This is a genomic window from Pseudarthrobacter sp. NKDBFgelt, from assembly GCF_046097905.1.
Lineage (GTDB): Bacteria > Actinomycetota > Actinomycetes > Actinomycetales > Micrococcaceae > Arthrobacter > Arthrobacter polychromogenes.
This window is the reverse complement of the sequence record NZ_JBJURL010000033.1, coordinates 1-44,153: the sequence shown is the minus strand read 5'-3', so window position 1 is coordinate 44,153 and position 44,153 is coordinate 1. Positions and strand designations below refer to the sequence as shown.

Sequence of the window (44,153 nt, the reverse complement as noted above, 5' to 3'; positions counted from 1 at the left end):
CGCGGTGGAGAAGCTCCGGGAGGAAGTGTCCGGGCTGAACAAGGATGGCGCGCGGCTGGACCGGAACGCCGTCTACGCGGCCAAACTCCAGGCCCTGGAGATGCTCTACCACGCTCGCCGCTCCCCGGCCCGGCAGGCTGCCTTCGATGAGTTCTGCCGGATCTCCGGGCAGGGACTGGACGATTTCGCGCTGTGGTCCGCCATCCGGGAGGACCTCGCGCCGGATGACCCGCTGTGGACCGACCCCGCCTGCGCGCTGGGCACCCCGGAGGCCGAGGTGCTGCGGGAAAAGCTGCGGGACCAGATCGGATTCCACCGGTGGCTGCAGTGGATCTGCGACGAGCAGCTCGAAGAGGCCCAGAGGGCTGCGCTGCGTTCCGGCATGAGGCTTGGGGTGGTTCACGACCTCGCCGTAGGCGTGGACCACAGCAGCGCCGACGCCTGGACACTGCGCGGCGTGCTGGCTCCCGCCACCAGCGTGGGCGCCCCGCCGGACATGTACAACCAGCAGGGCCAGGACTGGGGACAGCCCCCATGGCATCCGGCGCGCCTGGCCGAGGCCGGCTACATCCCGTTCCGGAACATGCTGGCGACGGTCCTGCGGCATGCGGGCGGGATCCGGGTGGATCACATCCTTGGCCTGTTCCGGCTCTGGTGGATCCCGGTGGGTAATGCTCCGGGCGATGGCGCGTACGTGCGCTACGACCATGAGGCGCTGATCGGCATCCTCGCCCTGGAGGCACAGCGTGCCGGGGCCGTAGTGATCGGCGAGGACCTGGGCACCTTCGAGCCATGGGTGCGGGACTACCTCGCTGCCCGCGGCATCCTGGGCACGTCCATCCTCTGGTTCGAGTACGACGGCGACTCCCCCCTTGCGCCCGAAAAGTACCGGACGCAGGCCCTCGCCAGCGTCAACACCCACGACCTTCCGCCTACAGCCGGTTACCTCGCCGGGGACCATGTGGCGCTGCGCAGCGGCCTGGGTTTGCTGGAGCGGTCCGAGGCGGAGGAACGCGCGGATCACAACGCGTCCCTGGAGAAGATGCTCGCCCTGGTCCGGGAACGTGGCTACCTGCCCGGGACAACCGCGGGCGGGCAAGCGGAGACGGAAGAGCAAACCATCGAGGCGCTGCACCTCCTGCTCACCCAGACGCCGTCGGTCCTGCTGGGTGTCGCCCTTGTGGACGCGGTGGGGGAGCGGCGGGTCCAGAACCAGCCCGGCACCACCGAAGCGCTGTATCCAAACTGGCAGGTCCCGTTGGGCGGGCCGGACGGTAAACCGGTGTTCCTTGACGATCTTCCCGGCAACCAGCGCTTCAACACGCTGTTGGCAGCGGTTGAAGGGGCCCTGCGGAGCTAACTGTCCGCCAGCAGCATGTTGCCGCACACAGAAACGCGGGGCCACTTCCGGCCCATCCGATGCTCTGGATGGGCCGGAAGTGACCCCGCGTTGTGTTGGAACCGATTCCCTAACCCGCCGTGATCACGTGGGTGAAGTGGTCGTAGCGGAAGGTGGCCGGGCCGCCGTCGTGCTCGAACACGATGTTGGCACCCGGCGACGCACCGCCCGCGCCGTAGCTGACATTCCAGGACCGGTCCAGGGCGGCCTTGAATTCATAGGTGCCGGCGGGCAGGGCCGGTGCGGACAGCTTCCACACGAGGTCAGCCGGATCGAGCTTAAGCTGTGCCTGGTCGCAGGCCGGCTCCCAGTCCGTGGCGCAGCCAAGCTCACTGTTCATGCTCCCGGCAGCCGCTACGGCACCGGGCTGCTGTGAGGCGTAGACGGCGCTGAGCAGGCGGGTGCTGTTGTCGTAGCGGAACGTCACCGGGCCGCCGGGATGGTCCAGCGTGATGTTCGGCCCGTCGAGCGCGCCGCCGGAACCGTAGTTCTCGTCCCAGCCGCCGTTCAGCGCTGCCTTGTATTCGTACTGCCCCTCAGGAAGATCCACCGTGAGCCGCCAGATCTTGTCCGCGGGGTCGAGTGCCATCATTGCCTGGGAACATGCCGGGTCCCAGCGTTCGGCGCAACCCATTGCCTGGTTCAGGGAACCGGCCACCGTCACGGAATCCGGCTGCGGTGCTTCGCCCACCGTCACGGTCCGGGTTTCGCTGGCCACGCTGAAGCCGGGGCCGCTCAAGGTGGCACGGTAGGCCACCTTGGTGCCGTCATCGAGCCCGGAGACGTCGTCCTTTGCCGAGTACACGGGCGAAGAATCATCAGTGGCCACCTCGGTCCAGGCGGCGTCCGCCACGCTCCGTTCGAAGGTAACTGTGTGGCTTGCCTTCTCGGGGTCCACGGTGGCACTCAGCTCCACCTGGCCTTCGGCGCTGCTGCCCTCCGCGGGCTTGTCCAGCGTCACGATGGGAGCCGCCACGCTTGCCGCACGTGGCTGCGAGGTGGCGGTGTGCCCGCCGTTGTCCAGCACGGTGGCGCGGTACTCGACGGGCGTGCCGGCGTCCAGCGCGGCCACGTCGTGGAAGACCTGGTAGGGCGCGGTGTCGTCCGTGCCGATGGGCACCCACTCGCCGCCTGCCGTCCTGGCCTCAAAGGTGACCTCATAGAATGAGGAACCGCCGACGTCGGCCGTCACCCTGAGGCGCCCGTTGTCACCGGGAGCCGCTGCCGGGTCCTGGAGGACGACGGCGGGCGCGGCCTTGGAGCGCGGGATCCGCCCTGACGACTGGTACACCACAGCGGAGAGCGGCGGGACCGTAACCGTCAGCGTGCCGGACTCCGACGTCTTGGTTTCAGCCGCAGCCTCGCCGTAGATGCGGGTGTAGTTGAGGATGTAGTCGATTTTGTCCAGCAGGCCGGCCAGGTCTCCGCCGTTGTAGAACCCCTTTTTGGTGGGGTCGAATCCGGAAACCATGGGGTCGCCGCCCAGTCCGCCGTCGTCATTTGCGGTGGTCCCGTTGCTGAAGCGGTCAGCCATGACGAAGTAGAAGTTCTCGTCCGTGACGGGAGCGCGAAGTGAATGGAAGGCCGACGCCGTGCCGGGGTCCTTGGGGCCAGGTGCGGCGTGGGCGGGGAGGACTGCCGCTGCAACGGCGACGGCGGCGGCCAGCAGCCCGGCGGCTGAACGGAAGGCGGTGGTCTGAAGGGAAGTGCGGGCAGCCGGTGGAGGAGCGGATTGGCGGGGGCGCGCGGACACGCTGGGATGGGTGCGGAGTGACAAGGTGTGAGACCTTCCTGGGAGCGTCGCTGCTGTTCAGGCTTGCCGAGGGAAAACAGGCGGCAAGGAGGAGTGCGGTTCACAGGAAAGCCAGCCTTTCCGTGAGGCACGTCACAACTGTAAGCGCTTGCACCGAATAACTCCAGCGATTGTGCGGGACCATCCCAGTCCAGCTGGTACTTCTCCCGCCCGCGCACGCCGGCCCCGCCGACCCGCCCGGAATGCGGCAGCGCTTGGCAGCCGCCTGCCCGGGGGCCCTAGCTTGCAGGCACCAGGGCGGTGGGCGAGGGGGTCTGGAGATCGTGGACTACTTCTCCCGGGCAGCCCGTGAGGGCATCCAGCGCAAAGGTGGCCACGTTGTCTGACCGCTCATGGGCCACATGGAGCCAGTTACCCCTCACCAGGTGGTGACGCGGCCAGTTTCCACCGCTGGGTGTGTCCTTGACGGGAACCAGTTCCGTCCCGCCGGCACCAACCTTGAGCACGCTGATGACGTTGGACCCACGAACGCCCACGTACGCGTAGGAACCTTGGAAGCCGAGACAGATTTCCGCGCCGGAGTCGTCGGGGAGGCTGCCGCCCGAGGTTGCCGGACCCCGGAAGACCAGCTCGAATGTCCCCGCATCCGGCCTCACGATGAACACTTCAACGGAGTACTCGGACACCACGAACACGTTTCCGTCCTGGTGCTGCACCAGGTGCCGGGGGCCACTGCCGAAGGGGAGGACAACTTCGTGGTCGGCCACAAGGCCCGTGCCCGGCACGTAGTTCCACACCCGAAGGGTGTCGTGGCCCAGATCCGTCGTCATGATGCGCCCGTCTGCCAGCATCAGGCTTGCGTGGGCGCGGCTCTGCCGGGACTCACCCGGATTCAGGCTTGCGTGGGGGTCCACCGACGGCGCAGCAGGGAAACGGCCGGTCATCCCGCCGTCGGCATCCAGTTCGAAGAGCAGGACCTGGCCGTCGCCCCAGCAGGCTACCGTGACGAACCGGCCCTGCCGGTCCACAGCGACATGGCACGTTGCTTCTCCGGCGGGTTGCGGATCGCCCAGGGGCTCCAGCCCGAAGTCGCCTGAGCGGCGGAAAGCACGGACCATTTTGCGCTGTTCGGCCACTGCGTACACCACAGGCAGGGTGGGATGAACGGCAACGAACGACGGCGAGTCCGTCTTCGTCGCAGTCCCCAGCCATTCGAGGCGTCCGTCAGGGTTAGCGGCCAGGGCGCCGATTCCGTCAGCACGGCCTCCTCCGTCGGGGGTGTAGGTACCGGTCCAAATAACGGGGTGCTGGGCAGGCAAAGTCATGGGTCCATCCTGCCAACAAATGGATGCTTTGCGGTGCACTTGCCCACTAACATTGGCCTCCAGCCACGCCATTGGCTGCAGGCCCTTGAGAAGGGATGATGATGCGAACTTACGATGCGCCTGCCGTGCCCCATACCCTTGCTCCCATTGTGTCCGCCCTGCGGGCAGCGGGCTGCGTTTTCGCGGAAGACGAAGCGCAGTTGCTGGTAGCCGAGGCGCCGGACTCCGAAGCACTCGCCGAATGGGTGGACCTCCGCGTTTCCGGCATGCCACTGGAACACATTCTTGGGTGGGCGGACTTCTGCGGGGAACGGATCGCCGTGGACCCGGGAGTTTTTGTGCCACGGCGCAGGACAGAACTGCTGGTTCACCAAGCGGTAAGCCTGCTGCGGCGGGATCGGCCGTTGTCACCCCGCCCTGTTGTTGTCGACCTTTGCTGCGGGTCGGGCGCGGTGGGTACGGTTATTGCCCGGCTGTACCCGGAGGCGGAACTGCACTCAGCCGATATTGATCCTGCCGCCGTGAACTGTGCCCGCCGCAATGTGGACGCGGTGGGTGGCCGCGTGTATCAGGGTGACCTGTTCGCAGCACTGCCGCCGGGACTTCAAGGACGGGTCCGGATCCTCGCCGTCAACGCGCCTTATGTCCCCACCGAGGCGATAAAAACAATGCCGCCCGAAGCGCGCCTCTATGAATCACGGGCAGCGCTGGACGGTGGCGACGATGGGTTGGACTTTCATCGCCGTGTGGCAGCAGAGGCACTCAAATGGCTCTTGCCTGAAGGCCACCTGCTGATCGAGACAAGTGGACAGCAGTCCGGGCGGACAGCCGGGATTGTGGCTGGGGCAGGGTTCACCGTCCGTACCGTTCATTCTGATGGGCTGGACGGGACCGTGGTGGTTGGTGCGCCGCTTTGTGGCAAACGCTCCCGGTGGGTTCCAGGGCGCCGTGCGCCGTCTTACTGATCAATCCAGGTCCTTAGCCGGTGGCAGGCCGAGTTGCGCCGCCTTAGATCCGCGACCGGAGGATGGGCAAGCCGGGGCCGGCAAGCTCGTCCAGGTAAGGCTTGCGGCCGGCCATGCCCATTACCAGGGCGAGGGTTGAACCGGTGACCATCGGGCCGGAGCCCGCGGCGAACGATCCATCATCAGCGCGTAACTGCAGGCCGGCCGCAATTGTGCCGCTTTCCACGGTGAAGTTTCGTCCAGCAAAAAAATCGGCCACGACAGTCAAAGCCTCGATGCTGGGTGTCCGGGGAAGTCCCAGCGGCTGGCGGATGTCTTGGGCATGCACGACGACTTCGCCGAGGTAGGCCGCAGTGTGGCTTGAGGGCGCCGTGGTACTTCCGATTACCGCGCGGAAGCGCTCGAGGGTCTCGGCAGGTGTCCTGCCGCGGTGCTCGGCCAGCCTGCGCTGGTTGTGGACATCGGGCCGGAAACGCGCGCCCAGTATGCTGCGGAACCACTGCCACTGGTTCAGGCTGGCTGCGGCCGTGAGATGGGCGAGAACCTGCTCAACGTCCCACTGCCCACAGAGACTGCGATGCTGCCATTGCTCCGGGCTGAGCCCAGAGAGGTCTTTTGCCAGCGCGGCCCGCTCAGTGTGGGCCAGCGCCCACAAGTGCTCGCTCGTCGGTGTCGTCATCCGACACCCTCGCGGCCGGTGCTCACTGGCGACGCTCATTTGAGGCCGACGTGCCAGCGGCTGCCCGGATGAGACGGGAGGCGCCGCTGCCGTCGAGTCTCTCTTGGGCAACCCGGCGCCCGGAGACCGCGAGCAGCAAATCGAGAGGATCGGCCTCGACGTCGTCTCCCTTCCCCCAGGTAGCCCCGGTACTCCGGTCGATCAGCAGCAAGCCCGCGGCACGCTCGCGTCCTCCGCCGAAAGAAACAGGGGTGCGCAGTTGGTAGGCGAGCGCCTGTACGATGGCGTGCCGTGGATAGCTCCCAGACGTGCCCAGGGGGCGGCGAATGTCCTCGCCGTGGACAATGGCCTCGACCAGACGTGTAGCCACGTTTGCCGGCGGCGTGCGCGTGCAATCAACAACCTCCCTGAATGCACTGAGCGTGTCCATTGGATCCTGCCGCTTCTCCCGGGCTATACCGTTCTCGTTCGCACGATCGAAGTCCATGCGTGCCATCACCAAGTCCCGGGCGAACGAGAGCAGGCTGGTTAGCGCCGTATCCACCATATGAGCCAGGACATCATGAATGTCCCACCCTGGGCAGAGTGAGGCGAGGTTCCACTGTTCGTCGGGCAAACCCGAGAGATCAGCGGCCAGTTGGCGCCTCTCGGAGTGGACAACTTGCCAGACAGTGGCTGCTGACGCGCGCATGCCGGTTCTTCCGTCCGTGTGGGTGTGAACTGCAGATAATCTCGAGGAATATCGAGATAGACACTATCGGGAAACATGCATCTTCGGGCCCGGTTCATCGAACATATCAAGGCTGTGAGTCCGCTTACTCCCGCTGTGTCCGCGGTGGCGGGGGTGGTCTGAAGTAGTGGTTCTGTTGCGGTTTTTGCTGGGGGTCGATGTGTGGCGGGGGCGTGAACCAGGGTGTTCCGTGGCGGGACGTGATGGTCCATAGTTCTTTGTGTACGAGGTGGTGGTGCGCTGAACAGAGAAGTGCGCCGTTGCTGGCAGCTGTGGGTCCGCCGTTTGACCAGTAGGTGATGTGGTGGGCTTCGCACCACGGTGCGGGAATGGTGCAGTTGGGGAATGTGCAGCCTTGATCGCGGGCAATGAGGGCGAGGCGTTGGGCCGGGGTAAAGAGGCGGGTCTTGCGTCCCAGGTCCAGGATCTCGCCGTGGGTGCCCAGGACTGCGGGGATGATGTCGGCGTCGCAGGCCATTTTGCGCAGGGTAGCGACGGCCACTGGCCCGGTAAAGACGAAGTTCCCCGACGCGGAACCGGGTGCTGTTCCGGTCGCAGTGTTTAGGTCCGTGCGGGTCCCAGTGCCGCTGCCGACGCCCGCAACTGTGTGCATGCTTGCGTCGATACCGGTGGCTGCGCGTGCGCCTGGGTTCATACCGGTGCCTGCGCCTGCGTTCATACCGGTGCCCGCGCCTGCGTCCATGCTTGGGTCCATAACGCTGCCGGTGCCGGTGCCTGCGCTACCCTCGCCTGCGCCGCGCGGGCCTGATTCCAGACCGCCGGAGGGGTCGCGGTGGTGGGGGAAAAGGTCCTTGTAGTTGATGGTGGCAATGATCTGGGGCCGGTTGCCGCCGGTGATTGGCAGGGCATTGGTGGTGAGCCCTGCTTTGACGGCGCTGATAATGCCATCCAGTTGTTTTTGGGGGCGGGTGCGGCGTTCCAGGTCCCAGCCGGACCCAGAGCCGGCGTCGTGCCAGGCAGAGTCCTGCGCGGACCCACTTCCGTCTCCGCTAACGGCGCCGATGACTATGTCCCTTGTACTGCAACTTGCCCTGCCCCTGCCGCCGCCGGCGTCGGAGTCTGTCCCGGTCCCTGTACCGGAACCGGCGTTGGTGTCGGCGCAAGCGCCGTTGGGTACGCCGGCGCCGTTGGAGACGGTAGTGCGGGGGTTGGTGGCGGCGTTCATGGCGGTGAGGAGGTGTTCGTACTGGTCTGTGGTGGCGAAGATTTCGAGGCGGTGCAGGCCGTGGCGGGGTTTGCGGATGAACGCGCCCTGGGTGTGGCGGAGGGCTTCCTCGGTGGGTTCGGTGCCGTCGGCATCGATAGTCTCGGTCCAGCGCTGGGCCAACCGGGCTACGAAGTCGGGATCGGCGGCGGCCGCGGCGGCGGTGAGATCGTGTTCAATCCGGTCCAGGACATCCGGAGTGGTGTGATGCCGGATCCGGTCCAGCGCAGCGGTGATGATTGTCCCGGCGTAAGAGGACACCGCTGGTGCTGAAGCCCGCTCCGGCGAGACCCCCTTCAGGCCCTCGTCCGTACCTTCGTTCGTGTCTTTGCCCGTATCCGCGCCTGTTTCCTCAGGAGTTGCTGCGCCATCGGCTGGCCCGGCCGTGAGTGGGGTGGCTGCCGGGGAAAGGGCGCTAGCGAGGTGTGGCCGGGCCGGTGGGAGGGGTTCGCCCGTGAGGCTGGTCCCGGGCAGGGCCTGGTCAGCGAGTGCGAGGCGGCGGCGGGCCTCGCGCAGGGGGATCCGGAGCCTGAGACGGAGGAACTCCGCAGTGTTCCTGCACCCGTCGTCGGCCGGCGAAGTCACGACCGGCACTACGCCACTGGTCCCGGTTTCCGCAGCGGGAACGGCTATACCTCCAGCCGCAGTGGCTGCCCTGGGCGTCGGGTCGCTGGGTGCGGGGCTGTTAGATTTCGAGTCGCTGGGGTCCGCGTCGCCCGTTGTGGCCCTGCGCGGCCAGTCGGCGTCTGTCTCCTTGAGTGTTTCAACGCCGTTGTCCCACCCGGTGACCCAGCCCCGGGACCGGGTGGACCGGGCGGCTGCCGCTGCGATGACAGCTTCGCTTCGGCTCCGGTCCACAGCTCCGGCAGCGAGTAGCTGCAGGTATTCAATACTCCGGGCGAGGTCCTCAACCTGGCCGGCGAAGTCGGAAGCCTGGACGTAGCCGGCCGCCGCAAGGGTATCCGGGGCAGCCATCGCCGCAGCATTGAGGAGGTCCCCAATTCCTGCCAGCCCGGCTTGTGGCTGCCCAGCTGCTTCCCCGGCACGTCCGGAGGCGCCATCAACAGCCAATGCCGGGAGCGAATGAGTCCCGGCAGCGGGTTTCGGAGTACGTTCGCCAGCCACTGCAGAGAGGTGGCCCGGGATGACAGGCCGGGTGCCTGACGCATGTGGAGAGCTTGTTGTTCCGGTTTTGGCAGGTGGAGGGAAGGAACATGCATTGCGGAGCAGGGCGGTATAGCCGCCGGACTCTGCAAGCTGGTTTCCCATCACCTTCATGGGACAACTCTGCCAAGGACCACTGACAAAATGGTCGGCCAAAGCGGCTATGTGGATAACCCGCGAAGCCGGTACCAGCTTGAGCGGGTTATCCACATAGCCGCGGAGCCGTCTGGCAAGTAGCTGTCGAGGTGAATACCCGCTTCAGTGGTCAAGACGCCGCTGGCCGCCGCGTCCCCCAAGGATCGCGACGGCCAGCAAAGCCATTCAGTTGTAGCACAGGCAGGCGTCTATTGCGTTGTCAAGCGGAATCCGCTCTGCCGCAAGCCGCCGGAGCTGCCTGTTTAGGACTTCGAATCAGTTTCGTCCGAGGTGCCGAGGTTCTGGGTTTCCGGGTGCGTACTGTGCGCGGGGATGTGGCCCTCGCCAAGGTCGTCGTCGCCCGGGGTACCGGCAACACGAGTGCCGGTAGTTCCAGCAGCGCCGACTCCGCCCGAAGTACCCGCAGCGCTGGTGCCGGAAGCGCCGGCTGGGGTGGCGTCGTCGGACGTTGGTGACTTCTTCTCACCCGGGGCGCCCTCGCGGTGCATCGCCGAGCCGATGACCGTACCTGCCCGGCGGGCGGCCTCACTCAACTGGTCCGCGACTTCAGGAGCCTTTTCCTTGATGGTCTCCGTAGCTACGGCAACCTTGTCCTGCACGGGCTTGCTGTCCCAGATGCCAGCGGCCCTGGCCTTGAGTTTGTCGTACGCTGCCCGGCCCGACCGCGATCCGAGCACGTATCCGGCGGCGATTCCTACGCCCAAAAGAAGTTTGTTTTTCATAATGAAATCCTGCTCCCTGAAAAGATTCAGTTCCGGCCAGAGAGGCCGGGAGATAGGAAAACCGGCCTGGGGATGTTGTCCCCAGGCCGGTTTCCCTGGCTGGCGCGGCAGTTAGCTGCGTGCGCCACGCTTGGTGATCATGCCGTATACCAGCAGCACGATAAGTGCGCCGCCGATGGCCAGCAGCCACGTCTGCAGTGAGAAGAACTCCTGCAGTCCTGTGCCGAAGATCATTCCACCGAGCCAGCCGCCGAGGAGTGCTCCAACGACGCCCAGGACCAGGGTGATGATCCAGCCGCCGCCCTGACGGCCCGGGAGGATCGCCTTGGCGATCGCGCCAGCAATAAGGCCGAGAATTAGAAATGCAATGAATCCCATTTTTTGTTCCTCTTCCTAAGTAAAGGAGGCCTCCGGATCCCGGGGGCACTTCATCCTTCTGCCTCAATAGTAATCATGCTTACTATCTATTTGCCAACCCCGGATTGAAGAAAAAGCCCATTTCAGGGCCATTTAGTGCCCTGTGACGTCGGAATCGTTGCCCGCGCCGGGCCCCTCGTCAAGGATAGCCAATTCCGCTAGATCCTGCGGGTCCAGGGCGAAATCGAAGATATCCAGGTTTTCCCTCATCCGCTCCGGATTGGCTGTTTTCGGAATCGTTACAATTCCGTGCTGAACGTGCCACCGAAGGACCAGCTGGCCGGGCGTTTTGCCGTACTTTTCGCCAAGCTGGGAGAGGATGGGCGCGCCGAGCAGACCCGCCCCGGAGCCGCCCAGCGGGCTGTAGGACTCCGTGACGATGCCGTGCTTTTCATGGAATTCCCGCTCGGCGGCGCGCGTTATTGCCGGGGACAGCTGGATCTGGTTGAGGGTCGGAACAATGTCCGTTTCAGCCATCAGCCGCTCCAAGTGGGAAGGCTTGAAGTTGGAGACCCCGATGGAGCGCACTTTCCCCTCCGCCTGGAGGCGTTCAAAGGTCCTCCAGGTGGAGATGTACTCGTCCCGCGCCGGCAGGGGCCAGTGGATCAACAGCAGGTCCACATGATCCAGCCCCAGCCGTTCCAGCGACCCCTCCAGTCCTTCCACCGCCCTGTCCTTGCCCTGGAACTGGCCGTCCAGCTTGGTGGTGATGAAGAGCTCATCGCGGTCCACGCCGCTGGCCCGGATGCCGTTGCCCACACCCTGCTCGTTGCCATACTTCACGGCCGTGTCGATGTGCCGGTACCCGGCTTCCAGGGCTTGTACGACGGCGGTGGCCGCCTGGTCATCGTCCAGCGGCCAGGTGCCGAGACCCACCTGCGGAATGGAGTGGCCGTCATTGAGTGTGATCAGCGGTGCACGTGTCATTGGAACAGTCTCTCCCGGATTGTTCTGTCCTAGCCCTTCAACGCCCTAAGAATATTGTCGGCGTTGTACTGGAGGGACACGCGGGCGGTATCGGATACAGCATCAGGTCCCTTCTGCTGCGACAGGAAGTCCACAAGGCGCTGGATGGACTTCGCGGCCTTCGCGGCGTCGCCGTCTTCAACAGCAGCCGCGGCCTGCTTGATGCTGGCTGCCAGCTGGCTGGCCACGGGTCCGGACACGTCCCCTGACTCCACCAGGTCTTCAAGCACGTGCTGCAGGGCCTTCACGTTGCCGGGGAGCCAGGCTGCGCGCAGGGGCACTCCGGCGAAGTCCATGTCTGAGGCAAAGTAGAAGTCCGTGTAGGACGGCTGGTTGTAGGTGGTGTTCTGCCGGGCAACCTCGGCGCGGTACTGGGGATCGTGCATCAGGGAGTAGAGCTTGTGGTTGGTCACCTCGGTGCTCAGGTACATGCGCAGCGCCGAGCTGTCGGCCGTCCGCACCAGCATTTCCTCGCGCCAGTCACCCACTACGTCTGCCACCAGGCTGGGTGTGCCCTTGGTGCCGTTGTTGGTGCGGGTGCCTTCAGCGGTCAGCAGCCGGCCCCGCTTCCAGTCGTCAATGGTGGGCGTCTGCTCGCCTGCGCCATTAATGATCTGCGTGGTCATGTCCGCGGCCCACTTGATGCTCATGTTGGTGCCGGGAGTGGCGGTGGACAGCTTGTCGCCGTCGGCGGACTGCATGCCGATGGCCCAGTTCTCGATGCCGGGGACGGAGGGGTCCACATCGCCGATCATGCCGCGTCCGGTGTCCTTGCCGGAGTAGGCGCCGAAGAGCACCTCGCCGGTGGCGGCGTCGCGCATGGCGTACCCATATGGCGCGTAGGTGCCGCCCTCATGCACCGTAAAGATTTCCTTGCCCGGACGGGTGGGGTCGAGGTCCGTCACGTGCATGGCGTCGCCGTGGCCGAGGCGCGCTTCCTCGCCCGGTGTGGCGCTGCCGTCAGGCATCGTGTCGAAGGAGCTGTACAGCAGGGAGCCGTCGTCGTCGATGGTGGCGGAGCCGTACACGATCTCCTGCTTGCCGTCGCCGTCCACGTCGGACGCACTGAGCGAGTGGAATCCCTGCGTCGTGAGCGTGCCGAATTCCGGGTCGGTGCCGTCCCGGCCGTGGGGACCGTCGTTGAACGGGTTGGTCATGGGCGTCCAGCCGGAGTCGACGTTCCACACGGGCGCGAGGTTTGACCCGTCCCAGGTGTAGGCGGCCAGCGTGCTTCGGGTGTAGTAGCCGCGGGCGAACACGGCAGCCGGCCTCTTGCCGTCAAGGTAGGCGACGCCGGCAAGGAACCGGTCCACCCTGTTGCCCGGCTCGATGCGGGCCATGGCGTAATCGCCCCACATGAGTCCGTCGTCGTGCCTTCCCGGCTCATAGGCGACGGTCTTCAGTTCCTTGCCCGTGGCACCTTCGAACACCGTCAGGTATTCGGGGCCGGACACGATGAAGCCCTCGAAGGCCCGCAGGTTATTCCTGGCGCTGCGCGAAGGGGCGTACACGTCCATGAAGTAGTCGGCCAGTGCCTCCGCGTCAGCCTGGGACAGGGGGTACTGGTACTTCGGCGCGGTACCAAACGCTTCCTCCAGCGTGGCGGGCCAGTTGCCGGCCTTGACCTCCGGATGTTCCGTCCAGCCCTGGAACGTCTGCACCATGTGCCGGTAGTAGTCCGCGGCGCTCATGCGGTAGTCGTCCGAGTTGGAGTAGCCTGCTTCGATGTCCTGCTGCAGCAGCGAGATGAAGTTTTCGGAAGCGACGCTGCCATCGGCCTTGAAGCCGGTGCTCTTGGTTCCCGGGGCCGTCTTCATCATCATTTCGGCGCGGCCGTCGCCATCGAAATCGTTGACCAGCATCTGAGTGTAATGGGCGCCCGAGCGGATGTTGACGCCCAGATCGATGCGGTGCAGCAGCGTGCCGTCCGCTTTGTAGGTGTCCACGAAGGTGTTGCCGGTGTAGCCCACCTGGGAGACGTCCTTGGAGTTGTTAGGGTCCCACTTCACGATGAACTCGTACTGCCCGTCGCCGTCGACGTCCCCCACGGACGCGTCATTCGCGGCGTAGGTGAAGGCCTGCCCGGTTGGGGTGACGCCGTCCGCCGGCTTCTTCAGCGGGATGTCCTTGAAGGTGCCACCCCACGGCGTTGCGGTTGCGCTGCTGTCCACCTCCACGCCTCCGACGACGGCCCGCACCTGGTACCCGGAGGCGGCGGTCCCGCCGGCGTCCTGGAAGTTGGTGCTGTCTGTGACCGTGGCCAGTTTCTCGCCGTCCCGGTAGACGTTGAAGTCCGTCCCGGTAAGGCCGGTGGCGGAGGAGCCGGAGGCTTCGTGGCCCAGGAACCGCCAGCTCAGGAAGACGCCTTCGGACGTCTTGGCGGCCACAAGGCCGCGGTCAAGGTGGTCCAGCTGGACGTCCGGCGTGAGGGACTTGGGGGAACGTTCGACGGCGGACGCGGGGCCGGCGAGGCAGCCTACAGTGAGGGCAATGCCGACGGCGGCGACGGACAGGAGGCGTGCGGGAGTACGGTTCGGACTCATCAGTGAATCCTTTCAATTCGAGAATGGGAAAACGCTTCCCCGATAATTTAGTGGGGGAGTGCTGCAGAAAACAAGCCTTGCCACCTGGCCGCAAGGAAGTTATTTAGAACGTTGTAGAAAATTCGGAAGGCACGGCCTCACGCGCCGCTGCGCACCCAGGCGATGAGCCGGTCGCTGAGGGCCATGTAGTCCTGGTCCACAGTCTGCAGCTGCGGGTTCGCGTCAAACCACTGCACGATTTGCCGGGCGCCGTCAGCGAACGGAATGGTGGCGCGGTAGCCGGGTACCAGGGACTTGATCTTGGTGTTGTCGAAGACCACAGAGTGTGAGCGGTCGCCCAGGAGGTTGGCTCCGAGCTCGGCGCTGTGGGCGGCGATGGTTTCCGACGACACGTGGACCAGTTCCGGCTCCGGAACGCCCGCGGCCCGCGCGAACAGCTGGTAGATCTGGTTCCACGGCAAGTACTCGTCCGACGTGATGGTGTAGCTTTCGCCCACCGCCTGCGGCCGGCCCAGCAGGCCCACGAAGGCTTTGGCAAAGTCCTGGCTGTGGGTCAGGGTCCACAGCGACGTCCCGTCGCCGTGCACCATGACCGGCAGTCCCGAGCGCATCCGGTGGATGTCCGTCCAGCCGCCCACCATGGCGATCTTGGTGCGGTCATAGGTGTGCGAAGGGCGGACCACGGTCAGTGGGAAGTCCTGCTCGCGGTATGCCTTGTAGAACAGTTCCTCACAGGCAATCTTGTCCCGGGAGTACTGCCAGAACGGATTCTTCAGCGGAGTGGACTCGAGGATTGGCAGCCTGGTGGGCGGCTTCTGGTAGGCGGACGCGGAGCTGATGAACACGTACTGCCCGGTGCGGCCGGCGAACAGGTCCAGGCCGGCCTGCGCCTGGTCTGCCGTAAAGGTAATAAAGTCCGCCACGGCGTCGAACTCGCGCCCGGCGAGCGCCGCACGGACCGAGGATGCGTCGCGAACGTCGGCCGTGAGGATTTCCGCCCCCTCCGGGACCGGCCTTGTGGACCGGCCCCGGTTGAGGATGGTGAGCCGGTGTCCCAGCGCGACGGCGCGTTCTGCCGCCGCCGCGCTGATGACTCCGGTGCCGCCGATGAAAAGGATGTTTCTCGGCGCCACAGTGTCGGCGTCAGGGTTTAGTGGGTTCACCACGCGTAGTCTTCCGGCGCAGTGCGGTGCCCTGGGAAGATGTCATCCAGCCGCTTGAGGGCATCGGCGTCCAGGGTGACGTCGAGGGCACGCACGGCCGCGTCGAGCTGTTCCTGGGTCCGCGGTCCCACGATGGGTGCCGTGACGGCGGGCTGGTGCAGGAGCCAGGCAAGGGCAACGTCGCCGGGCTCGTGGCCGAGCTCATCCGCGAAATCCTCATACTGGCGGATCTGGTCCTCGTGCTTCTTGAGCGTTTCCGCCGCACGGCCCTCGGTGCGCCGGACGCCGTCGCGCTCCTTCTTCAATACCCCGCCCAGGAGCCCGCCCTGCAAAGGCGACCAGGGGATGAGGCCCAGCCCGTACTGCTGTGCGGCCGGAATGACCTCCAGCTCCACCTGGCGCATGAAGAGGTTGTAGATGGACTGCTCGCTCACCAGGCCGGTGTAGTTGCGGCGGCGGGCCGCTTCCTGCGCCTGGGCAATGTGCCAGCCGGCGAAGTTGCTGCTGCCGGAGTACAGGATCTTGCCCTGCTGGACGGCCACCTCGATGGCCTGCCAGATTTCGTCCCACGGGGTGTCACGGTCAATGTGGTGGAACTGGTAGACGTCAATGTAGTCGGTCTGCAGGCGTTTCAGGCTGGCGTCCAGGGCCCGGCGGATGTTCAAAGCGGAGAGCTTGGATTCGTTGGGCCGGTCCGTCATGGTGCCGTACAGCTTGGTGGCCAGCACCGTGTGTTCGCGGCGCTCGCCGCCCTTCGCGAACCAGCGGCCAATGATCTCTTCCGTCCAGCCGCGGTGGCCGGCGCCGCCGTAGACGTTGGCGGTGTCGAAGAAGTTGATGCCCTGCTCATGTGCCGAATCCATGATGAAGTGGGCATCCGCTTCTTCCGTCTGCGGACCGAAGTTCATGGTGCCGAGGCAGAGGCGGGAGACTGAGAGGCCGGAGCGGCCCAAGTGGGTGTACTGCATGGGTTGTCCTTTCGGGGACGGGTTCAGGGAGTCGGCCTACAGCTGGGTGAAGGCGGCGACGGCGGGATCTGACCCGATCCGGGCGCCGGACTCCAGGGCGGTGATGGCGGACAGTTCGTCCTCCGTGAGCTTCAGGGAGGACGCGGCGAAGTTCTCCCGCATGCGTCCCGGATCCACGGACTTGGGGATCACGATGTTGCCTGTTGCCAGGTGCCAGGCGAGCACCACTTGTGCCGTGGTGGCGCTGTGGGCATTGGCGATGGCGGTGACGGCGTTTCCGTTCAGGTCGCCGCCCTGGCCGAGCGGGCTGTAGGCCTCGACGCCGATGCCCAGGTCCCGGCACTTGGCCGCGAGGGCCGCCTGCTGGTAGCTGGGGTGGAGCTCGATCTGGTTGACGGCGGGAACGATCTCCGCAGACTCCAGCAGGTTGTCCAGGTGTTCGGCCAGGAAGTTGGAGACGCCGATGGCGCGGATCTGTTTGTTCTCGTACAGCCGCTCCATCTCCTTCCAGGCCTGGACGTAGAGCCCCTGGGAGGGGACCGGCCAGTGGATCAGGTAGAGGTCCACAAACTCCAGCCCCAGTGCTTTGCGGCTGTTCTGGAAGGCTTCCTGCGCGCGGCCCTGTTCGCCGTTCCGGAGCTTGGTGGTGACGAAGATGTCCTCGCGCGGAATCCCCGTGGCTGCAATCGCCGCGCCCACTCCGGCCTCGTTGCGGTACCCGGCTGCGGTATCGATGTGGCGGTAGCCGGCCTCGAAGGCGTCCTCCACAATCCGCTGCGTGTCTTCGGGCGGGACCTGGAAAACGCCGAGGCCAAGCTGGGGGATAGCTACGCCGTTGTTCAGTGTCAGCTCTGACATGGGGGCTCCTTGATGCGCTGGTGCGGTAGTGGGATGCCGTGGGCTCGACAGGAAGAAAGCGGTTTCCGCTGGCTCCCTCCTGAGCCTATGCACTTTTCGCCGGTAAGTCAGCAGGACTGCCTGATTCTGTTTTTCCTAGGACTGCCAGTCCTACCTTCGTTGTAGAACAGAACCAGCGTGCCGGGCACAATGGTCTGCATGGGTCAAAGCGCCGAGTTCGGAAAATTCCTCAAAGCCATGCGGTCCCGCCTGAGCCCTGAGGACGCCGGTGCGGGGCCGGCTTCCGGTGCCCGCAGGGTTCCCGGCTTGCGCCGCGAGGAAGTCGCCCGCCTGGCCGGAGTCAGCACTGACTACTACGTCCGCCTCGAGCAGGGCCGGAACATCCACCCGTCACGCACTGTCCTGGACGCAGTGTCGCGCGCCCTCAGGCTGGACACCGGCGAGCATGCGCACATGCTGGACCTGCTGGAAAACTGCGCCGGGTCCGCCCGGTCCAGCGTCCCGGCCGCCCAGGGTGTCCGCCCCGGGCTTCGCCAACTCCTTGAGGCGGTGGGGGACGTGCCGGCCATGGTGCTGGGGCGGCGCAGTGATGTCCTTGCCGGAAACCGGATGGCCTTCCTGCTGTTCACGGACTTTCCTGCGCTGCCGGCCGCCGAACGGAACCTGACCCGCTGGCTCATTCTTGATCCCGGGGCCCGGGAGCTTTTCCGGGACTGGAAAACCGTTGCGGCAGAAGCGGCAGGCGCCCTGCGGGTGGACGTCGGCCGGCATCCCAACGACGCCCAGGCCAACCAGCTGGTGGGCGAACTGGCGGTCCACAGCGAGCACTTCCGGCAGTGGTGGGCAGGGCACCGGGTGGCCACGCGGTCGGCGGGCAGCGTTCGGCTGCATCATCCCGCCGTCGGGGACCTGGAACTGAACTTTGAAAACCTGGTCCTCCCGGACGATCCCGACCAGACGCTCCGGGTGTATTCCGCCAAGGCGGGCTCGCCGTCGGCCGATGCCCTTGCGCTGCTGGGGAGCCTGGGTGCCGCTGGACCCGCCCCGGAGCCTGCGACCCGCGACGCCGCTCCGGCTGTTGCAGAGAACCGGGAGTAAAGCAGCCGGAAACATTGTGCTTTTGGCCAGTTGGGGCGGGCGATTCTGGCCACGAGCCCATTGGGGAAGAACGGCGCGCTTCCTAGGCTGGAGCTACACGCTTTCTCCACCAAGGATGGTCTCAACGATGAAACGCATCGCACTGCTCAAGGAACGCAAGGGTGCCACGGCCGGCGTTCCTTCCACTGCCACGGGCTCACACTGCCCGGTGTCCGGTCTCTGGAGTCCGGACCATGACCCGCACACCGTGCTGTCCTTCTTCGAAGGCCACGTGTTCCCCGCGTTCGACGGCGTTCCAACAGTATGGCGGCGGCGCTCAGCCGGTACCGTCTCGGCAAACTAGTTAAAGCCAAACTGGCCCGCACCTGACGTCCCCCAAACGGGTTTTTTCGACGTAGGTGCGGGCCAGCTTGGGTTTGTGCCGCTACTCTTCGAGGCGGAAACCGATCTTGATGGTGACCTGCCAGTCGGCGATCTTGCCCTCTTCCAGGTGGCCCCGGATTTCCTTCACCTCGAACCAGTCCAGGTTGCGGAGGGTCTGTGAGGCCTTCGCGATGCCATTGCGGACGGCTTCGTCCACACCCTGGTCCGACGTGCCGACAATTTCCGAAATGCTGTACGTGTGGTTGGACAACTTCGCTCCTAGTGATCGCCTTGGGGCTCCCGGTTGCGGGCCGTTCTTGAAGACTAGTAGCACCCCCGGAGCATTGGCCAGACCTTATCCGCCCAGCCCTATACGGATGTGCCGTTGAGCCGGATCAGTTCAGCAGGCCTGAGCCTGCTCCCCGCTCAACCCGTTCCGCTGCGGCCGGAGCAGGTTCAATGCGCAAATGGGGGCCGGGCGTGCCGGATACTTCCGGGGCCAGGGCCTGCTCCGGATTAGCCGAGTTGTAGGCGTCCAGTACGCTGACGCGCCGTCCGTTGACCCAGGTTCCCTCTTCATCGATTCCTGTGCCGCCAAAGTCTCCGATGATTTGAGCAGGGAAGATGCCCGCCGCCAGCTCAAAGGTGTTGTTCCTTGCGATGATGCTGGACTCCGCGCCAACGCCCCAGGAGTACTGGTAGTGATCGGGGTTGCTCACCCGGTACAGGTTGTTATAGACGTGTGCCTGCCCGAACCGGACCCGGGGCGCGCGTTGCTCAAGATCAACCAATTCGTTGTGGTGCAGCGTGACGCGAAGCCGCCCCCGATCCGCTGTGACACCGTCTCCATTGCCCCACAGCAGGGATTTGTCATGCCCCACCATCCTGCTCCACGAGATGGTCACCAGGTCCGCCTGGCGCACGACGTCCAGGAGGCCGTCGTGCCGCAGGAAGGGCTGGCCGAAATATTTGGGCTGTTCGGCGTCGACTGTCCCGCCGTCATCAAGTGTCAGGTGGTCCAGCCACACATGAGTGGATCCCGACACCACCAGGTTGTCCCACTCGGTTTTCCACGTGTCCCCGTTCCAGCCGGGGAAGCAGTCATAGGCATCGGAGAGGCGGAGATTGCGGACAATCACGTTGTCCACCCGATCAATGTTCAACGTAAAGCCCGTGAGCTGGACGTCGCCCACGCCAACGATGGTGGTGTTGGCGCCGACGTCGATCCGGATTTGCTTCCGCTGGTTCGCGCTTGACGCCTTGCGGGCATCTTCAAGGGGGCCGGATGCCTGCCCCGTCCAGTGCGCCGGGTCGAATGCCGCGAGGTAAGCGTCCAGGGAGTAGCCGTCCACCGCGTAGTCTTCGCAGGCGATCGGAGTGCCGTCGGAGGCGGTATTTGCGTCGATGTGCTGCTTCACGTACACGATCTTGGGCTCGCTTCCGGCCACTGCGGCGGCGAGTTCATCCCTCGATGAAACCTCGTGCACGTCTTCCGGTGCTGCACTGGCGCCGCCGGTTGTTCCGCCATCAGCAGACGCCCATCCGTCGCCCACGGCAAGGACCTGCCTCCCCAGGCCCGTGGATACCGGGATGCCTTCAGCACCTTGCGGCGCTGGTGCGGGAACTGACGCCGTGAGGGCAAGACCAGTGGCCATCACGATGGACAGGGGTATGGAAATCATCCTTGGCTCTCCTTGGAGTGTTGGTTGCCGGCCATCTCAACCACGTCCTGCCGGGGTCCAGTCGCCAAGGAACGCTTCCTTGGTGAACTTCGGAGCATCTGCCGCCGTGAGCTGGGGATGGAACTCGTTCACATAGGCGCCCGGTCCGCTGTTGTTGTATTCGGCGAACCTGCCTTCGCTCCACGCGTGGCCGCTCATGTCTGCCCAGCCGCGGACCGCGATATGGCTGCCCAGGGTGGAGTCGCGGATGACGGCCATCGGGTGGGCGTCAGGATCGCTGCTGGCAAACCAGGGCCGGCCCAGGCTGACAGTTCCGGGAGCGGCGTCGGAGGTGAGGGTGCTGTCAACGATCAGGAAGCCGTACGGGTTGGAGTTCTTGGTGCTCGGGGCCACGATGTAGCCGTTGTTGGTGGCACTGCCGCGGTCCAGGGAATGGATGGTGCAGCCGTCCAGGACAGCGGTGCCCCGGCCGTAGATGAAGTCCACGTCGCCTTCGATGTAGCAGTTCTTGAGGTAGGTACGGGCGGTGGCGTCGCGGCCGGTGGTGTCCGCGAGGTAGGTGTCCTGGTTGCCCAGGAAGCGTGTGCCGTCAAAGGTTACCCGGTCCGCCACGGACCGGACGGCGAGTGCCTGGCTCCCGCCGTTGGCGGCTTCGTCGTAGGCGTTCTCCACGGTGAGGTTCCGCACGGTGGTTCCCTCGGCCAGGACGTTGAGGGTGGCGCTTCCGCCCGCTCCCCAGGTTCCACCGTAGAACTTTGCGCCGTTGGCCGGGGTGTCGTAGCTGATGACGACGTCGGCCGGGTTGGCTGTTGCGCCCTGGATGGTGAGGTTCGGACGGTCCGCCCAGACGTTTACGGATTCGCGGTAGGTGCCGGGCTTGACGGTGATGGTTCGGGGCATGGTGCTGCCGCTGGGGATGGATCCGATTGCAGCCTGCAGGCTGCCGAAGTCGCCCGTGCCGTCGAGGGCCACGGTGATCCCGGTGGCGTTGTTGGGCGCGCTGTTCTCCCTGGGGCCGGCCCCGGCGGCAACGATGTCCGGAACGCGGGCGGCGTCGTCTTTCTGGTAGGCGTAGTTCTGGGCGGGGTCAAACGCGGCGCCCACGTTATCCCTGCGGCCGCGGGTGCCGTTGAAAACGTTGTCCCGGCTAACCACCTCGGTGCCGGGGTCCTTGGCGACAATAGGGTCCTGCACGGCTGTGAAGGTGTTGCCCTCCAGCACCACCTTGGCGGCGTTGCGGCCCATCATGCCGTACTGCCCCACGTCCTGCAGGTAGTTGTTGTAGACGTGTGCGGCTGCGGTGTTGTCCAGGCTGAAGTTTCGCTGGGTGGTGTTGCGGATCCAGTTGTGGTGGATGGTCATCCTGGTCACGGCGTTGGAGGTCCAGCCCACGCCCAGGGCCTTGTTGTTGTCCGCAAAGATGTTCCAGGAGTAGGTAACGAGGTCTGAGTCCTTGCGGGTGTCTATCAGGCCGTCGCCCATGCGCTGGATCTTCATGTGGTCCACCCAGACGTGGTGCGTGGTATCCAGCTGGATGCCGTCGCGGTCGTTATCCGGGCGCTTTCCGTCCCAGTCGCCCGGGATGTAGGAGTCCCGGATGGTGAAGTTCCGGAAAATGACATTGGAGGTATTGATGAGCTTGAAGCCTGCGTTCACCACCTCGGCACCGGCTCCCGTGCCGATGAAGCTCTTGTTGGCGGCGACGGGGATTTTGACATAGTCCGTGGCGGCCAGGCTGCCCCGGATGAAGATCACGAGCGGTTCCGTGGCTGCCGCATAGTCCTTAAGTTCCCCGATGGTGGACGCGGTGACGATCCGGCCAGCCTGGCCGCCGGTGGTTCCGGCCAGACCGTACCCCGGGAGGGATGCAAAGCCGTCAGGTGTTTGCTTCCACATTGCTTCCGGAGTGTTGTCCGCTGTCGGTGCCAAGGTGGCAGGCGCTGCGGCGGCCTGCCCGGTGGTCCCGGCGGGGGCGGCGGTTGCGGCCGGGACCGCCGCCAGGCTTCCCAGCATGACGACGGCGGTGGCCGCGCCAAGTAGACGTCGCAAACTCATGCAAAACTCCTTTGTTGCGTGCCCGGGCAGCCTCCAGCCCGGGCACGGGCATTCTGGGTTGGGTTGAGTTGGTGATGCGTGACGGAGCGTGCGGGCCCTGTTGAGGGCTGGGCTACTTCAGGCCTGTTGTGGCGATGCCGTTGATGAGGTATTTCTGGCCAGCGATGAAGAAGCCGATGATGGGTGCAATGGACACGACGGACATGGCGAACATGGGGCCCCACATGCTTTGGCCTTCTGAATCCATGAAGGCCCGCAGCGCCAGGGGAACGGTGTAGAGGTCCTGGTTCTGGATGTAGAGCAGGGGACCGAAGAACTCGTTCCAGGTGGAGATGAACGTGAAGATGGCCGTGGTGGCCATCGCCGGAACGCAGAGGGGCATGATGACCCGCAGGAACGTCCGGAACGGGCCGCAGCCGTCGATCTGGGCGGCGTCGTCCAGTTCCTGGGGCAGTGCCTTCATGAACTGGACCATCAGGAAGATGAAGAACGCGTTGGTGGCCATGAAGTTGGGCACGATCAGCGGCAGGTAGGTGTCCAGCCAGCCCAGCTGCGAGAAGATGATGTACTGCGGCACCAGGAGCACGTGGCCGGGGAGCATCAGCGTTCCCAGCATCAAGGCAAAGAACAGTTTCCGGCCAGTGAACTCCATCCGTGCGAAGGCATAGGCAGCCAGCGCACAGGAGAAGATGTTCCCCACAATGGAGAACACCACCACGATCAGGGAATTGACCAGGTAGACGTGGAAGGGCTGGTTCAGGGCGGTCCAGCCCTGGGCATAGTTGCTGAAGTCCCAGTTTTCTGGCCACAGCCCCAGCTGCCGGAAGATGTCGTTGCTGGGCTTGAACGAGCTGGACAGCAGCCATAGCAGCGGATACAGCATCACCAGGCCCACCAGGCAAAGGATCAGGTGCCGTGAGAAGCGGGTGCCCGGGGTGCCTGTCAGCGCGTCCTCGGCAGGCGGTGCTTCCTTCTTTTGCTTGTTTTTCAGGGGTAGATCGAGGAGAGCCATAGCGGTGCCTTAATTGTCGTAGAAGACCCAGAACTTGGATGCGATGAAGTTGATGGCGGTGAAAATCGCGATGATCATCAACAGCAGCCACGCCATGGCGGAGGCATAGCCCATCTCGAACTCGGTGAAGCCCTTCTGGTAGAGGTACAGGTTGTAGAACAGCGTGGAATCAGCCGGCCCGCCGGTGCCGCCGCTCATCACATAGCCCTGGGTGAACGTCTGGAAAGACCCGATCAGCTGCATGATGAGGTTGAAGAAGATGATGGGGCTGATCAGCGGCAGGGTGATGCTGCGGAACTGCCGCCACCGGGACGCTCCGTCGATGGACGCCGCCTCGTAGTACATTGCGGGCACCTGCCGCAGGCCGGCGAGGAAGATCACCATGGGCGAGCCGAACGTCCACACATTCAGGACGATCAGCGTGCTCAATGCGAACTCCGGGTCCGTTACCCATGCCGGGCCCTGGATTCCCAGAAGTCCCAGGGCACTGTTGACGATGCCATCGTTGCCGAAGATGTAGCGCCACAGCATGACGATCGCGACGCTGCCGCCCAGCAGGGAGGGCAGGTAGTACACGGACCGGTAGATTGCCAGGCCCTGCAGGCCGCGGTTCAGCACTATGGCGATCAGCAGCGCGACGGCAAGCGAGATCGGGACTGAGACGAAGGTGTAGATGAACGTGACCTTCAGGGACTGCAGAAGGCGCGGATCCTCAAACATCACCTGGAAGTTCGCCAAGCCCACGAAGTTCGGTTCGGTAAAGAGGTTGTAGTCCGTAAACGCCAGGTAGAGGGATGCGAAGAACGGGATGATCGTGAACAGCATTCCGAGGAACCATGGCAGCAGGAAAAGGTAACCCGAACGCTGGTTCTTGCGCTTGGGGCGGCCCCTGCCCGGTTTCCCGCCCGGCGCGGCCAGGGTGGCAGCCGCGCCGGGGGCTTGCTTGGTCAGCACTGACATGCGGTCAGGCTCCTATCTGGATATGGGGATAACTGGACGCGCGCCGGCTACTTGTTGATGGCGGCATTGCTCTTCTCCAGGAAGGTCGTGGCAGCATCAGCGGGGGTGACGCGGCCAAACTCGACTTCCGTTGCCAGCTGCTTGAGGGTGTCCGCCACAACGCTTGCACCCTTGGGGTACACATACGCAGGGGCCAGGTCGTCTTCCTGGATGGCGGCCACCATGTCCACGAAGGCAATGTCGTCCTTGCTGAGTTTTGGCTTGATGGCGTCAGCAACTTCCGGATTGATGGGCACCCCGCGCTGGGTGAGCGTTTCCGCGGCTCCGTCTGCATCGTTGATCAGGAAGTTCAGCAGTTGTGCAGCTTCCTTGGGATGCTTCGACTTGGCAGCAATGGACCAGAGCATGCTGGGATCCGCTGAGTACCCGCGGCGTTCCTCCGTGGTCTCACCGGGCATCCGGAGCAGGACCACGTTGCCGCCGGCAGCCTCGTTGTAGGCCTTGTAGTTGTTGATCGGAATGATCTGCGAGGCAACCGTTCCCTTGGCGAGGTACGACTGGGCGGCTGAGCCGCCGATCTGCTCGAAGAAGCCTGCCGGCGGATAGCCTCCGCTCGTTCGCAGGTCGACGCTGTACTGGAACCACTCCCGGATGGTCTCCTCGCTGACGCCGAGCTTGTTGTCCTTGGTGTAGAAGTCCTCGCCGCGCTGCCTGGCGAACAGGATGGGACCGGTTTCGGTGGCAACGTCGTAACCGGCCCCGTAGACCTTGCCCCCGGTTTTCTGCGTGACTTCGGTGGCAAACTTGGCGTAGTCCTCCCAGCTCCAGGTCTTGTCGTCCGGGATGGTGACGCCGGCCTGGTCCGTAATGGTTTTGTTGACCACCATGCCGATAGTGGTGACGCCCGTGGCCAGGCCGTAGAGCTTGCCATCCACTTCACCCCGACTTTGGATGGTGTCCGGGATGTCCGCCAGGTCGAGTCCCTGCATGGACCTGAGGTCTGCGAGCGTGCCGCGCTGCGCATATTCGAGCAGGCTGCGGTTTGCCATGTTCAGCACGTCCGGAGGATTCCCCCCGGCGAAGCGGGTCGCCAGCTTGTCCGCGTAAGGGCCGCTGTCCTGGTACTCGCTCTTGACGGTGATGCCTGGGTTCTTTTCCTCGAAGATCTTGATTGCCGCGTCGGTCATCTTGGCCCTGGTGGCATCTCCCCAGTAGACGAAGTTCAGCTCCACGTTTCCGCCGCCGGCGGCAGGTGCTGACCCGCCGCCACAGCCGCTCAGGGCCAGCCCCGCGGCGGTGACGGCTGCGCCCAGGACCAGCCTGCGGGAGATGGGGCTGCTGAATGTCTTCTTCATTGAATGACGCCTCTCGGGGTTGCGCTCCACGGTCCGGTGCAGCGGATTGTTGGAATTTGAACAGAAAGTTTCTGAGTGCCAAACGCTCGTAGAACCGCTCTTCGGTGCGGTACCGAAGCAGCAAGGGCGCAGAACTGAAAATCTGAGTAAACGATTTCTAGCAAACATAGGTTGTGACTGTCAACACATATTTTTATGGTGAGTGGCCTTTCCAAAAGAAAGTTTCCGTAGATATTGCCTAACTATTTCTGTTCTGGCTAAGCTGATCCCCACGTTGCGGAAGTGTCATCACCGGAGGTTTTGTTTGGCTACTCACACCATCCCTGCTGCCGGGGGGCGCGTTTCCCGCGGGGGGCATCCCCTCGCTGTCCACAACACGGATCTGCGGCAGCCCGCCACCCTTGCGCCCCGCCCCTATCTCCATCCGGTCCGGTCGCTCGCCGGGACCGTGACCACGCAGTCACTGCCGGTCGACCATCCTCACCACCTGGGTCTGTCCATTGCATTTCCGGACGTCAACGGAACGAACTTTTGGGGTGGGTCCACCTACACGCCCGCCAATGGGCCCGTGCTCCTGGACAACCACGGAGTCCAGCGCCCGCACGGCTGGCAGTCAGCGCCGGACGCCGAATGCGGGGGCGTTTCCTGGCTCTCCCACTCCGGCGGGCACCTCGCAGCGGAGCAACGGCGCATCGAATACCTTCACCACCCCGAACCTGCCAGCTGGTCCCTTTCGCTGTTCTCGGTGATAGTCCCGGCGGAGGGCATACAGCGGCTGGAGGTGTCGTCGTCGGCCGTCAAAGGCAGGAAAGGTGCCGGATACGGCGGCATATTCTGGCGGTTTCCCGAAGTCACCGGCCGGCCGGTGGTTCTTTCCGAGGCGGGACGCGGCGCCGATGCCGCCCACGGCTCGGTGTCACCCTGGCTCTCGGTCAGCATGGTGATCGACGAAGCGCCGGTGTCTGTGCTCCTCGCCCAGGAACCGGACCAGCTGCTTCCCTGGTTCATCAGGGCCGAAGACTACCTTGGCGCAGGCCCGGCAGTTTCATGGACGCAACCGGCCGTGGTGGACCACAACAATCCGCTGAGGCTGGCCCTGCACGCAGTCGTCCATGACGGTGCGGTTACCACGCCCGCCCAGGCCCTCGAGCTTCTCCAGCAGCACCCCTTCGCCAGCCGCAGTTCACCCGACAGGACATCATGACCACCCGCCTTCCCGCCCCCGTCTATCAGAACCCCATCCTCAATGCCGACTGGCCGGACCCTGACGCTGTCCAGGTGGACGGCGTCTATTACCTCATTGCCTCAAGCTTCAACCGCGTCCCCGGACTGCCTGTCCTTCGCTCACGGAACCTGGTGGACTGGGAGCACGCCGGCCACGCACTGTGTGCGCTGCCCCAGGACAGCCACTACTCGCTGGTGCGCCACGGCAGCGGCGTGTGGGCTCCTTCGCTGCGGCACCACGACGGGCGTTTCTGGATTTTCTATCCTGACCCTGACCACGGCATCTTTGTGCTGAGTGCCGAAAAGGCAGAGGGGCCGTGGACCGCTCCCCACCTCTTGTATCCCGGCCGCGGCCTCATCGACCCCTGCCCTTTGTGGGACGACGACGGCCAGGCCTACCTTGTGCACGGCTGGGCCAAGAGCAGGATCGGCGTGAAGAACCGGCTTACGGTCCACCGGATGAGCCTGGATGCAACCAGGCTCCTGGACCGCGGAACCCACGTGATCGACGGAGCGGACCTTCCGGGTTACACAACCCTGGAGGGTCCGAAGTTCTACAAAAGGGAGGGCTGGTACTGGATCTTCGCACCCGCCGGCGGGGTGGCTACAGGCTGGCAGTCGGTGTTCCGGTCCAGGTCCCCGTTCGGGCCATATGAGGAGCGGCGCGTCCTGGAACAGGGGAACACCCAGGTCAATGGTCCGCACCAGGGTGCCTGGGTCACAAGCCCGCGTGGCGAGGACTGGTTCCTGCACTTCCAGGACCGCGGCCCCTATGGCCGCGTGGTCCACCTGCAGCCGATGGGCTGGACCGCGGATGGCTGGCCCTGGATGGGGCACCAGTCTGCCGACGGAGGACCGGGAACACCGGTGCCCACCCACTCCTACCCGGCGGGTACCTTCGCGGACCACGCGGTCCTGCCGGCCAGTGACGACTTCTCCTCGCCCCGCCTGGGACCGCAGTGGCACTGGCAGGCGAATCCCCGGGATGACTGGGCACACCAGTGCGGGGGAGGACACCTGGTTCTCACACCGAAGCCCAATGACCCGGTGAACCTTCGCGAACTCCCCAATGTGCTGGGGCAAGTCCTGCCCGGTACCCCGTCAACCTTCACCACGTCGGTGGAGCTGCAGGATGTGCCGGTGGGGACGCGGGCAGGCGTGGTGGTATTAGGCCGGCAGTACGCGTGGCTGGGTATCGTCAGGACAGAAGATGGATATGTCCTGGGCGACGGAACCGGCGGGGAGGTCCCGCACGAGCAGCGGCTGGGCCGGAAAATGGCGCTGCCGGGGCCGCGCATAGAACTGCAGATCCGTACCGACGGAACCCCCCGGTCCACCTTTGCGTGGCGTTCCGGGCCGGGGAAGCCCTGGGAGGTGCAGGGCTGGAACTTTGAGGTGGTGAAGGGGCAATGGATCGGAGCTGAGCTGGGGATCTTTGCCACGTCACCCCTGGGTTCGGAGGAAGGAGGCAGTGTTATCGTGGGACCCGTGCGCGTGGATGTTGCGCCCGCGCGCCGTCCCACCGCACCGCTCCTCGCCGCCGCAACCACATGACCCCAAGGACCGCCCCTGTGACCGCCACTCCGCGTCCCAAGATAGCTGACGTTGCGGCCGCGGCAGGCGTATCCGTGCCCACGGTATCCAAAGTGCTCAACGGCCGGATCCACGTGTCCGACGCCACCCGCGCCAAGGTCCAGCAGGCGCTCGAAGAGCTTGATTATTCCAAACGGGCGGCTGCTGCCAGCCAGCCCGGCTTCCTGCAGCTGGTGGTCAACAACTTCGATTCACCATGGGTCCTGGAAACCATGGCAGGAGTTGAGGCGGCCGCGGACCGGCTGGGTTATGCCGTGGCCTATGCGCGCGCAGAACATGCCACCGTTGAACGTTGGCGAAAGCTGCGCGAACCCTCGGTGAACCGGCTGGACGGAGTGCTGCTGCTGGCTCCGCGGAAGGGCTCAAGCCTGGTGACCACGTTGCGGACCCTGAAGATTCCCGCCGTCGCAATCGACCCGGAAGGAACCGAAGGGCTGCCAATTCCCAGCGTGAGCCCGGCGTCATTCTCCGGCGCCCTTGCCGCCGTCAGCCACCTGCTGGGCCAGGGCCACCGCCGGATCGCTATCATCACCGGCCGGAAGCACAGCCCCGGACATGGCCGTGCCCGTTACGCCGCCTATGCCGCTGCGCTGCACGAGGCAGGGCTGCCCGTCCTGCCCGAGCTCGTCAAGGACGGCGATTTCAGTATCGAATCCGGCATGCGGCTGGGCGGGGAACTGCTTGACCTGCCAGAGCCGCCCACGGCGATCTTCACGGGCAGTGACCTGCAGGCCCTGGGCGTGATGAACGCGGCCGGGCAGCGCTCGCTGCATGTACCGAAGGATCTGAGCATTGTGGGGTTTGACGACATTGCCCAGGCGGCGTTGACGTCTCCGCCGCTCACCACGGTCCGCCAGCCCCTGGCCCAGCTCGCCTCCATGGCGGTGGGCATGCTCACGGAGCAGCAGGACCTGCCGGGTGCGGCAGTCCCCACGGCCCTGGAAGTTGCCACGGAACTGGTTGTCCGCGGAACCACCGCCCCGCCGGCGCGCTGACGCCCTGATCCCAGGGAAAAGCCGGCTTACTTCGCCTCGAGCACCAGGTTCTTGAGGTCGTCCAGGGTCTGCTGCATGTGGTCATCCATGGCTTGCCGGGACCGCACGGGGTCACGGGATTCCAGCGCCTCGGCGATTTTCTGGTGGTGCCCGATTGCGTGCTCCTGGATTTCCCGGACAGCGGACGTCTGGGTGCGGCGCTTCTGCAGCACCTGGTGCAGCGGTTCGAAAAGGACGGACACAAAGACGTTCTCGGAGGCATGCAGGATCAGGTCGTGGAATGCCAGGTCCGCTTCCACGAAGGCGGCAACATCGTTGACCTCGTGGGCGGCGCGCATGCTGTCCACGTACCTGTGGAGCGTCTGGATATCCTCATCGCGTATCCGCCCGGCCGCCAGTTCGCAGGCGCCTGTTTCCAGCATCCGCCGGAGCTCGATGAGCTGGACCGAGGTCTCTGCCTCGTTCTTCCCCTCCGACGCCGCACGCAAGACCGCCTCAAGCGACGCCCAGCGGTTGAGGGGGTTCACGAACGTGCCGCGCCCGCGTTCAACACTGAGGATCCGCTGTGCCTGCAGTGTTTTCATGGCCTCGCGCACCGTCATCCGGCTGACCTCGTGCCGGGCACTCAGTTCGTGTTCTCCCGGCACGGTGGCGCCGGGCGGGAACTCACCGGTGATGATGCGGTCCAGCAGTTCATCCGCCACCTGGCCCACCAGTGATTGCCTCGCCATTGTGCCCCCGTTGATTCCTTCACTGCATATGTCGGACAAGTCTACTTGCGCGTCTCTATGTGGTGTGCCACACTAATCGAAATGCAAGATGTCTGACATCTTACAGTTACCGGGATCTGCCGCCCCGGATTCATACACCGTATTCATACACAATGGAGTGCACCGTGACGCTTGAAGCAGACGTTCTGGCCGCCTACCCGGCCGAGGTCCGGATTCCCGCCGAACTGGTGGCCAGCACCCTGGCCGCCTCCAATGCGGAGACCCCGCGGGTCCTGGTAGTGCTCGACGACGATCCCACCGGAACCCAGTCGGTTTCGGATTTGCCCGTGCTCACCCAGTGGGAAGTAACGGACTTCATCTGGGCCTTCAGCCAGTCCAAGCCTGCCGTATACGTCCTCACGAACACCCGCAGCCTGGACCCGGCCGAGGCCGCCGCCCGCAACGAGGAAGTGGTCCGCAACGCCCTGGCGGCAGCAGGGTCACCCCAGGAACTGCGCCTCGGGTTTGTCAGCCGCAGCGATTCCACCCTCCGCGGCCACTACCCCCTGGAGCCGGACGTTATCGCCGCAACGGTGGCGGACGTCAGCGGAGAAAAGACCGACGGCGTGGTCCTGGTTCCAGCCTTCCCCGACGCCGGACGGGTCACCATCGGCGGCGTCCACTACATGCGCGGCACGGGCGCGGAGGCCGGCACGCTCACCCCCGTGTCCGAGACGGAATTCGCCAAGGACGCCACCTTCGGCTTCAGCACCTCCGTCATGGCCGACTACGTTGAAGAGAAGTCGCAGGGCCGCTTCGCAGCCGGCTCCGTGATCGTCCTGGACCTGAACATCATCCGCGCCTCCACCGATCCGCAGGCTAGTGCCCATGCCATCGCCGACGCCATTGATGCGGCCACCGATTCCACCCCCATCGTGGCGGACATCGTCACCGAAAACGACCTCCGCGCCCTGTCCCTCGGCCTCGAAGAAGCCGAACGGCGCGGCAAGAAGCTGCTCTACCGCGTGGGCCCCCCGTTCGGTCGTGCCCGGATCGGCCAGGAGATCCGCACCGAACTCAGCGGCGCCGAGGCCTACGCAGGCAACACACCCTCCGAGGCAGGGGGCCTCATCGTCGTCGGCTCCCACGTCGGCGTCACCACCCGCCAGCTCAAGGCACTCACCGACCAGCACAGCGCCGCGCGCATCGTTGAGATCGACGTCGAAAAGCTCCTCGGTGCCCCTGACGACGCCGAAGCGCACCTGGACCGGACCGTGGACACCGTCGTCGAAGCCCTCCGCGGCGGCGACGTCATCGTCCACACCAGCCGCCTGCTGATCAAGGCAGACGACCCCGCCGAAAGCCTGCGGATCGCCCGCACAGTGTCCGCCGCCGTCGTCACCGTGGTCAACCGGACACTCAAGACCTTCCCGCCCCGGTTCGTCATCGCCAAGGGCGGCATCACTTCCTCGGACGTGGCCGCCCACGGCCTTGAGATCCGCCACGCCATTGTCCGCGGCCCCATGCTGCCGGGCATCGTCTCCCTCTGGGAGCCCGTGGATGGCCCCGCCAAGGGCATCCCGTACATCGTCTTCGCCGGCAACGTGGGCGACGACCAGTCCCTCGCTGACGTGACCCGCAAACTCAGCAACACTTTCTAACCACCAGCGCCAGCCCGCAGAAATTTCAATGGAGAACACCATGACCAGCAACTACACCGTCACCGTCCTGGGCCTCGGCGCCATGGGCCTGCCGATGGCCACCCGCCTGGCGTCCCAGCTGACCGTCAACGGCTTCGACATCGCCGAACCCCGCCTGAAGCTCGCCGAAGAAGCCGGCATCGCCACGTTCGCCACCGCCCGCGAGGCCGCCAAGGGCGCTGACGCCGTCCTCCTGGCCGTCCGCAACGGCGAGCAGCTCAATGATGTCCTGTTCGGCCAGAACGGCGTGGCCTCGGTACTGGAGCCGGGCGCCGTCGTCATTCTCGGCAGCACCGTTGGCACCGAAGCCATCCCCGCAACGGTCGCGAAGCTGGCCGAATACGGCGTCGAGCTTGTTGACGCACCGCTGTCCGGCGGCCCGAAGCGCGCCGGCGAAGGCGACCTGCTGATCGTCGTCGGCGCTTCCCCGGAAGCCCGCCAAAAAGCGGCCCCCGCGCTGGAACTGCTGGCCTCAACCCTGACCGTGGTGGGCGACAAGCCCGGCGACGGACAGGCCCTCAAGACCGTCAACCAGCTGCTCTGCGGCGTCCACATTGCCGCTGCCGCAGAAGCCATGGCCCTCGCCGACGCGCTGGGACTGGACCAGGCCAAGACCCTCGCCGCCCTCGAGGCCGGCGCCGCAGGTTCGTTCATGCTCTCCAACCGCGGCCCCCGCATCCTTGAGGCGTACACCGAGGAAGGCGCCGAGGTCCTGTCCCGCCTGGACATCTTCGTCAAGGACATGGGCATCGTGGGCAAGGCTACCCGCGCCGCGGGCCTGGCAGCCCCGGTGGCCGCCGCCGCCGAGCAGCTCTACCTCCTGGGCCAGGCCCAGGGCCTCGCCGCTGCCGACGATTCCGCCGTCATCAAAGTCGTCGCACCCAGCAAGCGCACAAAGTAGCCCCACCTTCCCGGATTTTTTGTCCAGATAAGCCGACCTAAAGGCCTTTTTAGCCTGCATATCTGGACAAAAACTCCCCAAACGTGCGACGGCGGCGGTCCCCCCTCCGCCGTCGTCGCACCCTCCCTGCCGTTCCCCAGCATTCCCCTAGCATTCCCCCAAGAAAAACCACCTCGCCAGTCTTAACTGGCGATGTCAAAGGAGACACACGATGAGCGCATTAGCTCTCCTGGCCATAGCAGCAGCGGGCGTCGCCCTGTTGCTCGTGGCCGTCATCAAGTTCAAAATCCCCGCCTTCCTCGCCCTTCTGGTGGTCAGCGTCGCCGTTGCCCTGGTGGCGGGCATTCCGCTGCCGGACATCATCAAAACCGTCACGGAAGGCATGGGCGGAACCCTTGGGTCCGTGGCCATCCTGGTTGGCCTTGGAGCCATGCTCGGCAAGATGATCGAGATTTCCGGCGGCGCACAGTCGCTGGCGGGCAAGTTCACGCAGCTGCTCGGCCCCCGCCGGGTCATCGCCGCATTGACTGCCGCAGCCTTCCTGCTGGCCATCCCCGTCTTCTTCGACGTCGGATTCATCATCCTGATTCCCATCATCTACGGCTTCGCAAAGGCCGCCGGCGTCAACCCCGTCAAGATCGGCCTTCCGGTGGGCGCCATCATGCTCGCCATCCACGTTGTTGTCCCGCCGCACCCCGGCGTGGTGGGCGGCGCCGGCATCCTCGGCGCGGATATCGGCTGGACCACCATCCTGGGCCTCGTACTGTGCGTTCCCGTCGGCGTCCTGGGCTACTTCGTTGCCCGCAGGCTGAACCGCCGCGATTTCTCCATGCTTCCCGCCACCGCCGAGCAGTTCCGCCTCTTTGGCACCGGCACGTCCCAGGTTGAACAGGAAGCCGCCCAGGGGACCTCCTCCGTGGCTGTCAGGAACCAGGTGAAGACGGCCCCCAGCCCGGCCATGATCATCACGCTCATCGTCCTGCCCATCCTGATGATCATGGTTGGCACCGTCGGCGCGGTCGTCCTGCCCAAGGACTCCTTCCCCGCCCAGCTCGCCGCCTTCGTTGGCGCCCCGCTGATCGCCCTGCTCACGGCCCTCGGCCTGGCGTACTACTTCCTGGGAATCCGCCGCGGCTGGTCCTCCCAGCACACCGGTGAAGTCATGGACTCAGCCTTGGCTCCCACCGCCATCGTCATCCTTGTCACCGGTGCGGGCGGCGTCTTCGGCAAGGTCCTCACGGTCTCCGGCATCGGCAAGGCCCTCGCCGAAGGGCTGCAGACCGCAGGCCTTCCGGTCATCGTTATGGCGTTCATCCTCGCCGCCATCCTGCGCGCTTCCCAGGGTTCCGCCACCGTTGCGATCATCACCACCTCCGGCCTGCTGGCAGCCTCCGTTGCCGACGGCGGGTTCTCACCCATCCAGACGGCCCTGATCCTGATTGCCATCGGGTTCGGCGCGTTCGGACTCAGCCACGTCAACGACTCCGGCTTCTGGATCGTGACCCGGTACCTGGGGCTGTCCGTGGCTGACGGCCTGAAGACCTGGACCGTGCTCACCACCATCCTGGGCCTGGCCGGTTTCGCGCTGACCTTCCTGGCCTGGATCCTCGTGGGAGGCCTGGGCGTCTGATGCGCACCCGACTCGACCACCTGGTCACCTCAGCCCTCCAGCGAGGCTCCGCCGTCCCGGCCTTCACCTGCTACGACTTCACCACGGCCATGGCAGTGGTGGCCGCAGCGGAGGAGGCAGGCCGCGGCGCCATCCTGCTGGTGGCTCCCAAGACTGCCGCAAAGCCCAACGGCCTGCGCCTCATCGGAGCCCTCCGTGGCCTCGCTGATGCTGCATCCGTGCCCGTGTCTGTGCAGCTTGACCACGCAACGGACCTTCAGGTGATGGCCGACGCCGTCGCGGCAGGGGCGGACTCCGTCCTCGCCGACGGCTCCGCGCTGCCTTACGAGGACAACATCGCGCTGGTCCGTGGTGCCCGGGCGTTGCTGGGCCCGGACGTTGTGCTTGAAGCCGAGCTTGGCGGCCTCGCCGGAGACGAGGACCGCGCCTTTGGTGCGGACCAGTCCGGTGTGGCCGTGGCCGGGCTGACGGATTCGGCGCTGGTGGAGGACTTTGTGTCCCGGACCGGCGCGGAACTGCTCGCTGTGGCGGTGGGGAACGTGCATGGCAAGTACAAGGGGGAGCCGCAGCTGCGCTGGGACGTCCTGCAGGACATCGCGGTGCGGACCCACATTCCGCTGGTGCTGCATGGTGCCTCGGGGATTCCCGCGGAGGAGCTGGTTAAGGCAGCGGCCATGAATGTTGGCAAGGTCAACTTCAACACCGAGCTCCGCACCGGGGTGCTGGCCACGCTGCAGGACCAGTTGCCGGGGCACCGGTCCGACGGCGAAAACCTCCAGGGGCTCCTGGGCCACTGGAACAGCTCGGCCCGCACCTTCGCTGCCAAAACGCTGGCGACGCTCACGCGCTGACGTTCACTCGGGTTTTTGTCCAGCTGTGCAGGGTTGAACCCGCCTGAGGCCTGCATACGTGGACAAAAACTCCGGGAGAGGGAGGCTAGGATCAAACCCATGATCCTGGCCTCCCTCTTTTTTGCCCTCCTGGCTGGTGCCCTCCACGTCTATATCTTCACCATGGAGTCCGTCACCTGGACCAGTCCGGCCACCTGGAAGCGCTTCGGTGTGGCCACCCAGGCCGACGCGGAGACCACCAGGCCACTTGCCTATAACCAGGGTTTCTATAATTTGTTCCTGGCGTTGGGAGCTTTTGTGGGAGCAGGGTTCGTGGCGCTGGCACCGGAGGACCCGGTCCTTGCAACGGCAGGCTGGACCCTAATCTTCAGTTGCTGCGGCTCCATGCTGCTGGCCGCGCTTGTCCTGGCCCTGACCGGCAGGAAGTACCTCCGCGCTGCCGCAACCCAGGGGGCCACACCGCTGCTCGCCGTCGTGCTGGGGGCGGCTGCACTCGCTGTCTAATACCCGACGGGCCCTCCCGGACCACTCCCTAACCTGCGCCCATGGCGTTCCCGCGCGGGGGTGCGGCGCCCCTTCCGCCCGGACGGCTCCACGGCCATTAAATGACAGCGGGGGAAGAGGCATTGCCAGCCGAGTGAAGTAGTGCCACTGTCGAACCATGACCGAGAACATGACGTCCACCGAAGACCAGTTCAGCCCTGACGTTTCACTGGCACGCAACGATGCAGACCACCGGTATGAGCTGCGGGTGGACGGGAAACTGGCTGTGCAGACCTTCTTCAAGGACAAGCCCGGACACATCGACTTCAGCCACACGGAAACCACAGAGGGCTTCGAAGGCCAGGGCCTGGGAAAGGTGCTGGCCCACTTCGCGCTCGACGACGTTGTGGCCACCGGCAAACGGATCATTCCCCATTGCCCCTTCATCGCAGCCTACTTACGGAAGCATGAGGGGTACGAACAGTTCGTTGACTGGCCGGACAGCTGATCCGCGGACTGCACGGGCAGCCTTCTGAGCAGTTGCCCACACCGGACGTGCCGGCAAAAGATCCTGCCGCGGCTTGCTGGGGCAGCAGTCAGCTGGCCAGGGCGTGCCCGCTGAGGACGGGTGCGTCGATGGTGAAACCACAAGCGCACCGGTAGGTCTCCACGTGCTCGGACACCGGGCCGGTACCCAGCGGGCCCACTGTGGTTCCGTCCACGTGGACGGGCAGCCGGACAGGCATTTCTTCCGGATCCACCCGCTGCATCGGAGCACGGCAATGCATGCGGGAGCTAAGCGTGAGCAGCAGCCCCATGTCCGCGGGCGCGGTGGCGTCCAGCGGAATATCTGCCCGTACGCCGGTCACGTCGGGCGCCGTAAGCTGGTGGTCTGCAACGGTGGTCATGATGGGTCATCCTTGGGCTTCTTCACGGAACCGCCGGCGTTGGCAGCCCCGCCGCGAACTGCTTGCGGAGGTTCATTTACCCCAATACCTAAGCATGCTTACTAATATCCGGGCAAATCCGCGTGTGGTCCAGTGCATCCTGCTGCCGCTCGGTGCGCCCGGACTGGCGGGTCCCGCCGGTTGTGAATGCGCCCCTTAGTGACGCCGGCGCTGCCACTGCAGCGCATGCCAGAACAACAGGCAGATCAGCGCCGCAAGGCCTGCGAAAATCGCGTAGGGGGCAAAGGTGAAAACAAGGAAAGATGTTGGCATTCCTCCCGCGGAGGGGCCCACCATGGCGTTCGCGTTGAGGAACACCCAGGCGCCGCCGCCGATGAGGGCGATCGTGAGGATCCACAGGGCGGCAATGAAGGGATTGATGGCCAGGCTGCGGCCCCTGCCATAGTCTTCCTCGCTCGTATCGGTGGCTTCACCCCGGACGGGGTTGCCGTCCCGGTCCACTTCCCTGAAGCCGATTGCGCCTGCTGGTCCCTGCTCCATGCTTCCCCCTGATTGCCGCGCAGCCCGGTCCGGCCGCCCCTGTGCCAAGCCTAGGCCCGGTGGGTCATGCCCGTCTTGTCATGCGACCGGACCGACGGCAGGCAATTTTGCAGCAGATTTACCCCTCGCCGCCAGTCAATGGCGGCTCCAGAGGTGCAAAATACGGCGCAGTCCCACATTTTGGGGAAATACATCATAGAAGTTTGATTAAAAGGGTTGCCTAAGTAAGGCTGTCCTTTGTTATTTTCCGTGATTCCCGACAGAAGGACGACCAGTGCCGCTGATGCCCCGCCTTGACGAGACAGATTTGGATAAGCCAGCCAACCCCGCGGCAGGACCGGGCCCACTGGCGCCGGGCCAGGACTTTGGCTCCCGCGTTGAACTGGCCCTGGCCGCCACAAACCACCTCCTCAACGCCCGCAACGCACCCCGCTATGTCGCCCAGGTGCTGCAGGGCGTCACGGCCGTGGCCACCAAACTGGAGCGGACCGCCCAGCCGTTCACCGGCGTCGACCCTGCCGGCATGAAGGCCCGGGTAGGCGCCGTAGACCTGGACGCCCCGCTGCCGGATACGGCAGCCGCGCTGCAGGAACTCGAGGACGTGTACCTGCGCGATGCCATCTACTTCCACGATCCCAAGTACGCGGCGCACCTGAACTGCCCCGTGGTGATTCCGGCCCTGGTGGGGGAGGCTGTCCTGTCGGCGGTGAATTCCTCCCTGGACACGTGGGACCAAAGTGCCGGTGCCACCATGATCGAGCGCCGGCTCATCGACTGGGCGGCCGAACGGCTGCACCTCGGCGGCGGTGCGGACGGCATCTTCACCTCCGGCGGCAGCCAGTCCAACCTCCAGGCACTGCTGATCGCCCGCAACCACGCAGTGGCCGGCCTCCGGCAGGACCCGGCACGCGCGGGCCTCCGCCTGCCGGCGCTGCTGGACTCCCTGCGGATCTTCACCTCGGCGGACAGCCACTTCAGCATCCAAAAGTCGGCCGCCATGCTGGGCCTGGGGTTCGACGCCGTCATTTCCGTGCGGTGCACGCCTGACCACCGGATGGATCCCGCGGCCCTCGCCGAGGCAATGGCGGACGCACGCGGCGCCGGCCTGGTTCCCATGGCAGTGGTGGCCACCGCCGGAACCACGGACTTCGGCGCGGTGGACCCGCTCACGGAAACCGCCGCCCTCGCCAGGGCATACGGTGCGTGGTTCCACATCGACGCCGCCTACGGGGGCGGGCTGATGGTCTCCGGCCGGTACCGCCGCCTCCTCGACGGAACGCGGCTGGCGGACTCGGTCACCGTGGACTTCCATAAGACCTTCTTCCAGCCGGTCAGTTCCAGCGCGCTGCTGGTTCGGGACCGGGCCATGCTGCGCCACATCACCTACTACGCGGATTACCTGAATCCGGAAAGCGCGGCCCTGGCCGAGATCCCCAACCAGGTGGACAAAAGCATCCAGACCACCCGCCGGTTCGACGCCCTGAAACTCTGGCTCACCCTGCGGATCATGGGAGCGGACGCCATTGGCGCCCTGTTTGACGAAGCCATCGACCTGGCCGCCCGCGTGGGCTCGCTCCTCGCTGCCGACGACGACTTTGACCTGGCCGCACCGCCGCAGCTCAGCACCCTCGTGTTCCGCTACCGGCCGCGCCTGGAAAGCGGGGAGCGGCTGTCCGAGGACGCTGCCGATGCCCTCAACCCGGCCATCCGCGCCGCCGTCTTCGCCTCCGGAGAGGCGGTTGTGGCGGGAACAAAGGTAGGTGGCCGCCACTACCTGAAATTCACCCTGCTCAACGCAGAAGCCACGCTGGAGGACATCGCCGGAATCATCGGGCTCCTCCGCACCACCGGCGCCGGACTGCTGCAGAGCGAGGTATCCGCATGAGCACCACCTACAAGCGAAAGGCAGGCAACGGCAGGATCCATGACTTCGCGGCGATCGGCGTCGGGCCCTTCAACCTGGGCCTCGCGGCACTGGCCGCGCCGGTGGAAGGCCTAGACGGCATCTTCGTGGAACGGCGGGACTCCTTTGACTGGCACCCCGGAATGATGCTGGAACCGGCCCACCTCCAGGTGCCCTTCATGGCGGACCTGGTCACCCTGGCGGACCCCACCTCGCCCTACTCCTTCTTGAACTTCCTTAAGCAGACCGGGCGGCTGTACCGCTTCTACATCCGCGAAAACTTCTACCCGCTGCGGGCCGAATACAACCAGTACTGCCAGTGGGTTGCCGGGCAGCTGCCCGCCGTCCGTTTTGGCACGGCTGTGCTGGATGTGGCGTACGACGACGGCGTGTACCGGCTGGCCGTCTCCGGTCCGGGCGGGCAGGAGGTGCTGTACGCGCGGCGGCTGGTGCTGGGCACCGGCACCTCTCCCTACGTACCGGAGGCCGCCGCGGGCATCATTGCGGAGGCTGCCGCGGGCAGCGGGGGAGTGGCTTTCCACAACGCCGACTATCTGGCCCGCAAGTCGGAACTGCAGGGGAAACGCAGCATCACCGTCCTGGGCAGCGGCCAGAGCGCGGCGGAGATCTACTATGACCTTTTGCAGGAGGCGGACGCCCACGGCTACCGGTTGGACTGGGTCACCCGCTCCGGCCGGTTCTTTCCCCTGGAGTACACCAAGCTGACCCTGGAAATGACGTCCCCGGAATATGTTGACTACTTCCACGGCCTGCCGGAGCACCAGCGCGACCACCTGAACAAGACCCAGAAGAATCTCTACAAGGGCATCAACTCGGAGCTGATCGACGCCATCTACGACCTCCTCTACACCAGGAGCATCTCCGGCATGGTGGATACGCGGCTGCTGACCCATTCGTCCCTGACCGCCGCCCAGTGGAACCCCGCGGCAGGAAACCACACGCTGCACCTGAGGCACGACGAACAGGGCAGCTCCTACACCCTGGACACCGACGCCGTGGTGCTCGCCACGGGATACGGCTACCGGGAGCCGGGATTCCTGGCAGGCGTGCGGGACCGCATCGCCCGGGACAGTGCCGGCAGGTTCGCGGTGGACCGGAACTACAGCACCGGCGTCCAGCCCGGGGAAATCTTCGTCCAGAACGCCGAACTGCACACCCATGGCTTCGCCACCCCGGACCTGGGGATGGGCGCATACCGCAACTCCTGCATCCTGCGGGAAATCACCGGCCGGGAGGTGTACCCGGTGGAGGAGAGCATCGCCTTCCAGCAGTTCGGGGCACCCGCGGACCCGGCAGCCCGCGGCGTGGGGCATCCCCCCAGCCGACCCGGGAACACCGCAGTTTCCGGCACCGCAGTTTCCGGCACGGCAGTTTCCGGCACGGCAGTTTCCGGCACCGCAGCCGCTGGCATCGGGGCGGGGGTGCCTGCATGAGGTTCTCGTTCCGCTGCCTCGATGCCGCAGCCGACGCCGCACTCCTGCACAGCTGGGTGGCCCGGCCCTACGCCTCGTTTTGGGGCATGCTCTCCGCCACCGTGGAAGACGTGGCCCTGGAGTACGCAAAGATCCAGTCCAGCGGCCACCACCACGCCCTGCTGGGGCTCGACCGCGGCACGCCCGCTTTCCTGATGGAGGAATACCAGCCGGCCTTCTCGCCGCTGGCAGCCGTTTATCCCGTCCTGCCCGGTGACGTGGGGATGCACCTGCTGGTGGCGCCGCCGTCGGAAGGTCCTGAACCCGGCTACACCGCAGCGGTGATGGATGCCGTCCTGGCCCGCCTGTTCAGCGTGCCCGGGGTGGAGCGCATCGTGGTGGAACCGGATGCGCGGAACACCAAAATCCATGCCCTCAACGAACGGCTGGGCTTCCGGCCTGCAGGCGTGGTGCCCCTTCCGGACAAGGAAGCGCTGTTGAGCTTCTGCTGCAGGTCCGACTACCTCGCCGCCCGCACCGCCCTGCAGGGCACCACCTTTTCCGCCATCCCGTCCCGCCCGCTGATCCCCCAGGGAGCATCACTGTGACCATCCAGCTCGAACCAACCACCACCCCCGCCGCCCAGCCAGCCGCCCCCGTCCCGCACCTCACGGCAGAGGCCTGGGCCAGGGCGAACCGGCACCTGTTGCGCAAGGCGCTCGCCGAGTATTCCCACGAGCGGATCCTCGTCCCCGAACCGGTGAACGGACGCGGCAGCTACCGGCTTGCCAGCGGCGACGGCACGCACCAGTACCACTTCGACGCCCGGCTCCTGGAACTGGAGCACTGGTCCATCGACGCTGATTCCATCAGGCATTTCCGGGACGGCACCGAAGCGCCGCTGGACGTGCTGGAGTTCGTCACCGCGTTCCATGAAACCCTTGGCATCAACATCCAGATGCTGCCCGTCTACCTGGAGGAGATTAGCAGCACCCTGGCAAGCCAGGCGTACAAGCAATGGGCTGGCCAGCCGTCGTCGGCCGAACTGGCGGCCGGCATCACCGGCGGGCGCAACCCGGCGGCAGACTTCCAGGCCATCGAGCGCAGCATGACGGAAGGCCACCCATGCTTCGTTGCCAACAACGGGCGCCTGGGCTTCGGCATCAGCGACTACCACGCCTTCGCCCCGGAAACCGGCGCCCCGGTCCTGCTGAAATGGATCGCCGTGCACCGGAGCAGCGCCGTCTTCACCTCCGCCGAAGGACTGGACTACCGGGCCCACCTGGACGCCGAACTTGGCCCCCTCCTGGGCACCTTCCACGCCCGGCTCCACGCGATGGGCCTGGACCCGGACCTGTACTTCCTGATGCCGGTCCACCCATGGCAGTGGGAAAACAAACTGGCTGTCACCTTCGCCGCGGAGATTGCCCTGCAACGCATTGTGCAGGTGGGAACCGGGACTGACAGCTACCAGGCACAGCAGTCCATCCGCACGTTCTTCAATGTCACTGTGCCGGAGCGGACCTACGTCAAGACCGCAATGTCAGTGCTCAACATGGGCTTCATGCGCGGCCTGTCGCCGCAGTACATGAAAGCCACGCCGGCCATCAACGAGTGGCTGCGGAACCTGATCGAGGCGGACGGCGCGCTGCAGCGGCGCGGCTTCACCATGATCGGCGAGGTGGCAGCCATCGGCTATCACAACGGTTACTACGAGGCCGGGTCCGCGCCCGGGTCCCCCTACCGCAAGATGCTCTCCGCACTCTGGCGCGAAAGCCCGCTGCCGCTTCTGGCGGACGGACAGCAACTGGCCACCATGGCCTCGCTCCTGCACACCGACTCCGCCGGCACGCCCATGGCGGCAGCCCTGGTGGCGCGCTCCGGCCTCAGACCGGAGGAGTGGCTGCGCCGCTACTTCGAGGCCTACCTCGTTCCGCTGGTCCACTGCCTCTACCGGTACGAACTGGCCTTCATGCCGCACGGCGAAAACGTGATCCTGGTGCTTGAGGACGGAGTCCCCGTCAGGGCAATCATGAAGGACATTGCCGAGGAGATCGTGGTGATGGGGGACAGGGTGGACCTCCCCGGGGACGTCTCCCGGATCAAGGTGGACATCCCGGACGGCGAGAGGGTCCTGGCCATCTTCACGGATGTCTTCGACTGCATCTTCCGCTTCCTGGCTGCCCTCCTGGAAGAGGAGGGCATCCTGCCCCAGGAGGGCTTCTGGCGGACGGCCGCGGAGGCCATCAAGGACTACCAGGCCCGGCATCCCGAACTCGCAGCCCAGTTCGCCCGCCATGACCTTTTCGCGGCGGACTTCGAACTGTCCTGCCTCAACCGGCTCCAGCTCCGCAACAACCAGCAGATGCTGGACCTCACCGACCCCTCCGGAGGGCTCCAGATGGCCGGCCGGCTGGCCAACCCCCTTGCCAGGTTCCGCGCAACGCAGGCCACGGAGGAGGGATCTGGCTAGGCTTTCCCCATGACCCCAGAAACTTCCGATGTAACAGCCAGGACCACCGCCCTTATCACCGGAGCCAGTGCCGGGCTGGGAGCCGAGTTCGCCCGGCAGCTCGCCTCGCAGGGCCACAACGTGGTGCTGGTGGCACGGAACCGGGCCCGCCTCGAGGAATCCGCGGCGGAGCTGGAGCGGCATTACGGGGTCACGGCTGAAGTACTCCCGGCGGACCTGGCGTCCGACGACGGCGTGGCAGCCGTCGTCGGACGCCTGTCCGATCCGCAGCGGCCGGTGGAAATCCTGGTGAACAACGCCGGGATCGGGTTGCTGCACAACTTCGAGGACAACCCCATCTCGGAGGAGAAAAAGCACCTGAAGCTGCACGGGGAAACGGCCATGGAGCTGACCCACGCAGCCTTGAAGGGGATGCTGGAGCGCCGCTCCGGCCGGATCATCAACGTGGCCAGCATTGCGGCCTTCCTCCCGCGGGGAACGTACTCTGCTGCCAAGGCCTGGCTGGTGAGTTTCAGCAGGTGGGCGAACCTCGCGTACGGCAGGCAGGGCATCAAGGTCACTGCCGTCTGCCCAGGCTTCACCCACACGGAGTTCCACGACCGGATGGGGATGGACAAGTCCGTGGCGCCGTCGTGGGCCTGGTTGCACGCCGGGCGGGTGGTGCGTGAGGGCCTGGCGGACAACGCGCGGGGCAGGGCAGTTTCCATCCCGTCCAGGCGATACAAGGTGGTGGCGGCCGTGGCACGGATCGCACCGGCAAGGCTAGTGGCGGGGCCTGCGCGGAAGCCGAAGGATGCGCGCACGCCCCAGTAGGGCGGCCGGCGTCCGGGTCCCCGCCCGCCGGACAGCCACCACTACTGCGATCCCCACAAGCGCCCCTACCAGGGTCTCCACGCCGCGCTCCAGGATCAGGACCGCGGGATCAATGGGGTGGGCAAGCTGTGTCATCAGCAGGATCACGGGCGTAAAGGAAACCATGGCCAGGCCGTAGTGGCGGGTCATGAAGAGCTCGGTGGTGAACTGGAAGAGGATCACCAGGAGGGCCAGCACCACGGCCTGCCCGCCGGGGAAGAGGCCCGCCAGGGACCACGGAACGGGAAGGATGACGACGGCGGTCATCGCCAGCCCCAGGAACGTTCCCACGATGCGGTGGATGCCGCGCCGGACGCTGCTGGGGAGGTCAGCGCCCGCGAGCGGCACAGCAGCGGCCGCCATCGCCCAGTGCGGATGGCCGCTGCCGGTCAGGACGCC

39 protein-coding genes and 1 pseudogene are annotated in these 44,153 nt (G+C 65.5%); 18 read left to right on the top strand and 22 right to left on the bottom strand.

Annotated features, from left to right (window positions below; all coding sequences use genetic code 11):
- Window positions 1-1,360: 4-alpha-glucanotransferase (gene malQ / locus ACKAE7_RS10800; RefSeq protein ID WP_408979147.1), on the top strand; the 1,360-nt coding region annotated here is incomplete at its 5' end.
- 109 nt (window positions 1,361-1,469) lie between these two features.
- On the opposite strand, the pseudogene ACKAE7_RS10795 reads toward malQ, so the two are convergent.
- Together ACKAE7_RS10795 and ACKAE7_RS10790 are read right to left on the bottom strand one after the other, a co-directional pair.
- Window positions 1,470-2,783 (bottom strand): annotated as a pseudogene (locus ACKAE7_RS10795) (alpha-amylase); the annotation flags it as partial.
- Window positions 2,784-3,430: 647 nt separating this feature from the next.
- Entirely contained in the window at window positions 3,431-4,477 is a 1,047-nt protein-coding gene (locus ACKAE7_RS10790) for a lactonase family protein (RefSeq protein ID WP_408979146.1), read from the bottom strand.
- A 101-nt stretch (window positions 4,478-4,578) separates the two neighbouring features.
- Between ACKAE7_RS10790 and ACKAE7_RS10785 the strand changes: the two genes are divergently transcribed.
- Entirely contained in the window at window positions 4,579-5,442 is an 864-nt protein-coding gene (locus tag ACKAE7_RS10785; protein ID WP_408979145.1) for a putative protein N(5)-glutamine methyltransferase, read from the top strand.
- A gap of 43 nt (window positions 5,443-5,485) precedes the next feature.
- On the opposite strand, the gene ACKAE7_RS10780 is transcribed toward ACKAE7_RS10785, so the two are convergent.
- The 10 genes from ACKAE7_RS10780 to ACKAE7_RS10735 all read right to left on the bottom strand — a co-directional run bounded on the left by ACKAE7_RS10780 (window position 5,486) and on the right by ACKAE7_RS10735 (window position 17,033).
- Window positions 5,486-6,121, bottom strand: coding sequence for a maleylpyruvate isomerase family mycothiol-dependent enzyme (locus ACKAE7_RS10780; RefSeq protein WP_408979144.1), 636 nt, complete (start codon window positions 6,119-6,121; stop codon window positions 5,486-5,488).
- A gap of 22 nt (window positions 6,122-6,143) precedes the next feature.
- On the bottom strand, window positions 6,144-6,812 hold the full coding sequence (locus ACKAE7_RS10775; protein ID WP_408979143.1) for a maleylpyruvate isomerase family mycothiol-dependent enzyme: 669 nt from the start codon (window positions 6,810-6,812) through the stop codon (window positions 6,144-6,146).
- A 124-nt stretch (window positions 6,813-6,936) separates the two neighbouring features.
- Window positions 6,937-9,051, bottom strand: a complete 2,115-nt coding sequence (locus ACKAE7_RS10770) for an HNH endonuclease (RefSeq protein ID WP_408979142.1) — start codon at window positions 9,049-9,051, stop codon at window positions 6,937-6,939.
- 587 nt (window positions 9,052-9,638) lie between these two features.
- Complete coding sequence (locus ACKAE7_RS10765) at window positions 9,639-10,118, bottom strand: YtxH domain-containing protein (protein WP_188810192.1); 480 nt, start codon at window positions 10,116-10,118, stop codon at window positions 9,639-9,641.
- A gap of 111 nt (window positions 10,119-10,229) precedes the next feature.
- On the bottom strand, window positions 10,230-10,496 hold the full coding sequence (locus ACKAE7_RS10760) for a GlsB/YeaQ/YmgE family stress response membrane protein (RefSeq protein WP_104185602.1): 267 nt from the start codon (window positions 10,494-10,496) through the stop codon (window positions 10,230-10,232).
- 132 nt (window positions 10,497-10,628) lie between these two features.
- Window positions 10,629-11,462 carry an aldo/keto reductase gene (locus ACKAE7_RS10755; RefSeq protein WP_408979141.1) on the bottom strand — a complete coding sequence of 278 codons (834 nt, stop codon included), beginning with the start codon at window positions 11,460-11,462 and terminating at the stop codon, window positions 10,629-10,631.
- Window positions 11,463-11,491: 29 nt separating this feature from the next.
- Window positions 11,492-14,044 carry a rhamnogalacturonan lyase gene (locus ACKAE7_RS10750; protein WP_408979140.1) on the bottom strand — a complete coding sequence of 851 codons (2,553 nt, stop codon included), beginning with the start codon at window positions 14,042-14,044 and terminating at the stop codon, window positions 11,492-11,494.
- A gap of 137 nt (window positions 14,045-14,181) precedes the next feature.
- Window positions 14,182-15,210: an NAD-dependent epimerase/dehydratase family protein gene (locus ACKAE7_RS10745; protein ID WP_188810200.1), complete on the bottom strand. Its 1,029-nt coding sequence runs from the start codon at window positions 15,208-15,210 to the stop codon at window positions 14,182-14,184.
- Window positions 15,204-16,175 (bottom strand): aldo/keto reductase, encoded by a 972-nt coding sequence (locus ACKAE7_RS10740; RefSeq protein WP_188810202.1) that lies wholly within the window; start codon window positions 16,173-16,175, stop codon window positions 15,204-15,206. The genes ACKAE7_RS10745 and ACKAE7_RS10740 overlap by 7 nt, the downstream gene beginning before the upstream one ends.
- Window positions 16,176-16,211: 36 nt before the next feature.
- Window positions 16,212-17,033, bottom strand: a complete 822-nt coding sequence (locus tag ACKAE7_RS10735; RefSeq protein WP_408979139.1) for an aldo/keto reductase — start codon at window positions 17,031-17,033, stop codon at window positions 16,212-16,214.
- Window positions 17,034-17,231: 198 nt separating this feature from the next.
- Here ACKAE7_RS10735 and ACKAE7_RS10730 point away from each other — a divergent pair, with 198 nt between their 5' ends.
- Window positions 17,232-18,131 (top strand): helix-turn-helix transcriptional regulator, encoded by a 900-nt coding sequence (locus ACKAE7_RS10730; RefSeq protein WP_190612900.1) that lies wholly within the window; start codon window positions 17,232-17,234, stop codon window positions 18,129-18,131.
- 127 nt (window positions 18,132-18,258) lie between these two features.
- Window positions 18,259-18,474: a hypothetical protein gene (locus ACKAE7_RS10725; RefSeq protein ID WP_188810208.1), complete on the top strand. Its 216-nt coding sequence runs from the start codon at window positions 18,259-18,261 to the stop codon at window positions 18,472-18,474.
- 81 nt (window positions 18,475-18,555) lie between these two features.
- Here the strand turns inward: ACKAE7_RS10725 and ACKAE7_RS10720 are convergent, their stop codons facing one another.
- From ACKAE7_RS10720 to ACKAE7_RS10695, 6 genes are all read right to left on the bottom strand, one after another.
- Window positions 18,556-18,765: a dodecin gene (locus ACKAE7_RS10720; protein ID WP_104185595.1), complete on the bottom strand. Its 210-nt coding sequence runs from the start codon at window positions 18,763-18,765 to the stop codon at window positions 18,556-18,558.
- A gap of 124 nt (window positions 18,766-18,889) precedes the next feature.
- The gene (locus ACKAE7_RS10715; protein ID WP_408979138.1) at window positions 18,890-20,176 is read right to left on the bottom strand and encodes a polysaccharide lyase family 1 protein; all 1,287 of its coding nucleotides are present in this window, start codon (window positions 20,174-20,176) and stop codon (window positions 18,890-18,892) included.
- Between the two features lie 36 nt (window positions 20,177-20,212).
- Window positions 20,213-22,231 (bottom strand): pectinesterase family protein, encoded by a 2,019-nt coding sequence (locus ACKAE7_RS10710; protein ID WP_408979137.1) that lies wholly within the window; start codon window positions 22,229-22,231, stop codon window positions 20,213-20,215.
- A 112-nt stretch (window positions 22,232-22,343) separates the two neighbouring features.
- Window positions 22,344-23,243, bottom strand: a complete 900-nt coding sequence (locus ACKAE7_RS10705) for a carbohydrate ABC transporter permease (protein WP_188810213.1) — start codon at window positions 23,241-23,243, stop codon at window positions 22,344-22,346.
- Window positions 23,244-23,252: 9 nt separating this feature from the next.
- Window positions 23,253-24,203, bottom strand: a complete 951-nt coding sequence (locus ACKAE7_RS10700) for a carbohydrate ABC transporter permease (RefSeq protein ID WP_188810215.1) — start codon at window positions 24,201-24,203, stop codon at window positions 23,253-23,255.
- 47 nt (window positions 24,204-24,250) lie between these two features.
- Window positions 24,251-25,558: an ABC transporter substrate-binding protein gene (locus ACKAE7_RS10695; protein WP_188810217.1), complete on the bottom strand. Its 1,308-nt coding sequence runs from the start codon at window positions 25,556-25,558 to the stop codon at window positions 24,251-24,253.
- A gap of 304 nt (window positions 25,559-25,862) precedes the next feature.
- Here ACKAE7_RS10695 and ACKAE7_RS10690 point away from each other — a divergent pair, with 304 nt between their 5' ends.
- From ACKAE7_RS10690 to ACKAE7_RS10680, 3 genes are read left to right on the top strand one after another with little or no spacing between them, the layout of a single operon-like run.
- Complete coding sequence (locus ACKAE7_RS10690; RefSeq protein WP_408979136.1) at window positions 25,863-26,762, top strand: DUF6807 family protein; 900 nt, start codon at window positions 25,863-25,865, stop codon at window positions 26,760-26,762.
- The gene (locus ACKAE7_RS10685) at window positions 26,759-28,336 is read left to right on the top strand and encodes a family 43 glycosylhydrolase (RefSeq protein WP_408979135.1); all 1,578 of its coding nucleotides are present in this window, start codon (window positions 26,759-26,761) and stop codon (window positions 28,334-28,336) included. Before ACKAE7_RS10690 ends, ACKAE7_RS10685 begins: the two co-directional genes overlap by 4 nt.
- A gap of 17 nt (window positions 28,337-28,353) precedes the next feature.
- On the top strand, window positions 28,354-29,370 hold the full coding sequence (locus ACKAE7_RS10680) for a LacI family DNA-binding transcriptional regulator (protein WP_408979134.1): 1,017 nt from the start codon (window positions 28,354-28,356) through the stop codon (window positions 29,368-29,370).
- Window positions 29,371-29,396: 26 nt separating this feature from the next.
- On the opposite strand, the gene ACKAE7_RS10675 is transcribed toward ACKAE7_RS10680, so the two are convergent.
- The gene (locus tag ACKAE7_RS10675) at window positions 29,397-30,101 is read right to left on the bottom strand and encodes a FadR/GntR family transcriptional regulator (protein WP_408979133.1); all 705 of its coding nucleotides are present in this window, start codon (window positions 30,099-30,101) and stop codon (window positions 29,397-29,399) included.
- Between the two features lie 164 nt (window positions 30,102-30,265).
- Here ACKAE7_RS10675 and ACKAE7_RS10670 point away from each other — a divergent pair, with 164 nt between their 5' ends.
- The 6 genes from ACKAE7_RS10670 (at window position 30,266) to ACKAE7_RS10645 (ending at window position 36,153) form a co-directional block, all read left to right on the top strand.
- Entirely contained in the window at window positions 30,266-31,741 is a 1,476-nt protein-coding gene (locus ACKAE7_RS10670; RefSeq protein WP_408979132.1) for a four-carbon acid sugar kinase family protein, read from the top strand.
- A 40-nt stretch (window positions 31,742-31,781) separates the two neighbouring features.
- Window positions 31,782-32,681, top strand: a complete 900-nt coding sequence (locus tag ACKAE7_RS10665) for an NAD(P)-dependent oxidoreductase (RefSeq protein WP_190612903.1) — start codon at window positions 31,782-31,784, stop codon at window positions 32,679-32,681.
- A 211-nt stretch (window positions 32,682-32,892) separates the two neighbouring features.
- Entirely contained in the window at window positions 32,893-34,311 is a 1,419-nt protein-coding gene (locus ACKAE7_RS10660) for a GntP family transporter (RefSeq protein WP_188810231.1), read from the top strand.
- Window positions 34,311-35,162 (top strand): class II fructose-bisphosphate aldolase, encoded by an 852-nt coding sequence (locus ACKAE7_RS10655; RefSeq protein ID WP_408979131.1) that lies wholly within the window; start codon window positions 34,311-34,313, stop codon window positions 35,160-35,162. The genes ACKAE7_RS10660 and ACKAE7_RS10655 overlap by 1 nt, the downstream gene beginning before the upstream one ends.
- Window positions 35,163-35,261: 99 nt before the next feature.
- Complete coding sequence (locus ACKAE7_RS10650) at window positions 35,262-35,666, top strand: DUF1304 domain-containing protein (RefSeq protein ID WP_408979130.1); 405 nt, start codon at window positions 35,262-35,264, stop codon at window positions 35,664-35,666.
- Window positions 35,667-35,823: 157 nt separating this feature from the next.
- Window positions 35,824-36,153 (top strand): GNAT family N-acetyltransferase, encoded by a 330-nt coding sequence (locus tag ACKAE7_RS10645; RefSeq protein ID WP_104185583.1) that lies wholly within the window; start codon window positions 35,824-35,826, stop codon window positions 36,151-36,153.
- Between the two features lie 88 nt (window positions 36,154-36,241).
- Here the strand turns inward: ACKAE7_RS10645 and ACKAE7_RS10640 are convergent, their stop codons facing one another.
- On the bottom strand, window positions 36,242-36,553 hold the full coding sequence (locus ACKAE7_RS10640; RefSeq protein ID WP_408979129.1) for a hypothetical protein: 312 nt from the start codon (window positions 36,551-36,553) through the stop codon (window positions 36,242-36,244).
- A gap of 195 nt (window positions 36,554-36,748) precedes the next feature.
- On the bottom strand, window positions 36,749-37,093 hold the full coding sequence (locus ACKAE7_RS10635; RefSeq protein WP_188810239.1) for a hypothetical protein: 345 nt from the start codon (window positions 37,091-37,093) through the stop codon (window positions 36,749-36,751).
- 283 nt (window positions 37,094-37,376) lie between these two features.
- Here ACKAE7_RS10635 and ACKAE7_RS10630 point away from each other — a divergent pair, with 283 nt between their 5' ends.
- From ACKAE7_RS10630 to ACKAE7_RS10610, 5 genes are read left to right on the top strand one after another with little or no spacing between them, the layout of a single operon-like run.
- The gene (locus ACKAE7_RS10630; RefSeq protein WP_188810425.1) at window positions 37,377-38,978 is read left to right on the top strand and encodes a pyridoxal-dependent decarboxylase; all 1,602 of its coding nucleotides are present in this window, start codon (window positions 37,377-37,379) and stop codon (window positions 38,976-38,978) included.
- Window positions 38,975-40,450: a lysine N(6)-hydroxylase/L-ornithine N(5)-oxygenase family protein gene (locus tag ACKAE7_RS10625; RefSeq protein ID WP_408979128.1), complete on the top strand. Its 1,476-nt coding sequence runs from the start codon at window positions 38,975-38,977 to the stop codon at window positions 40,448-40,450. The genes ACKAE7_RS10630 and ACKAE7_RS10625 overlap by 4 nt, the downstream gene beginning before the upstream one ends.
- Window positions 40,447-41,037, top strand: coding sequence for a GNAT family N-acetyltransferase (locus tag ACKAE7_RS10620; RefSeq protein WP_408979127.1), 591 nt, complete (start codon window positions 40,447-40,449; stop codon window positions 41,035-41,037). Before ACKAE7_RS10625 ends, ACKAE7_RS10620 begins: the two co-directional genes overlap by 4 nt.
- The gene (locus tag ACKAE7_RS10615) at window positions 41,034-42,902 is read left to right on the top strand and encodes an IucA/IucC family protein (protein WP_408979126.1); all 1,869 of its coding nucleotides are present in this window, start codon (window positions 41,034-41,036) and stop codon (window positions 42,900-42,902) included. Before ACKAE7_RS10620 ends, ACKAE7_RS10615 begins: the two co-directional genes overlap by 4 nt.
- 9 nt (window positions 42,903-42,911) lie before the next feature.
- Window positions 42,912-43,715, top strand: coding sequence for an SDR family oxidoreductase (locus ACKAE7_RS10610; RefSeq protein WP_344672561.1), 804 nt, complete (start codon window positions 42,912-42,914; stop codon window positions 43,713-43,715).
- Here ACKAE7_RS10610 and ACKAE7_RS10605 read toward each other — a convergent pair.
- Window positions 43,665-44,153: FUSC family protein (locus ACKAE7_RS10605; RefSeq protein ID WP_408979125.1), on the bottom strand; the 489-nt coding region annotated here is incomplete at its 5' end. The two genes, ACKAE7_RS10610 and ACKAE7_RS10605, sit on opposite strands and share 51 nt — an antisense overlap.

Coding starts and splice junctions, on each gene's coding strand:
- ACKAE7_RS10645 (WP_104185583.1), top strand. CDS start 35,824: ATGACCGAGAACATGACGTCCACCGAAGACCAGTTCAGCCCTGACGTT.
- ACKAE7_RS10660 (WP_188810231.1), top strand. CDS start 32,893: ATGAGCGCATTAGCTCTCCTGGCCATAGCAGCAGCGGGCGTCGCCCTG.
- ACKAE7_RS10770 (WP_408979142.1), bottom strand. CDS start 9,051: ATGGCTGCCCCGGATACCCTTGCGGCGGCCGGCTACGTCCAGGCTTCC.
- ACKAE7_RS10610 (WP_344672561.1), top strand. CDS start 42,912: ATGACCCCAGAAACTTCCGATGTAACAGCCAGGACCACCGCCCTTATC.
- ACKAE7_RS10675 (WP_408979133.1), bottom strand. CDS start 30,101: ATGGCGAGGCAATCACTGGTGGGCCAGGTGGCGGATGAACTGCTGGAC.
- ACKAE7_RS10620 (WP_408979127.1), top strand. CDS start 40,447: ATGAGGTTCTCGTTCCGCTGCCTCGATGCCGCAGCCGACGCCGCACTC.
- ACKAE7_RS10775 (WP_408979143.1), bottom strand. CDS start 6,812: ATGCGCGCGTCAGCAGCCACTGTCTGGCAAGTTGTCCACTCCGAGAGG.
- ACKAE7_RS10730 (WP_190612900.1), top strand. CDS start 17,232: ATGGGTCAAAGCGCCGAGTTCGGAAAATTCCTCAAAGCCATGCGGTCC.
- ACKAE7_RS10790 (WP_408979146.1), bottom strand. CDS start 4,477: ATGACTTTGCCTGCCCAGCACCCCGTTATTTGGACCGGTACCTACACC.
- ACKAE7_RS10765 (WP_188810192.1), bottom strand. CDS start 10,118: ATGAAAAACAAACTTCTTTTGGGCGTAGGAATCGCCGCCGGATACGTG.
- ACKAE7_RS10735 (WP_408979139.1), bottom strand. CDS start 17,033: ATGTCAGAGCTGACACTGAACAACGGCGTAGCTATCCCCCAGCTTGGC.
- ACKAE7_RS10785 (WP_408979145.1), top strand. CDS start 4,579: ATGCGAACTTACGATGCGCCTGCCGTGCCCCATACCCTTGCTCCCATT.
- ACKAE7_RS10635 (WP_188810239.1), bottom strand. CDS start 37,093: ATGGAGCAGGGACCAGCAGGCGCAATCGGCTTCAGGGAAGTGGACCGG.
- ACKAE7_RS10780 (WP_408979144.1), bottom strand. CDS start 6,121: ATGACGACACCGACGAGCGAGCACTTGTGGGCGCTGGCCCACACTGAG.
- ACKAE7_RS10695 (WP_188810217.1), bottom strand. CDS start 25,558: ATGAAGAAGACATTCAGCAGCCCCATCTCCCGCAGGCTGGTCCTGGGC.
- ACKAE7_RS10705 (WP_188810213.1), bottom strand. CDS start 23,243: ATGGCTCTCCTCGATCTACCCCTGAAAAACAAGCAAAAGAAGGAAGCA.
- ACKAE7_RS10625 (WP_408979128.1), top strand. CDS start 38,975: ATGAGCACCACCTACAAGCGAAAGGCAGGCAACGGCAGGATCCATGAC.
- ACKAE7_RS10630 (WP_188810425.1), top strand. CDS start 37,377: ATGCCCCGCCTTGACGAGACAGATTTGGATAAGCCAGCCAACCCCGCG.
- ACKAE7_RS10655 (WP_408979131.1), top strand. CDS start 34,311: ATGCGCACCCGACTCGACCACCTGGTCACCTCAGCCCTCCAGCGAGGC.
- ACKAE7_RS10750 (WP_408979140.1), bottom strand. CDS start 14,044: ATGAGTCCGAACCGTACTCCCGCACGCCTCCTGTCCGTCGCCGCCGTC.
- ACKAE7_RS10650 (WP_408979130.1), top strand. CDS start 35,262: ATGATCCTGGCCTCCCTCTTTTTTGCCCTCCTGGCTGGTGCCCTCCAC.
- ACKAE7_RS10665 (WP_190612903.1), top strand. CDS start 31,782: ATGACCAGCAACTACACCGTCACCGTCCTGGGCCTCGGCGCCATGGGC.
- ACKAE7_RS10760 (WP_104185602.1), bottom strand. CDS start 10,496: ATGGGATTCATTGCATTTCTAATTCTCGGCCTTATTGCTGGCGCGATC.
- ACKAE7_RS10685 (WP_408979135.1), top strand. CDS start 26,759: ATGACCACCCGCCTTCCCGCCCCCGTCTATCAGAACCCCATCCTCAAT.
- ACKAE7_RS10755 (WP_408979141.1), bottom strand. CDS start 11,462: ATGACACGTGCACCGCTGATCACACTCAATGACGGCCACTCCATTCCG.
- ACKAE7_RS10715 (WP_408979138.1), bottom strand. CDS start 20,176: ATGATTTCCATACCCCTGTCCATCGTGATGGCCACTGGTCTTGCCCTC.
- ACKAE7_RS10700 (WP_188810215.1), bottom strand. CDS start 24,203: ATGTCAGTGCTGACCAAGCAAGCCCCCGGCGCGGCTGCCACCCTGGCC.
- ACKAE7_RS10725 (WP_188810208.1), top strand. CDS start 18,259: ATGAAACGCATCGCACTGCTCAAGGAACGCAAGGGTGCCACGGCCGGC.
- ACKAE7_RS10640 (WP_408979129.1), bottom strand. CDS start 36,553: ATGACCACCGTTGCAGACCACCAGCTTACGGCGCCCGACGTGACCGGC.
- ACKAE7_RS10740 (WP_188810202.1), bottom strand. CDS start 16,175: ATGCAGTACACCCACTTGGGCCGCTCCGGCCTCTCAGTCTCCCGCCTC.
- ACKAE7_RS10710 (WP_408979137.1), bottom strand. CDS start 22,231: ATGAGTTTGCGACGTCTACTTGGCGCGGCCACCGCCGTCGTCATGCTG.